The sequence below is a fragment of the Exiguobacterium chiriqhucha RW-2 genome (genome assembly GCF_000416965.1).
Lineage (GTDB): Bacteria > Bacillota > Bacilli > Exiguobacteriales > Exiguobacteriaceae > Exiguobacterium > Exiguobacterium chiriqhucha.
Window position 1 is genome coordinate 746218 of the sequence record NZ_ATCL01000020.1, and the last position, 57671, is coordinate 803888.

At 53.7% G+C, this 57671-nt stretch carries 60 protein-coding genes, 1 tRNA gene and 2 riboswitches (2 of these 63 only partly in view); of the genes, 26 read left to right on the top strand and 35 right to left on the bottom strand.

From position 1 onward, the window contains the following. Both M467_RS27935 and M467_RS27940 read right to left on the bottom strand, forming a co-directional pair. Positions 1-953: the 5' portion of a S8 family peptidase gene (locus tag M467_RS27935; RefSeq protein WP_021067513.1), read on the bottom strand. 502 nt of this gene lie to the left of the window's left edge; the window shows 953 of its 1455 coding nt (coding positions 1-953); it begins with the start codon at positions 951-953; its stop codon lies off the left edge, out of view. Between the two features lie 105 nt (positions 954-1058). Further along, positions 1059-1466: a hypothetical protein gene (locus M467_RS27940; RefSeq protein WP_021067514.1), complete on the bottom strand. Its 408-nt coding sequence runs from the start codon at positions 1464-1466 to the stop codon at positions 1059-1061. A 169-nt stretch (positions 1467-1635) separates the two neighbouring features. On the opposite strand from M467_RS27940, the gene M467_RS27945 reads away from it, so the two are divergent. The 5 genes from M467_RS27945 (at position 1636) to M467_RS27965 (ending at position 6317) form a co-directional block, all read left to right on the top strand. Beyond that, a complete protein-coding gene (locus M467_RS27945; RefSeq protein ID WP_021067515.1) occupies positions 1636-2526 on the top strand; it encodes a hypothetical protein in 891 nt (296 codons plus the stop codon). A gap of 63 nt (positions 2527-2589) precedes the next feature. Next, positions 2590-3255: a response regulator transcription factor gene (locus M467_RS27950; RefSeq protein ID WP_021067516.1), complete on the top strand. Its 666-nt coding sequence runs from the start codon at positions 2590-2592 to the stop codon at positions 3253-3255. Beyond that, positions 3252-4598, top strand: a complete 1347-nt coding sequence (locus tag M467_RS27955) for a sensor histidine kinase (protein WP_021067517.1) — start codon at positions 3252-3254, stop codon at positions 4596-4598. The genes M467_RS27950 and M467_RS27955 overlap by 4 nt, the downstream gene beginning before the upstream one ends. Positions 4599-4665: 67 nt before the next feature. Beyond that, on the top strand, positions 4666-5673 hold the full coding sequence (locus M467_RS27960; RefSeq protein ID WP_021067518.1) for an ABC transporter permease: 1008 nt from the start codon (positions 4666-4668) through the stop codon (positions 5671-5673). Next, on the top strand, positions 5670-6317 hold the full coding sequence (locus M467_RS27965; protein ID WP_021067519.1) for an ABC transporter ATP-binding protein: 648 nt from the start codon (positions 5670-5672) through the stop codon (positions 6315-6317). The genes M467_RS27960 and M467_RS27965 overlap by 4 nt, the downstream gene beginning before the upstream one ends. Before the next feature lie 52 nt (positions 6318-6369). Here M467_RS27965 and M467_RS27970 read toward each other — a convergent pair whose 3' ends face one another. Continuing rightward, positions 6370-6798 (bottom strand): hypothetical protein, encoded by a 429-nt coding sequence (locus tag M467_RS27970; protein WP_021067520.1) that lies wholly within the window; start codon positions 6796-6798, stop codon positions 6370-6372. Positions 6799-6981: 183 nt separating this feature from the next. Between M467_RS27970 and M467_RS27975 the strand changes: the two genes are divergently transcribed. Continuing rightward, on the top strand, positions 6982-7881 hold the full coding sequence (locus M467_RS27975; RefSeq protein ID WP_021067521.1) for an alpha/beta hydrolase: 900 nt from the start codon (positions 6982-6984) through the stop codon (positions 7879-7881). On the opposite strand, the gene M467_RS27980 is transcribed toward M467_RS27975, so the two are convergent. Beyond that, positions 7838-8536, bottom strand: coding sequence for a CPBP family intramembrane glutamic endopeptidase (locus M467_RS27980; protein WP_021067522.1), 699 nt, complete (start codon positions 8534-8536; stop codon positions 7838-7840). The two genes, M467_RS27975 and M467_RS27980, sit on opposite strands and share 44 nt — an antisense overlap. 78 nt (positions 8537-8614) lie before the next feature. Between M467_RS27980 and M467_RS27985 the strand changes: the two genes are divergently transcribed. Next, complete coding sequence (locus M467_RS27985; protein WP_021067523.1) at positions 8615-9307, top strand: lytic transglycosylase domain-containing protein; 693 nt, start codon at positions 8615-8617, stop codon at positions 9305-9307. A 34-nt stretch (positions 9308-9341) separates the two neighbouring features. Then, on the top strand, positions 9342-9929 hold the full coding sequence (locus tag M467_RS27990) for a DUF1643 domain-containing protein (RefSeq protein ID WP_021067524.1): 588 nt from the start codon (positions 9342-9344) through the stop codon (positions 9927-9929). Between the two features lie 15 nt (positions 9930-9944). On the opposite strand, the gene M467_RS27995 is transcribed toward M467_RS27990, so the two are convergent. The 9 genes from M467_RS27995 to M467_RS28035 form a co-directional block, all read right to left on the bottom strand. Further along, complete coding sequence (locus M467_RS27995; RefSeq protein WP_021067525.1) at positions 9945-10679, bottom strand: energy-coupling factor transporter transmembrane component T family protein; 735 nt, start codon at positions 10677-10679, stop codon at positions 9945-9947. After that, a complete protein-coding gene (locus tag M467_RS28000) occupies positions 10679-12007 on the bottom strand; it encodes an ABC transporter ATP-binding protein (protein WP_021067526.1) in 1329 nt (442 codons plus the stop codon). The genes M467_RS27995 and M467_RS28000 overlap by 1 nt, the downstream gene beginning before the upstream one ends. Next, a complete protein-coding gene (locus M467_RS28005) occupies positions 12000-12575 on the bottom strand; it encodes an ECF transporter S component (protein ID WP_021067527.1) in 576 nt (191 codons plus the stop codon). The genes M467_RS28000 and M467_RS28005 overlap by 8 nt, the downstream gene beginning before the upstream one ends. Continuing rightward, complete coding sequence (locus M467_RS28010) at positions 12568-13161, bottom strand: YkoF family thiamine/hydroxymethylpyrimidine-binding protein (RefSeq protein ID WP_021067528.1); 594 nt, start codon at positions 13159-13161, stop codon at positions 12568-12570. The genes M467_RS28005 and M467_RS28010 overlap by 8 nt, the downstream gene beginning before the upstream one ends. 81 nt (positions 13162-13242) lie before the next feature. Continuing rightward, positions 13243-13343: riboswitch (TPP riboswitch) on the bottom strand. A 61-nt stretch (positions 13344-13404) separates the two neighbouring features. Then, a complete protein-coding gene (locus M467_RS28015) occupies positions 13405-14598 on the bottom strand; it encodes a GTP-binding protein (protein WP_021067529.1) in 1194 nt (397 codons plus the stop codon). Positions 14599-14705: 107 nt separating this feature from the next. Continuing rightward, entirely contained in the window at positions 14706-14969 is a 264-nt protein-coding gene (locus M467_RS28020) for a hypothetical protein (protein WP_021067530.1), read from the bottom strand. A 12-nt stretch (positions 14970-14981) separates the two neighbouring features. Beyond that, positions 14982-15863, bottom strand: coding sequence for an SMP-30/gluconolactonase/LRE family protein (locus tag M467_RS28025; protein ID WP_021067531.1), 882 nt, complete (start codon positions 15861-15863; stop codon positions 14982-14984). Between the two features lie 176 nt (positions 15864-16039). Then, a complete protein-coding gene (gene rlmN / locus M467_RS28030; RefSeq protein WP_021067532.1) occupies positions 16040-17101 on the bottom strand; it encodes a dual-specificity RNA methyltransferase RlmN in 1062 nt (353 codons plus the stop codon). Between the two features lie 69 nt (positions 17102-17170). After that, positions 17171-18574 (bottom strand): amidase family protein, encoded by a 1404-nt coding sequence (locus tag M467_RS28035; protein WP_021067533.1) that lies wholly within the window; start codon positions 18572-18574, stop codon positions 17171-17173. A 111-nt stretch (positions 18575-18685) separates the two neighbouring features. Between M467_RS28035 and M467_RS31805 the strand changes: the two genes are divergently transcribed. Then, positions 18686-18847, top strand: a complete 162-nt coding sequence (locus M467_RS31805) for a hypothetical protein (RefSeq protein ID WP_021067534.1) — start codon at positions 18686-18688, stop codon at positions 18845-18847. Between the two features lie 44 nt (positions 18848-18891). Next, positions 18892-18993: riboswitch (SAM riboswitch) on the top strand. A gap of 64 nt (positions 18994-19057) precedes the next feature. Then, complete coding sequence (gene msrA / locus M467_RS28045; protein ID WP_021067535.1) at positions 19058-19570, top strand: peptide-methionine (S)-S-oxide reductase MsrA; 513 nt, start codon at positions 19058-19060, stop codon at positions 19568-19570. Positions 19571-19599: 29 nt separating this feature from the next. On the opposite strand, the gene M467_RS28050 is transcribed toward msrA, so the two are convergent. Next, complete coding sequence (locus M467_RS28050) at positions 19600-20463, bottom strand: GRP family sugar transporter (RefSeq protein ID WP_021067536.1); 864 nt, start codon at positions 20461-20463, stop codon at positions 19600-19602. Between the two features lie 134 nt (positions 20464-20597). Here M467_RS28050 and M467_RS28055 point away from each other — a divergent pair. From M467_RS28055 to M467_RS28065, 3 genes are all read left to right on the top strand, one after another. Further along, positions 20598-20670, top strand: a tRNA-Ala gene (locus M467_RS28055). 113 nt (positions 20671-20783) lie between these two features. Continuing rightward, positions 20784-21116 (top strand): four-helix bundle copper-binding protein, encoded by a 333-nt coding sequence (locus M467_RS28060; RefSeq protein WP_021067537.1) that lies wholly within the window; start codon positions 20784-20786, stop codon positions 21114-21116. 65 nt (positions 21117-21181) lie between these two features. Next, positions 21182-21748 (top strand): 3'-5' exonuclease, encoded by a 567-nt coding sequence (locus tag M467_RS28065; protein WP_021067538.1) that lies wholly within the window; start codon positions 21182-21184, stop codon positions 21746-21748. A 43-nt stretch (positions 21749-21791) separates the two neighbouring features. On the opposite strand, the gene M467_RS28070 is transcribed toward M467_RS28065, so the two are convergent. The 5 genes from M467_RS28070 to M467_RS28090 all read right to left on the bottom strand — a co-directional run bounded on the left by M467_RS28070 (position 21792) and on the right by M467_RS28090 (position 26434). Further along, positions 21792-22853 carry a bifunctional glycosyltransferase family 2/GtrA family protein gene (locus M467_RS28070; RefSeq protein WP_021067539.1) on the bottom strand — a complete coding sequence of 354 codons (1062 nt, stop codon included), beginning with the start codon at positions 22851-22853 and terminating at the stop codon, positions 21792-21794. Positions 22854-22955: 102 nt separating this feature from the next. Continuing rightward, positions 22956-23957 carry a sodium:calcium antiporter gene (locus M467_RS28075; protein WP_021067540.1) on the bottom strand — a complete coding sequence of 334 codons (1002 nt, stop codon included), beginning with the start codon at positions 23955-23957 and terminating at the stop codon, positions 22956-22958. Between the two features lie 207 nt (positions 23958-24164). Further along, positions 24165-25019, bottom strand: a complete 855-nt coding sequence (locus tag M467_RS28080; protein WP_021067541.1) for an HD domain-containing protein — start codon at positions 25017-25019, stop codon at positions 24165-24167. 112 nt (positions 25020-25131) lie between these two features. Next, on the bottom strand, positions 25132-25836 hold the full coding sequence (locus M467_RS28085; RefSeq protein ID WP_021067542.1) for an SDR family NAD(P)-dependent oxidoreductase: 705 nt from the start codon (positions 25834-25836) through the stop codon (positions 25132-25134). 49 nt (positions 25837-25885) lie between these two features. Continuing rightward, positions 25886-26434, bottom strand: coding sequence for a glycerol-3-phosphate responsive antiterminator (locus tag M467_RS28090; protein ID WP_031200255.1), 549 nt, complete (start codon positions 26432-26434; stop codon positions 25886-25888). 125 nt (positions 26435-26559) lie between these two features. On the opposite strand from M467_RS28090, the gene M467_RS28095 reads away from it, so the two are divergent. Both M467_RS28095 and M467_RS28100 read left to right on the top strand, forming a co-directional pair. Further along, a complete protein-coding gene (locus M467_RS28095; protein ID WP_021067544.1) occupies positions 26560-26979 on the top strand; it encodes a GNAT family N-acetyltransferase in 420 nt (139 codons plus the stop codon). A gap of 40 nt (positions 26980-27019) precedes the next feature. After that, positions 27020-28195, top strand: coding sequence for a cation:proton antiporter (locus tag M467_RS28100; protein WP_021067545.1), 1176 nt, complete (start codon positions 27020-27022; stop codon positions 28193-28195). Between the two features lie 48 nt (positions 28196-28243). Here the strand turns inward: M467_RS28100 and M467_RS28105 are convergent, their stop codons facing one another. Beyond that, the gene (locus M467_RS28105; RefSeq protein ID WP_021067546.1) at positions 28244-28873 is read right to left on the bottom strand and encodes a DedA family protein; all 630 of its coding nucleotides are present in this window, start codon (positions 28871-28873) and stop codon (positions 28244-28246) included. A gap of 101 nt (positions 28874-28974) precedes the next feature. Between M467_RS28105 and M467_RS28110 the strand changes: the two genes are divergently transcribed. From M467_RS28110 to argH, 5 genes are all read left to right on the top strand, one after another. Beyond that, positions 28975-29532, top strand: coding sequence for a DNA-3-methyladenine glycosylase I (locus tag M467_RS28110; RefSeq protein ID WP_031200257.1), 558 nt, complete (start codon positions 28975-28977; stop codon positions 29530-29532). 123 nt (positions 29533-29655) lie between these two features. Continuing rightward, entirely contained in the window at positions 29656-31143 is a 1488-nt protein-coding gene (gene putP, locus M467_RS28115; protein ID WP_021067548.1) for a sodium/proline symporter PutP, read from the top strand. A 126-nt stretch (positions 31144-31269) separates the two neighbouring features. Next, positions 31270-32424: a CapA family protein gene (locus M467_RS28120; protein ID WP_021067549.1), complete on the top strand. Its 1155-nt coding sequence runs from the start codon at positions 31270-31272 to the stop codon at positions 32422-32424. 127 nt (positions 32425-32551) lie between these two features. Then, positions 32552-33763, top strand: a complete 1212-nt coding sequence (locus M467_RS28125; RefSeq protein ID WP_021067550.1) for an argininosuccinate synthase — start codon at positions 32552-32554, stop codon at positions 33761-33763. Beyond that, positions 33756-35138, top strand: coding sequence for an argininosuccinate lyase (argH, locus tag M467_RS28130; protein ID WP_021067551.1), 1383 nt, complete (start codon positions 33756-33758; stop codon positions 35136-35138). The genes M467_RS28125 and argH overlap by 8 nt, the downstream gene beginning before the upstream one ends. 68 nt (positions 35139-35206) lie before the next feature. On the opposite strand, the gene M467_RS28135 is transcribed toward argH, so the two are convergent. Beyond that, positions 35207-36661 carry a glycoside hydrolase family 1 protein gene (locus M467_RS28135; RefSeq protein ID WP_021067552.1) on the bottom strand — a complete coding sequence of 485 codons (1455 nt, stop codon included), beginning with the start codon at positions 36659-36661 and terminating at the stop codon, positions 35207-35209. Positions 36662-36857: 196 nt separating this feature from the next. Here M467_RS28135 and M467_RS0116025 point away from each other — a divergent pair, with 196 nt between their 5' ends. From M467_RS0116025 to M467_RS28145, 3 genes are all read left to right on the top strand, one after another. After that, a complete protein-coding gene (locus M467_RS0116025) occupies positions 36858-38054 on the top strand; it encodes a helix-turn-helix domain-containing protein (RefSeq protein ID WP_021067553.1) in 1197 nt (398 codons plus the stop codon). Positions 38055-38274: 220 nt separating this feature from the next. After that, entirely contained in the window at positions 38275-38805 is a 531-nt protein-coding gene (locus tag M467_RS28140) for a biotin transporter BioY (protein ID WP_021067554.1), read from the top strand. A 63-nt stretch (positions 38806-38868) separates the two neighbouring features. Beyond that, positions 38869-39057, top strand: coding sequence for a hypothetical protein (locus M467_RS28145; protein ID WP_021067555.1), 189 nt, complete (start codon positions 38869-38871; stop codon positions 39055-39057). A 128-nt stretch (positions 39058-39185) separates the two neighbouring features. On the opposite strand, the gene M467_RS28150 is transcribed toward M467_RS28145, so the two are convergent. From M467_RS28150 to M467_RS28170, 5 genes are all read right to left on the bottom strand, one after another. Beyond that, positions 39186-40034 carry a sulfite exporter TauE/SafE family protein gene (locus tag M467_RS28150; RefSeq protein ID WP_021067556.1) on the bottom strand — a complete coding sequence of 283 codons (849 nt, stop codon included), beginning with the start codon at positions 40032-40034 and terminating at the stop codon, positions 39186-39188. 70 nt (positions 40035-40104) lie between these two features. Continuing rightward, positions 40105-40992, bottom strand: a complete 888-nt coding sequence (locus M467_RS28155) for an alpha/beta hydrolase (RefSeq protein WP_021067557.1) — start codon at positions 40990-40992, stop codon at positions 40105-40107. Between the two features lie 40 nt (positions 40993-41032). Then, positions 41033-41815, bottom strand: a complete 783-nt coding sequence (locus M467_RS28160; protein ID WP_021067558.1) for an AAC(3) family N-acetyltransferase — start codon at positions 41813-41815, stop codon at positions 41033-41035. 5 nt (positions 41816-41820) lie between these two features. Further along, positions 41821-44832: an AAA family ATPase gene (locus M467_RS28165; RefSeq protein WP_021067559.1), complete on the bottom strand. Its 3012-nt coding sequence runs from the start codon at positions 44830-44832 to the stop codon at positions 41821-41823. After that, positions 44829-45935, bottom strand: coding sequence for an exonuclease SbcCD subunit D (locus M467_RS28170; RefSeq protein WP_021067560.1), 1107 nt, complete (start codon positions 45933-45935; stop codon positions 44829-44831). The genes M467_RS28165 and M467_RS28170 overlap by 4 nt, the downstream gene beginning before the upstream one ends. Before the next feature lie 105 nt (positions 45936-46040). Here M467_RS28170 and M467_RS28175 point away from each other — a divergent pair, with 105 nt between their 5' ends. The 3 genes from M467_RS28175 to M467_RS28185 are packed head-to-tail and all read left to right on the top strand — an operon-like array spanning position 46041 to position 48923. Continuing rightward, positions 46041-47774: an ABC transporter ATP-binding protein gene (locus tag M467_RS28175; RefSeq protein ID WP_021067561.1), complete on the top strand. Its 1734-nt coding sequence runs from the start codon at positions 46041-46043 to the stop codon at positions 47772-47774. Further along, on the top strand, positions 47771-48643 hold the full coding sequence (locus tag M467_RS28180; protein WP_021067562.1) for an NAD(P)-dependent oxidoreductase: 873 nt from the start codon (positions 47771-47773) through the stop codon (positions 48641-48643). The genes M467_RS28175 and M467_RS28180 overlap by 4 nt, the downstream gene beginning before the upstream one ends. 46 nt (positions 48644-48689) lie before the next feature. Continuing rightward, entirely contained in the window at positions 48690-48923 is a 234-nt protein-coding gene (locus M467_RS28185; RefSeq protein WP_021067563.1) for a DUF2188 domain-containing protein, read from the top strand. 15 nt (positions 48924-48938) lie between these two features. Here the strand turns inward: M467_RS28185 and M467_RS28190 are convergent, their stop codons facing one another. The 9 genes from M467_RS28190 to M467_RS28230 all read right to left on the bottom strand — a co-directional run. Next, positions 48939-49589 carry a DUF975 family protein gene (locus tag M467_RS28190; protein ID WP_021067564.1) on the bottom strand — a complete coding sequence of 217 codons (651 nt, stop codon included), beginning with the start codon at positions 49587-49589 and terminating at the stop codon, positions 48939-48941. 59 nt (positions 49590-49648) lie between these two features. Then, a complete protein-coding gene (locus tag M467_RS28195) occupies positions 49649-50311 on the bottom strand; it encodes a copper homeostasis protein CutC (protein WP_021067565.1) in 663 nt (220 codons plus the stop codon). A gap of 14 nt (positions 50312-50325) precedes the next feature. After that, the gene (locus M467_RS28200; RefSeq protein WP_021067566.1) at positions 50326-51096 is read right to left on the bottom strand and encodes a DeoR/GlpR family DNA-binding transcription regulator; all 771 of its coding nucleotides are present in this window, start codon (positions 51094-51096) and stop codon (positions 50326-50328) included. 240 nt (positions 51097-51336) lie between these two features. Further along, positions 51337-51951, bottom strand: a complete 615-nt coding sequence (gene plsY, locus M467_RS28205) for a glycerol-3-phosphate 1-O-acyltransferase PlsY (protein WP_021067567.1) — start codon at positions 51949-51951, stop codon at positions 51337-51339. 11 nt (positions 51952-51962) lie between these two features. Continuing rightward, a complete protein-coding gene (locus M467_RS28210) occupies positions 51963-52877 on the bottom strand; it encodes a M15 family metallopeptidase (RefSeq protein WP_021067568.1) in 915 nt (304 codons plus the stop codon). A 75-nt stretch (positions 52878-52952) separates the two neighbouring features. Then, positions 52953-53372 (bottom strand): acyl-CoA thioesterase, encoded by a 420-nt coding sequence (locus M467_RS28215; RefSeq protein ID WP_021067569.1) that lies wholly within the window; start codon positions 53370-53372, stop codon positions 52953-52955. A gap of 30 nt (positions 53373-53402) precedes the next feature. Then, positions 53403-55664 (bottom strand): AAA family ATPase, encoded by a 2262-nt coding sequence (locus tag M467_RS28220; RefSeq protein ID WP_021067570.1) that lies wholly within the window; start codon positions 55662-55664, stop codon positions 53403-53405. 57 nt (positions 55665-55721) lie between these two features. Beyond that, positions 55722-56405, bottom strand: coding sequence for a hypothetical protein (locus M467_RS28225; RefSeq protein ID WP_021067571.1), 684 nt, complete (start codon positions 56403-56405; stop codon positions 55722-55724). A 102-nt stretch (positions 56406-56507) separates the two neighbouring features. Then, positions 56508-57671, bottom strand: the 3' portion of a protein-coding gene (locus M467_RS28230; protein ID WP_021067572.1) for a BCCT family transporter. The gene runs 405 nt beyond the window's last position; only the last 1164 of its 1569 coding nucleotides appear in the window; its start codon lies beyond the right edge, outside the window; the stop codon is at positions 56508-56510.

Here is a 57671-nt window from a genome sequence, read left to right on the forward strand (position 1 = left end):
CTCTTGAGCGTCGACGGCACCGAGAGCGTCACGGGACGCGGTGTCGCATCGAGGAGCCGCTTCGTGTTCAGCTCCGTATAAGTCTTGCCGCTCGTCCGTGGCATCTTTTGAATCAAGGCGTCCACATCGGCCGGTGTCAAAAACGGATTGACCGATTTGACGAGCGCGAGACCCGACGACACCATCGGCGCGGCCATCGACGTCCCGTCCATATAGACGAAGCCGTTATTCAAGCCGAGCGACAAGATGTTCACCCCGGGTGCGACGATTTTGACTTGAGCGGCCATATTGCTGAACCCGGCGACGCGACGGTTCGCGTCAATCGCCCCGACCGCGATGACTTCTTTCATATTGGCCGGGAACGAGACGGTCTTCTCCCCATCGTTTCCGGCCGAGGCGACGATGATGACCCCTTTGGCCCGGGCCCGGCGAATCGAATCGGCGAGGACTTGATCGTAATCTTGCCCGCCGAGCGACAGGTTGATGATGTTCGCCCCTTTCGCCACCGCCGTGTCGACCGCTTTGGCGACGGTCCAAGAATCCGTGTACTCCGAGTTTTTGCCGTAGAAGACGTTATAAAAATGATAGCGTACGTTCGGAGCAAGTCCGGCCATCCCGAACTTGTTGTGACGCCCAGACATGATGCCGGCCGTATGCGTCCCATGATAATCCACACTGTAAGGCCCTTTCATCGAATTGACGACACGAGGGACCTTGTACAGTTCTTTATGCCGCCGATCGGCCGACGAATCGATTAAAGCGATCACGATGTCTGAAGCGCCGCGCGTCGTGTTCCACGCCAAATCGGTGCCTGTTTGCTTGATATAGTATTGGTTCCCGACCCTCGGCTCGGCCACGATGTAACCGTGTTTCTCCAACACAACCGGTTTCGCCGCGTCCACCGACGCCGGCATGAGCAGCGCGAGCGCCGCCACAAGCATCATTTTTTTCATCGCCTACCGCTCCATTCCAAACTTCCTAAGATGCCCCCATTATCTCAAATTACGGAATCAATTTCCCTTTTTTTCGAAAAATAGATTGTGACATTTTTTCGACGCTCACCAATAGCTCGGTTCGTCAGGCTCATCCATCTCGTAGTCGACAATCTTTCCGATGGTCAAATACGTATAATAACGCGCCAGTTCCGTCCGATACGGATCGGGTGTGAATCCGTCGAGGTCCTCACCGAGCGGAGATCCATCAATCGTCTCGAACTGTTGACAGAAAAACGATTCCGTCTCTGTGTCCCAGACGATATTGTCGCCGATATATCCACTACCGAACCGAATATAGTCGATGATAGAAGGGACGATCACCTCGGCCGGGAGCCGTTCACTCATCCGGCCGACCAGTTCATAGCGGTCTCGGTCGACATAGTCGGCCTGATCGAGGGACGTACATTTCAATACTTCCTTGTTGATTTCAATCAACACGACATAATCCCCCGGTTCTATCGATAGCTTCATCTCATCACCTCATCTCAACATCCGCATAGCTCTATCATATTCAACTATTCGCAATCAATCCACGAAATCCTGTATGCCTGTAAAATTTTCCATCTGGTTGATTCATACAACATGTCGAAATTTGTTTTTGGTATACTAAATGATATGAATGCAAGAAAGGAAGTGCAACATGGCCAAACGTCCTCTGACCCCTCGCGAGAGTGAATTGATTGCCACCGCCCTGTTCGTCGTCGGACACGTCCCATACGTCGGACATATCGACCGGCTCGAATCAATCACGCTAAGAGATATCGCCGATGATTATTTGAGTGGAAAAAATTCCGTCACCGACGCTGTCGAGGCGCTCGATCAATACATTTTCGTCCGCCGGCATCGCTTTAAAAATGTCACACCGAACAATCTGTGGACGCTCGACGACAAGACCGAACAAGAAGCGCTCCGCTACATCGTCCGACGTCCGGAACTGAAAAAAGGCGAGACGCTCAACAAACAGAACCAACCGTTCACGGTCGGTCAGGACATCGAGTTCAAAGTCGATAAGCAACTCGACCGTGGCCAGTTCCGAATTTACATCGGCAAACTGAACGGTTACACGGTCAAAGCCCAGTCGAAAGACAAAGACAAGCTCAAGACGGTCAAAGGATGGATCACCCACCTCGACCGCAAGGACCGTCTCGTCTTCGTCAACATCTCCGAATTCGGACGTGAGCCGATTGAGCCAGAAGCCAAGGCGCGACTCGAGGCAATGAGTGCCGGACTGCTCGGCTGGTTCGCCACGGCCACGCTACCGTCCGAGGCGGAGGCACAGACGGCCAAGCAGATGATTGCCACGTTGCAGCGTCGGGACCAACCGTATTGGTTCACGTTGACCGTCGCGATGAACCATCCGAAGCCCGAGCACGTCAAGCGCTGGGGAACGGTCGTCAACCTGCTCGTCAAAGCGAGCGCGGGCGATACGACCGCGCTCGAGACGCTCGAGGCCCAAGAAGACAAGTATTTCAAAGATGCCTTCCTGCGGGCGCTCCGGGCGCTACACAAAGAACTGACCAAAGCGACATAACGGCCAGGTGACCTGACATGGGTCACCTGTTTTCGATGTCCTTCATGAGAAAGGAAGAGAGTCATGCACGTACTGATTGTTGAAGACGACCTGGCCATCCTGCATCTGATTGAAACGACGTTACAGCGGGCCGGTCACACCGTCACCACGGCCATGAACGGAAACGTCGCCGAGCGACTGTTTTTAGAGCGACCTGCAGATGCTGCCGTGATTGACATCCTGTTGCCGGGCCAAGACGGGCGAACGCTCTGTTCCCGGCTGAAACGATTGACGGATATTCCGGTCATCCTATTGACCGCCCTCGGGGAATGGGAGGAGAAACGGAGCGGTTTCGAGCACGGGGCCGACGATTACATGACGAAACCGTTCATTCCAGAAGAACTGCTCTTCCGGCTCCAAGCCGTCGCGAAACGTTACGCCAAGAATGCGGCCACGGTCGTCACTGCCGGACCGCTCAAACTCGACTTGCGTGATTATCGGCTCGAACTTCATCAGGAGACGATCCACTTGCCGAAAAAAGAGTTCGAGCTGCTCTATCAGTTGGCTGCGTTTCCAAGTCGTGTGTTCACCCGTGATGAATTGATTGAGCAAGTGTGGGGCCTCGAGTTCGAAGGCGACGACCGGACGATCGACGTCCACATCAAGCGATTGCGGGCTCGCCTCCGTGACGAAGGCAACATGATTCGGACGGTACGAGGCGTCGGGTATACGCTCGAGGTGACGCCATGAAGACGCTATACACGCGAATCGTCTTGACCGTGTTTATGATTTTATTGTTGTCGGGCGCTATCGCCCTGCTCGTCAGCAACGTCGCCTACTACGTGTGGTGGCAACCGTCCTATAGCGACAAGACCGAACAGACGGCTGAGGCCGCGAAAGCGTACTTCGAGACCCATACCGATGGTGAGACGTCCACATTTTATACACTGCTCGCTCAGACCGGCTATCAGTTGTTCGTCGTACGACCGGACGATACGATTGAACGCTATGGCGGAGCGTTCCGGGATGAGCGGCTCGACACCGACGTCATCGCCTCCGTCCGGTCCGGTGAAACCTACGACGGGATGCACACCTATCCGTTCCACTTGTTTTTGCTCGGACTGTTCGACAACGAGGTCGTCAATACGTATGGGTTTAGCATCGATGGTGAGGATGCCGTCTTCATCCGTCCCGATCTGAGTGCCCAAATCCGCGAGCTGCATTTATTCGTCGGGTTGTTCTTCGCCTTGTTGACCGGGCTCGCCTTCATTTTGATTGCCTTGTCGACGAGTCAACTCGTCCGCCCGTTGCGGACGTTGACCGCTGCGACCGATTCGGTCGCATCCGGGGGTCGGCCGAGCGACCTCCCACTCGAGCGCAACGATGAGATTGGCACGCTCTCCCGTCGCTTCAACGATATGGTCGACTCGCTTGAAAAATCGGAAGGCGAGCGCAGACGGTTTGTCTCGAGCGTCTCCCATGAGTTCCAGACCCCGCTCACTTCCATCAAAGGCTACGCCTCGGAACTCGTCGCGACGACCGACGGTGACGCGAAAGCGCATGCCGCCATCATTCGTGACGAGGCGTCGCGCCTGTCCGAGCTGACGAGACAATTACTGCTCCTCGCCCGGCTCGACGAGGCCAACGTGTCGTTAACGACACCGGTCGATGTGCGAGCGTCCATCGAGGATGTCATCCGGCGGCACACGTTCCAACTCGACGAGAAAGGAATCGCTGTCGCCACAGAACTCGATTCGACGCTCATCGTGACCGGTGACCCGCTATTGCTGGCACAAGTGTGGTCCAACTTGCTGATGAACGCGATTCACGCTTCTGCAGACGGTGGCCTCATCACCATCAAGGCGTATCAAGGCGAACGCCCGACCGTCTTGATTCAAGACGTTGGTGTCGGCATGGATGAAGCGACGAAGGCACGGCTATTCGAGCGTTTCTATAAAGGCGACGCCTCACGATCCGGACGAGGCACCGGGCTCGGCCTCGCCATCGCCCGAGATATCGTCCACCTTCACGGCGGCACGTTGACGGTCGAATCTCAGCTCGGGGCGGGTACCGTCTTTTACGTCACGTTGTAGTCATGTTCATATTCCGTTCATCTTGGTCGGTTATGCTTCCTTCATCGCTATGAAGGAGGCTTTTTTTATGAACTTAGGATTAAAAGAAATGTGGCGGCAAAAACGAAAATTTTCGCTCATCTTCGTGATCACGCTACTTATCGTCTTGTTGTCGACATTGATCACCGGACTCGCGGACGGCCTGGCTTATGATAACGGGGCCACCTTGCGTGAACTCGATATCGAGACGTTTCAACTGGCCGATGATGCCGACGGGCAATTGACCCGCTCATTCATCGAACTGCCGACACCCGATGCGCTCACCCCGCTCGGCGTCAAATCGATGACGCTCGTCCATGGAACGAAAAAACAAGATGCCACGTTATTCACATTGCCGAAAGATTCCACAATCGGGCCCGAGCTTGACCTCGCTGTCGGGGACGTGCTCGTCGACCCAAGTTTTCTCGGTGACGTCGAAATCGGAGACACGGTTCGCGATTTTGCGTCCGGGTATGCATTCACCATCGTCGGGACGACGGACGGTCGCTATAGCCACGCCCCGGTCATCTGGGCAACACAGGACACGTGGGAAGCGTTCCAGACGGCTAGCGGTCAGCCCGCCTACGTCTCGGCCTGGCTCGGGAAGGCTGACACCTCACTCGCTGCGATGACGAAACAAGACGTCGTTGAGTCCGTCCCTGGGTATACGGCAGAACAAGGCACATTCACGATGATGCGCGGCTTCTTGCTGTTCATCGGCGCATTCATCTTGACCGCTTTCTTTTATATGTTGACACTCCAAAAGCTCCCGGAGCTCGGGATTTTGAAAGCAATCGGGATTCGTCCCCGTGTGATCGGCACGGCTCTCGTCATCCAGGTCATGGCCACGGTGCTAACGGCGAGCCTGCTAGCCACGGTGCTGACAGGGTTCACCGGCACGTTCGTCCCAGACGCCATCCCGTTCCGGTTCGACTTGGGCAACGTGCTCGCATATGGTGCGGTCATGGCCGTCCTCTCACTCATCGGGACGTTGTTGCCGCTTTGGAAATTGCGCCGGCTTGACGCCGCCGACGCGCTAGGAGGAATTGGACAATGAAATTGACGAATATTTGCCATACGTATGACGGACAGCCCATTTTGCGAGGCATCGATTTACAGGTCGATCCCGGGGAATGTATCGGCATCATCGGACCGAGCGGGAGCGGGAAGAGCACGCTGCTCCAAATTCTTGGTTTATTGAAACGACCTGACGTCGGGCTCATCGAGCTCGAGGGACGGGAGTTGCTCGCTGCGAGTGAAGAAGAACGACGCTTGCTTCGCTTGAATGAAATCGGCTTCGTGTTTCAGCAGGCCCACCTCGTTCCATATTTGACGGTTCGAGAACAACTCGAGCTCGTCCAGGCCGAAAGCGAATCTAAACAAGACCCGCTCCACCTGCTCGACGTCCTCGGTCTGAGTCATCGCCTCAATCAACTGCCGAAACACTTGTCGGGCGGCGAACGGCAGCGCGTCGCCGTTGCCCGAGCCCTCATCAATCGGCCTCAGCTCTTGTTGGCCGATGAACCGACGGCGAGCCTCGATTTCGAGAACGGGCGCCGGGTCATGGAGTTGCTCGTCGCTGAAGCGCGTAATCACGGACGTCGAGTCCTCGTCATCACTCACGATGAACGCATGCTAGACGTCTGCGACCGGGTCCTATTGCTTCAGGACGGTCAGCTTCAACCCTCGCCCCGACATTAAAAAAGGAAGACCGCGTCGGTCGCGGCCTTCCCTTTTTGTGGTTCAAGGTTTGTCACATGGCGTGCACGCGAGCCGGCAGCTCGACCCACTCGCCCGATAGATGGACCAAATGATGCGTCAGCCAAGCGTTGAAACCGATGACGAGCGTCAATCGACCCGCTTCATCGATGCCCGCCGAGACGACACGAATCAATCTCTCCTCGATATGTTGCGAGACGAGAGTGATGCGGGCGAGTGCGAGCACGGACCGGACGATCTCATCGGCCGATACGTCGATGGAAACGGCGATGTCGGGGACCGATAGTTCGATTGTCTGCTCAGGCCGAGATAAATAGCGGTCAATCAACACGTCCAACACGATCGCATGCTGACGTTCCCCGCTCGTCGGAGCGCGATAAAACGTCACCCCGTCAGTCGTCGTATAATCCGTCTGTCCCATCAAACATGCCTCTAAAAATTGATACATCGCCTGTCGCTCCATCGGTTCATATCCTCCCACTTGGTGACTATTCGCTACCATCATATGTGGCAACTCTATTCGGCACAATTCGCCTTATCACACATAAGCCCTGGCGTTCTGTCATTGAAAACATACCATGACTCATATGGCGCGTGAATTGGGAACGTGTTTTCGGGTACAATAATGGGGAAAGGAGCGGTTCATATGCAGAAGAGATGGAAGGTTGGACTCGCAACATTATTCACTGGCTATTATGCCATCAGCTACTATGCGTTCAAACGCATGACACGAGGGAAACGCAAGACTCCCGAGATGCTATTGGCCCCCTACACGAAGGAAGATCAATCCTTTTATCACGACGTGCCGTTCGAGCACGTCTCGCTCCGCTCGCAGGACGGCTACCGCCTCTATGGTCGTGTCTACCGAAACGAAGGCTCATCGAAGTGGATCGTCTTCGTGCACGGCTACACGGCATCCCACAGCTTCATGGCCCCGCATTTGGCGATGTTCCATCGCCTCGGCTACAATCTGCTCGCCGTCGATTTACGGTCCCACGGCGAATCCGAGGGCGTGTACGCCTCGTACGGCTATCATGAGAAACATGACATCGTAGATTGGGTCGACTGGTTGCGGGTTAATGAGTCCGTCTCCGAAGTCGGGCTGCATGGCGTGTCGATGGGCGCCGCCTCGATTTTACAGGCCGGTCCATTGACAGATGTCGATTTTTTGATTGCCGAGTGCCCGTTCGATGACATGAGACAACTCATGCGCCATCAGTTGAACGTCTTACACCGACTGCCTGGTGATTTGTTGTTGCCGGGAATCAATTACTTCCTTTGGACGCGAGCCGGATTCCGGATGCACCAAGTCCGACCGAAACGAGCGCTCGCGGCAATCGATGTGCCGGTCTTGTTCATCCATGGGACAGAGGATGATTTCGTCCCTACCTGGATGTCCGTCGAGATGAATGCGCTCAACCGCAAAAATGAGATTGCCCTCATCCACGGCGCGGAACATACGAACTGTATTTTGAAAGACCAGCCCGCGTATGAGGCGGCCGTCAGTCAGTTTCTGAATCGACGACGTGAATCGGTCCAGCAATAAGATCGAGCAAGGCATGAACGACCATCACCGGCCAGAGGATACCCATCGCCACATATAAATAACCGAGCCCCCACCCGACGAGACCGGTCACGAGGATGCCTCGGACACCTTGATAAGCGTGGGCCAACCCGAATAACGTTCCGCCAATCAGGGCGAGCATCGGGGGCGAGACGTCCACCCACAATGTGACCGTGTAGAGCAGCACGCCACGGAAGATGAACTCTTCGGTCACTCCAGCCGTCCAAGACACGGCGCCCCACGCTCTCGCCTCCTGAATCGTCTGAGGCAACAGCAACCGTTCAATCTCGAGCTCATAATATGGCCGTAACCGGCGCCGCAAACCCGGAGACGTTTTCACGAGCAGATAGAACGCGATCAATGCGGAGATGAGGACGCTCGTCAAAAAGAAGAACTGCCAGGCGCGCAAATTCCCCTCGGTCGGGGCGAAGCCGAGCCCGACCGCTTCAGGCGGGACCTGGAACAAAAAGACGAGGGCGAGCAACAGCAAACAGAGCCCCCACGCCGATTTGATGGTCTGATCGTACACGCGGCTTCGTCCGAGCGTTTCAATCATCGGTTTCATCAACCGGGCGTTGAACAATTGGACAATCAATAAATACACGAGAATGATGGTAAAGACGGCCTGTTCGAGCATGGATATCCACTCCTGTCCTTCCTGTTAGCTATATGCTACACTATTCGGGTATTGTCTAGAAAGCTAGGAGGCGGAATCTTGAAACGATTGATTTTGCGACTGACCGGTCTCTTGCTTGTGATCGTGCTGTGCCTCGGCGCAATCGGCTGGTTTGGTCAACATGATAAAGTGAACAACGCCCTTTACCGGGCCTATTACGGGGATCATGGCATCCCCGCCGTCCATCGTGACGTTTATGAGGATGCGGCGGCGACCTATGACGTCGATTGGCGACTCCTCGCCGCGGTACATCGCGTCGAGACGATTTTCTCTCATAGCTCATCGATGCGTTCATCGGTCGGGGCGATCGGTCCGTTCCAATTCATGCCGCGGACGTGGCTCGGTTGGCAGTACGACACCGACGACCAAAAAGGAGACGTACCCGAGGATGAGGTCGATTTGACAGACCTCGCCCTCATCGAACAGTATGGCGGTCTCGGACGGGACGGCAACAATGACGGCCAAGCCGACCCGCACAGTCTCGTCGATTCGGCCCATGCGGCCGCTTATTATTTGAGCGAGCACGGTGGGACGACGGCAGATTCGACGGACTCGATTCGGAACGCCATCTTCGAGTACAACCGAAGTGAGCAGTATGTCAACGATGTGATGTCGTTTTATGAGTCATATCAAACCGATGTATCCTATTTACCGGATGACAAGGCGTCGGCGACGCAACAAGTCGCCCGCTATACGATCCGCTATTTGGAATGGTTCGCTGGCTGGGTCTGACCTGGCACTATTTGAGCAAAAGTGAGGAAACATTATGAACACCCATATCGAGGAAGTGACGATTCGCGTCAAGTCGGTCTTCAATGAGGACAAGACGAAACGATATATGCGAACGTACGAATTCACCGATGTCGTCGACGGCGTCATCTGTGCCGTCATCATCTACTCGCCCCGGATGAGCGATGCCTTCTTGTCCGGCACGACCACGCAGCGGGCGTATATGCTCATGCGTAACCATCTCGATCAACCAATTCGTGAGATGCGCGTTATCAGTCTCGTCCCGACGCTTGCCATCAATGACAATCTGCCTTACGTCGAGTCTCAGCTTGACGAGGTCAACTTTCATTACGTGGAGGAAACGCTCGACGAGGTTGAGGCGACCGGCGGGATGATCATCGTCGGCTGGGGCTCTCCAGGACGCTTGATGCACCATGCGACTCCGTATAAGACACTGTTCGCCGACCATGAGGCCCATATGTTCTGTATCGGCACAACGTCCAAAGGCGAGCCGCAACAGATTCGTATGGCCAATGAGAACACTGTGCTCGAGGCGTTCAATAACGAATCGGTCAAACCGAAGTTTAGAATCGTGAAAGAAACGAAACAAGACGACTCCGAGTGAGTCGTCTTGTTTCGTTTATATGCCAATCCATACGCTCACTCCGAACAATACAATCAAGATCGACGCCAACAGAAAGTCGTATCGAGTGATGGCGACGACTTCATACGTCGCTCGTGGTTCGCCCGTAAACCCGCGTGCCTCCATCGAGAACGCGATGCGTTCCGCTTGCCGGATCGATCCTGCAAGAAGCGGGATGATTAAACTCGGAACGTGACGGATATAATCAAGTCGTGACTCTAACGGTACGCCCCGTAATGCGTGCGTTTCATACAGTTGCATCAGTTCACGCTTCAAAATCGGAAAGAAACGAAAGCCGACGAAGACACTGTAAGCGATTTTAGGTGACAACTTCCCTTGTTGCATCAAGCTGTAGACGAACCGTTTGGGATCCGTCGTCAATGTGAACAGGAGCGACAACGCGGTGAATGCTAATACCCGTAAGGAGAGCGTCGATGCTAGCATCACATTTTCGACGGTCAAGTCTTTGCCGAACAGAGTGAACATGACCTCCCCGCCCGCCTCTTTTCCAAAGACGAGCGTCGTCCACAATGTCCCGAGCGCGGTGAATAAAAACGGAATCATGAACAGCCCCCAGCGTTTCCAGTTCACGTTAGAAAAGAGAATTTGAAGTATAAGCGTTCCGATGAATACAGCAAGCGGCGTCCATGGATTGTACATAAAGGCGAGACCGAACATGAGCAACGTGACGGTCAGAAATTTAATCGTCGGGTTCATCTCATGAAACGTCATCACGATTCCTCCAGCAATAAACCGTGAGCTTGTAGTAGCTCTGTCTCATTCCAGAGCGATGCATCATATGGCCCACTCAAGTAACCTTCACGCATCAAGTAATATGTGTTCGCGATTCTGGCGAAACTAAGGTCGTGCGTCACAAACAGAACAGTCTGGCCGGCGCGGGTTCGTTCAACTATTAATTCATAGAGCGCACGAAGCGATATCTCATCCTGTCCAGCAGTTGGTTCATCGAAAGCGATGAGAAGTTTATTCGAGAGCATCATCACCCCGATGGCGAGCCTTCGTTTTTGACCGTGACTAAGCGAGAGTGGATGGTCGTTACGAAACGGTCCAAGCCCGAGCCGGTTCATGATGTCCTCAATCGGACGATCATGGCCATATGCGAGTTCACGTGTCACATCACTCGTGATAAATAGATGAGCCGGAGATTGTGGGACGAGTCCGACTTCTTGATGTTCGCGGGCAAGGCTCTTGAGCCAAGTCGATTTGCCACTGCCGTTTCGACCAAGTACGGCAATGAGATCACCCTCGGCGACGGTCAGCTCGCTCGCTGCTAGTTTGAATGTTATTCGTTTCAAATGCGGTACGTGAAATAAAATAGTATTTCCTTGTGTCACCTTAACCGGAGAGAACGTATAATCCGGGCGGGCAACGAACGGTCCGTCATAGTTGATGCGTCCGTTCACGAGCTCCACTTCTCTATCGAAGAACCCGCCCCATAGGAAGGGTCGATGTTCGATGACGACAACGTTTACCGTCTGTGCGACGTTGTCGAGCCACTGAACGAAACGGGTTGAGGTTTCGGGATCAAGGTGCGCGAGCGGCTCATCGAGTAGTAGCCATTCCGGCTTCCCGATCAAAGCACAGGCGACAGCGATTTGTTGCTTTTCACCACCTGACAGGTCATGAATGACTCGGTCACGATAATCGGTCAACTGCAATTCCGCTAAAATCGTGGCCACACGCGCCATCATCTCGTCCCTCGCCACGGCAAAATTTTCAAGTGTGAAAATCAATTCCTCCTCGACCGTCTGCATGACGAATTGACTGTCAGGATCTTGAAACACCGTTCCAACACGACGATTCACCTCACCAGCTGCATACGTGTCGTAAGAGCGGTCAAACAAATGTAATCTGCCTGTCACGATGCCATCGCAGTTATCCGGGTACAGACGATTCATCAAAGAGAACAATGTCGACTTTCCCGATCCGCTCGCCCCTGTGATGAGCGTCCTCCCAGCCGTTAATTGAAGCGTGATGTCTGTCAATACTTCGCGCTGTTTGTCCGGATAGCGGAACGCCAGCTGTTCTGCCTCAACCATGTACTCGTCCCTTACGCGCGAGGGAATACCCTTCGAGCGCACCCGTACGAAGCAACAAGTCGCTCAAAATCTTACCTCCGAGACCGGCAATGAGCATCCCGCTTGTCGCACGTAACGCGAACATCGTCGCCACGTATGTCGGACTGAGGGCAACGAGTCCACCCATGACATACGTATACGCGAAACTCGTCGCAGCTGCACCAAATCCGGCCAGCATGAGCACCCAAAGGTCATATCGCTTGTAGCCCGTGACCGCAAACGCCGCTTCAGCACCAAGTCCTTGAATGATCCCGACTAAAATAATACGAGGTCCAATCGCGTTACCAATCATCATCTCAATCGTCGCCGCAAGCACTTCTGACAAAAATGCTGCGCCAGGTCGGCGGATGATATAAGCCGCAATAATCGAGACGATGAACCAAATCCCAAAAATCCATTCGTACGCGATTGGTCCAATCAAGCCTGCCCATAGATTCCCGACATGGACGAACGCCAAATAGACGACAGCGAATACGACCGATAAAATGGCCAACAAGACGATTTCTTTTAACTTCCACGACTTAAGCATCGTTACGTCCCTCGTGTGACGGGCTGTTCACGCTGAACGTCACCGTCATGACGACGTGGCTCGTCTTCGCACGGACCCGGTCGAACGTCGCCTCGTAAAATGAAAACACCGGTTCGATGTCGCCGTGAATGCCCGAGGCGTAATGCATCGAGTCATTGAAGACGCCACGCTCTTTCGCAAACGCAATTTCTTCGTAGATGATGTCCATATACTTCGCGTCCCCGAGCGGATAGAGGGCGAACTGGGAAGAGACGTACTGGGTCGATACCGGACCGTTCACAGGATCAGTCGTCACGTCGAGCAGATTGTCTCCTGCCGTGTCGCCTGGGCACCCGACCGAGAACGTCCCGCTCATCGACACATGTTCCCCGGTCTTCGTTGCATGTGACAAGACGGCTTTGGCCACGTCGAACACATGCTCACTGCGTCCCCGGATGACCGTCGAGACGTCATCGGTATGCCGCCAAACGTTTTGCAAGTTCGTCTCTTTCAATGCCCCTTTGATGACACTCACAAAATCAGATGTCATTGGGCTCAGCGTAAAGCGGAATCCGACAATCGGACTCGTACCACATTGGTTGTTCATGTTCTATTCCCCCTTATTGTATGTACACAAAAAAGCCGCATCCATGAGAATGCGGCCACTCGTCCAATGTAAAAATCCATTAGAAAAAGTGCCACACTTCCTCACGCCGGTATTACCCGGATCGAGTCATAAGGGATTGGAGCCATGCTCACATCTCAGCCGAAGCACCCCTAGTGTAGTCCAATGTATGCGGTTATCTATGCAACGAGAAGTATAGACGACCGCTCCGAATTTGTAAACGGTTTATGTGAAAGTCACGATACCGTTCCCCGGAAGCGTGTCCTGCAACGTCGTCCAATCGAGCGCCATCTCCTCATCCGTCAACAGACACGCGTCGAGTCCGGCCTCGATGACCGAACGCTCCATCCGCTGCCCGATCAAGACGAGCTCCGTCTGACGGTCCCCGTACGGCTCGACGTAGTCGGAGGCGAGCTCAGGTTCTGCCGTGAACATGAGACTCCGCTCTTCCTCCGGCAGCGTCGCGAGCCAACGTCCCGCGTGTTCGAGCGTCGATGCGTACCCCGCTTGCGAGAACAGGCAGGCGATGTCGTTTCGGGAGGCGATCCATAAGAAACCTTTGGCGCGGACGACTTGATCCGGGAACGCCTCAATCCAGGCGTGGAGCCGCTCCGGATGAAACGGACGGCGGCGGCGATAGACGAACGAACTGATGCCGTATTCCTCCGTCTCTGGTGTGTGTGTCTCGGCCTCTAGTTCTTGAATCCAGCCGGCGGCGTGCATCGCCTGCTCGAAATCGAACAGATTGACGTCCAACAGCTCGGTCAATTCCACGTTCGCGTAAACTGACGTCAACAGTTTGGCGGTTGGATTGAGCGCCTTCAACAGCCCGGCCATCTCACCGAGTTCCGTCTCGGTCACGCGGTCCGCCTTGTTCAAGACGATGATGTCCGCGAACTCGATTTGGTCGACGAGCAGGTCGACGACTTCGCGGACGTCCGTCTCATCGATGGCCTGCTTGCGTTCATGGAGCGACTCGCCCGAGTTGAAATCTTTCAAGAACCGATACGCATCGACGACCGTCACCATCGCATCGATATAGACACGGCTCGTCAAGTCGATGCCAAGGGCGTCATCGGCGTATGTAAACGTTTGGGCGACCGGAATCGGTTCTGAGATGCCAGATGACTCGATGATAATCCCGTCGAGCTCACGGTCGTTCGTGATCTCCTGCACCGCTTCGAGCAGGTCCTCACGTAGCGTGCAACAGATGCAGCCGTTCGATAGCTCGACCAATTTTTCGTCCGTCCGCGAGAAGCCGTTCTGCTCGATCAATCGTTCGTCGATGTTCAACTCGCTCATGTCGTTGACGATGACCGCATATTTCTTGCCGGACCGATTGTTCAACAGATGATTCATCAACGTCGTCTTGCCGCTCCCTAAATAACCAGACAGCACCGTGATTGGAATTCGTTTCATGTATCCCCACTCCTAAATCGTAATCATTACTTTTTAGATAATGACGGGTCACCATTGTCTTGTCAAGAAAAAAAAAAACACGCCCGTTCCCGGACGTGTTCCTTTCCCTATTCTTCCAACGCCTTGCGTTCCGCCTCGGAGCGGGGATACGTGTTCGCCTGCCACTCTGCCCGATAAATCGAATCGAGCTGCGTCAGACCGACCTCATCCTCATCCTTATCGGCATCGACACTCGGGGCCTCATCCCAGCGCGGATTCAAATACGTGTGGTCGTCTTCCCGGTTCGCATCCAATAGTTTTTGAATCCCGACCCGGGCCACTGCCGCGAGTGCCAAACCGATGCCTGCACGAACGAGCAATCGCTTCACCATCTCTTTACCTCCTTATCGTCCAAACCGATAGAGCGGCATCCCTTTCACGTCTGTATCGATTTTAAAAACCGACCCTGCGTCCGGATGGGCTTTGAGCGCCTCGTCATCCATCCCTTCACGAGCCGTCGTGATGGCGAGTTGGTTCAATTCGTCGCCGACAAAACAACACGATGTGACGTTCGGGGCCGGCACGAGCACCTCGAGCACTTTTTCACCCGTCTCCGGGTTCCAGCGCGAGACGCGGCCGCCGGCAAAGTGTGCAATCCATAAGAACCCTTCCTCATCGGACGTCATGCCGTCCGGGAATCCTTCCTCGACGGTGAAATCGATGATGGCCTCCCCTTCGCCGAGCGTCCCCGTCTTCAAGTCAAAGGCGTATTTACGGACCGTCTCGGTCGGTGTATCGATATGATAGAACGTCGAATGGTCGGGTGACCATGTCAGTCCGTTCGATAATGTCAACTCGCTCAACATGACCTCGGTCGTGCCGTCGCGATTCAACCGGTATAGCGTCGCTTGTTCCGCCTCGTCTTCAAGATGGAGCGTGCCGGCGAAGATGCGGCCGTACGGGTCGGCTTTCCCGTCATTGAAGCGGAGCTTTCCTTCTGGGTCGTCGAGTTCGACGATTTTATCGAGCTCTTTTGACGTCTCGTCCCACTCATAAATCCCGTCTTTCAAGCCGACGACGACGCCGTCCGTCACTTTCGGGACCGCGAACCCGATCTGTTGTCCCATATCGAACGACGACAGCTCATCTTCTTTCTCATCGTACCACCAAAGTGTATGTCCCTCGATATCGACCCAATAGAAGCGTTTCAGTTCCGCATCCCAACAAGGGCCTTCCCCAAGCGTATTTCGAACTCGAATCCATAACGCAGCGTTTACTGTCTCCATTGAATTGCCTCCACTCTCTACATTGATTTCAAGTGACTATTCCCTGAGGGGGCACTCTCTATTCAACATTTCCCAAAATAGCAACCGCTCGGAAGAAAAATATTGAACCGGGCCGGCATCCTTCTAGGGCAGAAGACAAAAAAACTCCTTGAATCATGAGATTCAAGGAGTCCCTGTCATTTTGCGCCTTCGACATTCATATGCTTGCTGCGCAACTGGCCACAGGCCGCATCGATATCAGTCCCGTGCTCGAGACGGACACCGGTATTGATGCCCCGCTTCTTCAAGACGTCATAAAACGCCATGATGTCCTCAGACGTGCTCCGCTCATACTGAATATGCTCGTTGACCGGATTGTACGGAATCAAGTTGACGTATGACTTGTCTTTAATATCGTCAATCAAGTCGGCGAGTTCCTCGGCGTGCTCCGGCAAATCGTTCACTTTCGATAAGAGAATATATTCGAACGTGATGCGTTTGTTCGTCTTCTCGACGTAATAACGGATGGCCGGCATGAGCTTGTCGAGCGGGAACGCCCGGTTGATTTTCATGATTTGCGTCCGCAACGCATCGTTCGGGGCGTGGAGTGACAGCGCCAAATTGATGCGAAGATCGAGGTCCGCGAATTTGTAAATCTTGTCGGCGAGACCGCTCGTCGACACGTTGATTTTACGCGGTGCGATGGCGAGTCCGCGCTCGTCTTTGACGACACGGAGGAAATCGACCAAGTTATCGAAGTTATCGAACGGTTCCCCGATTCCCATGACGACGATATGACTGACGCGGGCACCTTCCCCGACCTCGTCCAAGTAATGTTGCACGGTCATGATCTGTTCGACGACTTCGCCGGCCGTCAAATCACGCGTCTTCTTCAAGAGGCCGCTCGCACAGAAGCTACAGCCGATGTTGCAGCCGACTTGCGTCGTCACACAGACCGAACGTCCGTATTTGTGACGCATGAGCACCGTCTCGATATAGTGTCCGTCATGCAATTTAAGTAAAAATTTGACCGTCCCGTCGCCCGCTTCTTGTTTGACGAACAGGTCTTGCGTCGAGATGACGTATTCGGCGGCGAGCGCCTCACGTACCTCGGCCCGTACCGAGATGTCCTCGATGTGCTTGACTCGGTCGATATAGAGCGAGTCCCAGATTTGTCTAGCGTGGAAGGCGCTGTATCCCCAAGAGACGCACGCTTCCGTCAGCTGATCGAATGTCAGCCCGTATATAGATGGTTTCATTGCTATCTGTCCTTTCTTCAATCCGCATACGTACCATTGTAGCGGACGTGGACGACCGGTGCAACGTTCTTATAACGGTGGAACGGGACGTGTCACGTGACGCTCGAACGCATAGGCGAGACGAATCAAGTCGCGTTCGGCATAGCTCGTCCCGGTGAACGATAGACCGAACGGGGCCCCGCTCGCCTTCAAGCGATACGGGATCGTGACGGTCGGATGGCCGGCTTTCGCCGCCATGTCATAATTGTGGTCATGCGGCAAGACGAGCGCATGAAGTTCCTGCTCGGCCAACAATCGGTCGATGCCGTCTGTCTTGGCGTGATAGACGTCGTCGAGGCGGCGCGTCAAATAGGCGTCCTCAATCAAGCGGCCCGATTGTTCGTTCGCTTTCTCGAACGTCTTCTGTCCATGCGGAATCGTCTCCGGATGACTGTTGTTCCAGTTAATCAAATCCGACAACGTCTCATACGGGAGCGTCGTCGAGGCGAGATACGCCTCGATTCCGAGCTTGAACTCATGGTACAGGATATCCCCTTGGTCGAGCCCTGCTTTCGTCGGCAGTTCGACGGTGACGATCTCGATGCCGCTCTGTTTCAGCAATGCGATCGCTTCGTCGTAGAGCACCTGCTCTTCTTCCGACAGATCGGTCTTGACGACGCCGACACGCATCCCGACTGCTTGCCGCTCATCAAGACAAGTCCGGTAAGGCGGACCGGCCGGAAGATGCGTCGTCGCTGGGTCAGCTGGATCTTCCCCAACCATCGCCTCAAGGGCGAGCACCGCATCCCGGAGTGTCCGTGCCATCGGGCCGGCCGTGTCTTGCGACCGGGAGATCGGGATGATGCCGCTGCGGCTAATCAACCCGACGGTCGGTTTGATGCCAACGATTCCGTTATGGACGCTCGGGTGAATAATCGAGCCGCTCGTCTCGCTGCCGACGGCAAGCAACGTCAAGTTGGCCGCGACCGCTGACGCCGAACCTGAACTCGACCCTCCGACATCGAGCTTGTCCCCATATGGATTGAGCGTCTGGCCACCGACCCCACTCCAGCCGTTCGGCATGCCCTCGGTCAAAAAGTTGGCCCATTCGGACAAGTTCGCTTTCCCGAGGATGATGGCCCCGCTCGCGCGCAAGCTTTGGACGAGATGGGCGTCCCGGCCGGCGAAGTGATGCGCGAGGGCGACGGCCCCGGCCGTCGTCTTCATCAATCCCGCCGTCTCAACATTGTCTTTGATCAGCACCGGGATGCCGAGCAACGGTAATCGCTCACCTCGTTGATAGGCGCGATCCGCCGCCTCGGCCTCGAACAAGGCGTCCGGGTTCACTTGAATGACCGCTCTCAGCTTATCGTTCAACTGGGCGATTCGAGTCAAATAATAGGCCGTCACGTCACGCGCCGTGAACGTTCCTTCTTTATATCCGCGATGGGCGGTCTCGATATCGAGTTCGAAACATGTGTTTGGTTCAGTCATATAGATTCCTCCTTTGGTCACTCGATGGTATTCGCTATCGCCACATGATTTCCTGTTTTCGTTCGCCAACGAATATGTAACTTGGTACACTGAAAGAAAAGGGAGGTTACTATGAACCGTTCGTACGTTCTCGTCTTATTGTCCGTCTTTGCCTTGTTCTTCTTACAGCTATATGCCGGGGACGCTCCGTATACGCTACCGCTCTCCATCGTCCTCGTCATCTTGATTCTCGGCGCTACCTTGTTTCAACTTCGACGCAAACCAAACCGTTGACGCCGCTTCAAATCTGATGGTATGATGCTCTCACCAACTACATATCGATATCTCGAGTGAACGAGAGACCTGGCTCTATGACTTCACAGCAACCTGCTTCGGCAAGGTGCTACTTCCAGCAAGGCAGTTTGCCTTGGCCGATATGACAGAGCGCTCATGTCGATGACATGAGCGCTTTTTTTTTGGAAATTGATCGAGGGGGAATTACTAATGGAAAAAGCAACATTCGCAGGCGGCTGTTTTTGGTGCATGGTGACGCCGTTCGAGGAACAACCTGGCATCGAGTCAATCGTATCCGGTTATACGGGAGGTCACGTCGATGACCCGACGTATGAACAAGTGAAAACAGGGACGACGGGACACTATGAGGTCGTCGAGATCACGTTCGACCCGACGCTATTCGCTTATGAACGACTGCTCGAACTATATTGGATTCAAACCGACCCGACCGATGACGGCGGCCAGTTCCAAGACCGCGGCAGCCAATATGCGCCGGCCATCTTCTATCATACGGAAGACCAACGCGTGAAAGCAGAACAGAGTCGCGACGCGCTCGCGGCGAGCGGACGCTTCAAACAGCCGATTGTCACGAAGATTCTACCGGCCGACACGTTCTATCCGGCCGAGGAATATCATCAAGACTTCCATAAAAAAAATCCGGCCCACTATAAAGAGGACCGGAAGAAATCTGGGCGCGACGCATTCATCGAGCAAGCCTGGTAAACAAAAGACGGGTCGTCTGACCCGTCTTTTTAGCTCTTGGCAATCCCGAGCATGAATCCGGCCACGACGATGAGCCCGATTCCCATAAAGACGAAGACCCGTTCTTTCGTCGTCTTCTCTTCTTTCAATAGATAAATCCCGCCGAGCGTCGCCACGACGACGTTCAATTGGGACAAGGCGAACGACGTCGCGATGCCGACCTCACCGCTTGACACGAACAGCCCGAAGTTCCCGATCCCCCAAGCGAGACCGGCCAAAATGTTTTTGAACGTCTTCGGGTCGAACTTCTTCACATCTTTCTCACGCAGGCTGAACAATAGCGCCGCGATGAACATCCCGACCGATTGCGGCAAGATGGCCGTGATGCCGTCGACCTCGAAATAGTTCGTCAGGACGGCATACGTCACATAACCGATACTCGACACGAGCAGGACGAGCAAACCTTTCTTCAAGGCGCCGCTGCTATCGCCATCTTTTTGTTGTTGGTATGACGTCAGTGCCGCCCCGATGATAATCAACACGAGCGCAGAAAAGCCGAGCCACAACTCGGTCGTCGTCTTCCAATCGCCGAGCACGATGACCCCGAACAACGACGTCCCGACGAGTTGCATCCCGGTGCTGATCGGCATCGCTTTCGATACACTTAAAATTTGGAACGACTGGAACTGTAAATATTGCCCGAGTGCCCAGAACACACCAGATATGAAGCCGGTCACGATTGCGAGCGTCGTGAACTCCGGATTGAAGACGAGTGCGATGATGACCGCCATCACCATCGCCCCAATCGTCGTCCCGATTAACTGTTGAATCGGCTTGCCGCCGACTTTCGAGACGATGAGTGGGATACTCCCCCACATCAAGGCAGGTAAGAGTGCGAGTAAAATCATTTCCATAGATAACACCTGCTTTCGTAGAATAACATTACCCATGATTTTCCCACGTTTACGCCCGATTAAACTTTGTTCAAAAAAATTTAAAAATACCCATTGCCAAATGTTTTACTAGGATGATATAATAATTTTCGAACGGGGCATTAGCTCAGCTGGGAGAGCGCCACGCTGGCAGCGTGGAGGTCAGCGGTTCGAGCCCGCTATGCTCCATTATGGAAGTCACCACTCATTTGAGGGGTGACTTTTTTGCGTCTCCGCCCGGTTTAAGTCACCTGGTAGCGGGTAATGATTGTAAGACATCATTATTCTAAGGGGGACTTACTATGGATCGTGCCTCTGTCGAAGAGACCATTTTAGCCGTCATCGACTGTATGCGGGCAAGCAATCACTGTTTCTCAAAATGTTTACAAGAAGAGGATTTATTGATGGTCGCCGAGTGTATCCGGCTGACGAAAGAATGTTCGGAAGTGTGTGCGCTCGCCTTGAACGCTCTCGAGACCGATTCGGCTTTCACCAAACCGATTGCTGCACTCTGCGCCCAGGTGTGCGACACGTGCGCCGTCGAATGTGGCCGCCATTTGCATGACCATTGCCAACGTTGTTCCGAAGCGTGTCTCCGCTGTGCCGAGGCGTGTCGCAACCTCGTGGCCGCATAATCGCTTTTTAGTCTAACGATATGTTAGACTTTTTTTATACTTGTTTTATGAGAAAGGGACCGATTATGTCATATTCAATTCTTGCCATCGACGTCGAGACGGCCAACCGCGATAGTCGCAGCATCTGCTCTGTCGGCTGGAGCCTACTCGTCGACGGTGAAATCATCGAGACGAACCAACTACTCGTCAATCCAGAAGAAGACTTTGACGCAGGCAATATCCGCGTCCACGGCATCCGGCCGAGCGACGTCTGGGACGCCCCAGCCTTACCCGAGGTGCTTGAACAGCTCTATCCGACGCTGCGGGATGTCGACCTCGTCATGGCGCACAACGCCTCATTCGATATGGGCGCTTTCAAGAAAGCGATCGCCAAATATGATTTATATACGTTTCCGACGATCGAGTACGGCTGTACCGTCAAGCTGTCGCGAAAACTGTATCCTGGACTGCCGAATCACAAGCTGAACACGATGGCGGAATATTTGAACGTCCCGTTCATCCATCACGATGCGGCTGAAGATGCCCGCGTCTGCGCGTTGCTTATGCGCGATATGATGCAGAAGACCGGGATTCATGACCCGCGTGAACTGCACCGCTATACATCGGTCAAGCTCGGGAAGCTCGCCTATTGACCCATAAGCATGCCAGACAGGCCAAGACAATCGTCTTGGCCTGTTACCGTTTAAAGATCCATCTTTTTTGGACGTAATAACTGACGACGAACAAAAGGCTGTCGACGAGCACTTTAATCCACACTTCCCCGTCCCGAAACAACAGGAACAATACATAGACGAGACCGGCCGACAACGCCATCTGCAAGCCGACGAGACCGAAGTATTTCGGCATCGCCCGTCTCGCTTTCGAGTCGAACACGACTTTTCGATTCACCACGTAATTGAATAAGGACGAGATGATGCGGGCCAATACCGTCGCAATCAAGACATGGGTCGTCTCGAACCACGGATTCAATAAAAAGATGAATAAGGCATAGGCGCCGATATCTAATAAAAATGAGGCGACCGAGGATAACGAATAGGCTAAGAACATGCGATAAATCAGAATCGAGTCGATGACCGGGCGAAAATGAGATGAGGCGTTCTCGGCCACATACACGGTTTGAATCGGGATCTGTTGAATCGGGACTTGCCAACGTTTCGTGAACGTCAACATGTTCATCTCGAACTCATAGCGGTTCCCGGGCACATCAAGCAACTGTTCCGCATAGCGCAGTGGGACCGCCCGCAGACCGGTCTGAGTGTCTTTCAACCGAAGTCCGCTGCCGACGAGCATGACACCACGTGTCATCTGGTTCCCGAACCGGCTCCGAAACGGGATGTGTGCACCAGAAAAATCTCGGCAGCCCATGACGAGATGATGCGGCCGCTGAATCCCTGCCTCATACAAGTTTCGGACATCTTCCGGCAGGTGTTGCCCATCCGCATCGACGGTGAGGACCCCGTGCGTGCCCGGAAACTGTTCGACGACGTGACGAATGCCCGTCTTCAACGCCGCACCCTTGCCTTGATTTTGTTCATGGACAAGGACGGTCGTCACCCACTTCCCGACTTCTTCAAACACAGACCGGGACGTCTCGACACTTCCATCGTTCACGACGATGACATGGACAAACCCAATCTCTTTCAGCTCGCGGACAAGTGTGACGAGCGCTTGATCCGGATTATAGGCTGGAATCAAGACGACATACTCATCTAAACGTTCCACAGAATGCATTTGCATCGCCACCCCTCCTTCCCTCCTTCTATACCCAAGACGATGAAAAGTGATTCCTCGAACCGTGACAAACAAAAAACACGGCGCCTCGAAGGACACCGTGTAAAATCAACCGATAAAAATGAAGTAAGACGAAGCGAAGTAGACGAGCACGACGAGCACTGACGGCAAAATGTAACGCACTTTTGACGTCACGTCTTTGCGTAGGAGCGTGTACATGACGAGCACCGACAAGATGGTAATCCCAATCGCTGTAACCAAGTGAGACGCCGATACGTCGGCCAAAATCGAACCGTCCCGGTAAAACATATCCGACATGGCGATAATGAGCATGTTGAAGATGTTGCTTCCCAAAATCGAACCGAACGCCAAGTTGACGTTACGGAGTTTCAAGGCGACAAATACCGATACCGCCTCCGGAAGCGAAGTCGTCGCGGCAATCAAGAAACTGCCGACAAAGCTTGAACCGAGACCCGTGACGACGGCGATTTGATCACCTAACACAGATAGCGCCGTCCCTGCCGCCATGATGACGAGTGCGGCGATGATGAAACCGACGACCGCACGTTTGACCGTAATCGAACTCGTCGCACTGGCACCGACTTCTTGAACCGCCTCATGTGCAGCTTCCCGCTCAACGGCAGGTTGTTGCGGGCGTTTTCCGATATAGTAAATCCCGACTCCATACAATACCGCAATCAACAAGGCGTCAATTCCGATGCCGAGAATCGTGAAATCGATGCGCACGATCAGGGCAATCATCGTGACGAGTGTCAACATGAGACCTAGACCAGCTGTATAGAGATGATCTCGACTCGCTTCATTGAACATGCGCTTCTGACGATAGAAGAGGTCGAACATCGCCAAGATGAAGATGTTGAACAAGTTCGACCCGAGCATGTTACCGATGGCGATATCCGGGTTGTCAATCAAGACAGCCGAGACACTCGTCGTCACTTCCGGCAACGATGTCGCACCCGCCAGCAGCACTGTCCCGACGAGCAAGCCGCTCATCGTCGATTTCTCACTGATGACGTCGGCGTAAGTCGAGAGCTTCATGGCGGCATACACGGTGATGGCAGCGGCCAAGATGAAATAAATAAATACCATTTGAATAAATCTCCCCTTTTCGTGAATTCAAAAAGACCTTTTTATGGACGCCGAAAAAGCATCCATAAAAAGGTCTTGCGGACTTGGTAAGAAGCTCGATGGACCGAGTGCATTGCACCGTAATGACGACCCATCGACCACAGCTGTGGTCGCTACTCCCCCTCTTATGTTCACGACGAATATATCACGTTACATCTCATTTGACAATCATTTGACCTTTAAATGTGAAATGACGTCATCGACTGGCATCGCCGTCCGATAAGACAGTTCTTCAATCGCTTGAAGCATCGGGAGCGGCAACGGTTCCCAGAGTCCTCCTTCTTTCAATTGAGCGGACAGGCCGTCAAGCTCCGGTTGATTGACGTCCGTGACGTGACGATAGCCTTCACGCATCGCCTCATGGATCTCATAGGCGGTCTGACAGAGCGTCGACGTCTCTTGGAGCCAGTCCTCTTCATGGAATCCTCGCTGAATGACGTCAAACAGTTTTCCGAGTTTGTCGAACCGCTCGTCGGCGACGCCATAAAACAATAGGTTCAGCTCTGTCTCGAACGATTCGATGAGCGTCGTCGTCTGACTGAACGGTTTGAACGCTTGGAGCAATTCGTGATAATACCACGACTGGTCGCGGAGCGGACGTCTGAAACGGTCCCATACTTGTTTACCGGCAGACTCGACGTCGAGTCGTATCGAACGAAGATTATGTAGCTTGTCCGCCGCCAAGAGCGCCACTTCGTCGTACTGCATCGTCTGCACATGCTGAACCGTCATCCGTTTCCGTTCCTCCCACGAAAGATGCTTCCCGGGTTCAGACACCGCTTCAACGAGTCGTCTCACTTCACTTCCGAACCGTTCCTCGATTTCTTCAGGGGACGTCAACGTGTCTTCGAGCAAATCATGGAGCAGCCCGGCCGCCATGACCGGAATCGGTTGCCGATCTTCGACGAGCAACATCGACACGGCGACGGGATGGGTCAAGTATGGAATATTCGTTCCTTTTCGAAACTGTCCGTCGTGTCGGACGGCCGCGAATCGGAGTGCCTCTTCAATCAACTGGTGCACGGCGATTCCTCCTTCGATGGGTTCATAAAGCGTCCCCATTCTTTACCCGTGACTAGTCCCATCTACTCATATCATGTATTAAAACATAGGGTAATGGTCCTGTTTCTTTCGATTACGGCTCATAAATCATCTTTTTCGTCATTCCGCCGTCGACGACGAGGTTATGCCCGTTGACGAAATCGTTCTGTTCATCAATCAAATAAGCGACCGCACGGACGATATCGTCCGGTTTCCCGACACGGCCCGACGGATGTTGCGCATGGTCAACGTCACGGAGCGACTCGTCCGAGGTGTGAATCCAGCCCGGACTGACCGCATTCACCGTGATCGGACGCTCCGCGAGCGAGACCGCCATCGATTGGGTCAATGATACGATGCCACCTTTTGACGCGCCGTACGCTTCCCAATCGGGTTCGTTTTGAAGTGAACGCGTCGAGGCCAGGTTGATGATGCGCCCATATCCCGCTCCCTCGTTCAACGCTAGAAACGCCTTGGCACAAGCAAACGTCCCGACAAGGTTGACGTCAATGACTTGTTTGAACGTCTCGACGTCAAGTTCAGCCATCGGTTTGACGAGTGAGGAGACCCCACCGTTATTGATGAGCACATGAGCGACACCAAATTGACGCTGAATGTCGTCGAACACGCGAGCAATCGCCTCATGGTCACCCAAATCCATTTCGTGGAATGTCACTCCGTCCAGTTGTGGATCGTCGCCTTTGTCGAGTCCAATGACGTGATACGTCTCGCGGAAATGACGTGCCAATTCATATCCAATCCCTTGGCTGACACCAGTGATAATCATAACTTGATTCATATACATCCCTCCTGCACACTCACATACCCGGATTCAATCAAATTGAGTCCTATCCGTTCGTCCAAAGGCGTTGATTGGACGTCGTCACGACCGTCGCACCGGCCTCAAGGGCGGCCTCGACTTCCTCGGTCGACGAAATCAGTCCGCCGGCAAAGACCGGGATTCCGGTTTCCGCCTTCACGGCTCGGATATATTTCGGGACGAGACCCGGCAACACTTCAATATAGTCCGGTTGCGTCCGCTTGATGAGACGATAGCTTCGCTCGAGCGAGCTCGAATCGATTAAAAACAAACGTTGGACCGTTTTGACCTGTTTTTGCTTCGCTTTTAAAATGACGCTTCCTTTCGTCGAGATGATGCCGTACGGACGATACGTCTGACAAATATACTCGGTCGCATACTCATCTGCCTTCAGTCCTTGAATCAAGTCGAGATGGACGAAGACGTGCTTGTCGTGGGTCGCCAATAACTGAAACACGGCATCGAGCCGGGCGACGTGCACTTCGAGCAGTACGCCCACACGAAACGGTCCCGTCACAAACTTTTCGAGGTCCCGCATGTCACGCAGGGCGGGTAAAATCGTTTGACCTTCTATCATCTGAACACGTCCTTTTTTCATATCCTGCTTTCATTATTTGAATAACGCGGACCGGAAATCAAGGTTTACCGATTCAATATATCGGGAAAATAATTTTAACTTATGCACAGAGAGGAAGTAGCGATATGGTCAATGAAGTGGAAGTACGAATCGAGACACCGACACCGGAGGAACATCAACGTCTTCGGGTCATCGCGGGGATGCCGAAACGTTCCGACTCGGGGACGGTGAAAGGGCTGGCTAACACGTTATACGGCGTCTGTCTATATAAAGACGATCACATGGTCGGCATGGGCCGTGTCGTTGGCGATGGCGGAATGGTGTTCCACCTTGTCGATATCGTCGTCGACCCGGAGTGTCAGGGGCTCGGGCTCGGGAAATTGATTGTGGAGCAATTGATGGATTGGATCTTACAGGAAGCCGATGAGACGGCCATCATCAGTCTGATTGCGGACATACCGGCTGACGGACTGTACCGTCAATTCGGCTTCGACTATTCGCGCCCGGAATCCGTCGGGATGGAATACCAATGGAATCGAGAATGATTCGTTGCCCGGTACGCCTTTTTGATCGAGGGGGTGTCGTATGGAACTGAACATGATTGTGCTGCTCGGTTTAGCGTTAGCCGTCATTTCCGTTCTCAGTCTCATCATTGAACGATTATTCTTTCCAAGTATTCTTGCCTTTATCGCCATCGGCGTCGCCGTCGGTTTCTTCTGGGACGGAAACGAGGTCTTTAAAATCGCCGGCGAAATCGGGATTATCTTGTTATTCTTTTTACTCGGTTTAAAGTTTCCGCTCGGCGAGTTGATGAAGCGCCTCAAAAAGGTGTGGAAGGCAGGCGTTTTGGATATCTTGCTCGCCTTTGGTGTCACAATCGGGATTGCCATGCTGTTCGGACTTGATTTTTCACAATCTTTTTTAATCGGTGCCGTCTTGTTTGCGACGAGCTCGTCGATTTCGGCACGTATGCTCGAGCGGCATGCCGATAAGCATGAAGATGTGAAAGAGTTCGTCTTAGCGTTACTCATCTTCGAGGACATCTTCGCCCCGCTCATCCTGACCGTCGCGCCGTTCATCATTCAAGATGAGCCGATTGAGGTGTCCGATATCGGGAAAGTCTTCGCCGGTTTTCTCATCTTCGGCGTGTTACTCTATATTGGATCACGTTTCGTCAAAAAACAGCCGAAAATCGCCAAACATCTGTTGCGGCAAGATGACGCGAGCATCGGCTTAATTGGCTTGATTCTCTTTTTCGCCGGAATCGGCATGGTGTTCGGACTGTCCGAGATTCTCGGGGCGTTCATCGCCGGCATCATGCTCGCAGGCATTCACGACGTCCGTCCGTTGAAACGGTTGACGGTCCCCGTGCGCGACTTGTTTTTGCCGATCTTCTTCATCTCGTTCGGGATTTCGATCAACCTGGAACAAGGCGTCATCGTCAACACGCTCTTCTTCGTATTGATCGTCTGGGGCGTATTATCGAAATGGATTGTCGGCCGCTTCGGCGGCCGCATGTACGGCCTGACACGGGTTCAGGCCAACGAGGCCGGCTTCTCACTCGCTCCACGCGGGGAGTTCTCGATTCTCTTCACCGCCTTATCAAACGGGGCGATCAACTTGTTCGTCGGACTATATATTTTCGTCTCGGCCATCATCGGGATCGTCTTGTTCCGCTTCTCTGAAATTTTAGCCGCTAAGACGGAAGAAAAACTGGAAAAAGTTTTGCCTGATGAGAACAAGGATGATTCAAACAAATGAAATAAGACCCACAGGACCGATCTTCACACGAAGATCGGTCCTTGTCATTTAAAATGAAGAGGCTTGTTTGGCTTGTTTCTTCTTCCGCTTTTTGCGCCAGATGAAAAAGGCGATGACTCCGATTACCAAAATACCGTAAATAACATACGAATATACATCTAAATAGCTCAAAATCGACTCCCAATTCTCACCGACGCGGATGCCGATATAGATGAGTATCGTATTCCAAATCACCGTCCCCGCCGTACTGAGCAACAAAAATTTCAAGAACGGCATATTCGACATACCGGCCGGGATGGAAATCAAACTCCGCACGACGGGCATCAAGCGGCCGAAGAACACCATCCAGCCCCCGTATTTATCGAACCAGGCGTCGGCACGGTGCACGTCGGCGATATCGAGCCGAATCCATTTACCGTATCGTTTCGTCCACTTCTCAATCTGCTCGACATCCAAATACAGTCCGATGCCGTACAATAATACCGCTCCTAGGATGGCGCCTGCCGTCGCTGCGAAGATGACGAGCGGGACGATCAAATCGGTCTTTACAGCGAAAAAACCGCCGAATAAGAGCACGACCTCCGAAGGAATCGGCGGGAACACGTTCTCAATGAAAATCATGAACGCGATGCCAAAGTAACCGAACTGTTCAATGACCTGGATCATCCAGTCTCTCATTTGCTTCACCCTCCAATAGTTCCTACTATACCCGTCACGCCCGGTCAAAAACCGCTACAACATGTTAAAATGAAGTACTTGAAAGAAAGCGAGGACATGACATGACTGAAGTTACACGGTGCCCATGGTGCGGCACTGACCCGTTGTACGTTCGTTATCACGATGAAGAATGGGGCAAGCCCGTCCATGATGATGTAAAGCATTTCGAATGTTTGACACTCGAGAGCGCCCAGGCTGGACTCAGCTGGATCACTATCTTACGGAAACGCGAAAATTATCGGGACGCCTATGCCGATTTTGACGTCATGACCGTCGCGACGTTCGACGAGACGGATGTCGAACGATTACTGAAAAATCCCGGTCTAGTTCGCAACCGTCGTAAAATCGAGGCGTCCATCAATAACGCCAAGCGCTTCATCGAGATTCAACAAGAGTTCGGGTCGTTCGATACCTACATTTGGTCATTCGTCGACAACACGGTGATTCACAACGAGTGGGCATCGACCGACGACATCCCCGCCACGACCGAACTGTCCCATCAAGTAAGCAAAGACTTGAAGCGCCGCGGTTTCAAATTTTTGGGACCGACGACCGTCTATGCCCACCTGCAGGCGACGGGACTCATCAATGACCATCTCACCTCTTGCTTCGCCAAATAATTTGATTATTTGGTCAATCCATAAACAAAATCGTGCACTTCATTCATTTTTGTGACAAAATTTTGTCATGGTGCAATCCATAAAGTTTGAAAGCGTTTTCATTATGAATGAGGGGGATGTTGTATGAACGGTGTATTGATTTCGATTACAGTGTATATGGCGCTCATGGTGTTACTCGGTGTCATCGCCTATCGGCGGACTGAGAGCATTGGCGACTATATGCTCGGAGGACGTGGCCTTGGTCCGGCCGTGGCGGCTTTGTCGGCCGGTGCCTCCGATATGAGTGGTTGGCTATTGATGGGGTTGCCGGGGGCGATGTTCGCGACCGGACTCTCAAGCGGATGGATTGTCATCGGGTTGACGATCGGCGCTTACTTGAACTGGTTGCTCGTCGCACCTCGTTTACGGACTTATTCATATTTGTCAGAGGATGCCATTACGATACCAGATTTCTTCGAGAAACGATTTAAGGACTCACGTGGGACGCTGCGGACGTTCTCTGCAGCTGTGACACTCGTCTTCTTCACGCTCTATGCCACGAGCGGGTTCGTGGCCGGTGGTCGCTTGTTCGAAGCGGTCTTTGATATCAATTTTGGGACCGGTGTCTTCATTTTGGCTTCTATCATCATCATCTATACGTTCATCGGCGGCTTCTTGGCCGTCAGTTGGACCGACTTCGTCCAAGGACTCATCATGTTGTTCGCTCTCATCCTCGTACCGGCTATCGCCATCACGGCGACCGACGGGGTGAGCGCCGCGTTCCAGACAATCGGTGATATCGATGAGGCGCTACTTGATCCATTGACAGGACAGTCGCTTATCGGCATCGTCTCGCTCTTCGCTTGGGGTCTCGGTTATTTCGGGCAACCACACATCATCGTCCGTTTTATGGCCATCGAGAAGTTGCAAGACATTAAGAAGGCCCGACGCATCGGCATCTCGTGGATGTTGTTCACCGTCGTCGGGGCCATGGCGACCGGATTGTTCGGACTCGCCTACTATACTCAGCGCGGTCTTGAAATCGACAACCCAGAAAATGTATTCATCAATCTATCTGATTTGTTGTTCGTCGATCTCATCACCGGTGTGTTGCTCGCAGCCTTGCTTGCAGCCATCATGTCGACGATCTCGTCACAGCTCCTCGTCTCATCGAGTGCGGCGACGACTGATTTCTATCAGAAGTTCTTCCGCAAAGACGCCGGCGACCGCGAACTCGTCATGGTCGGACGGATTACCGTCATCCTCGTCTCGCTCATTTCGATTTGGCTCGCGTTCGGGGCGGATGACACGATTTTAAACTTGGTCGGATATGCCTGGGCCGGATTCGGCTCATCGTTCGGTCCACTCATCCTGTTCAGCCTGTTCTGGAAACGGACGACGCGTCAAGGCGCGCTGGCCGGGATGTTGACCGGTGCGTTCATCGTCATCGTCTGGAAAAACGTTGCTGCCGATTGGTTCGGGACCTTCGGCGAGCTATATGAGATGATTCCTGCCTTCTTCTTGTCGAGCCTCGCCATTTATGTCGTCAGTTTGCTGACACCGCCACCGAGCACGACGATCACGAACGAGTTCGAGGAAATGGAACACATCTTGAAGACAGAACGGATTTAACACTCGGAGTGCCATGCTACTATAGCCTGGCACTTTTTTCTTGTGCCCTGACAAGGACATTCTTCTTCCATGGCGAATGACTTGAGTAGACCAGTTTGGATCACACGAAAGGAAGTGACTCGTCCGTTGAAACGAGTAATCCCGTATAAACAAGCCATGTTGACCTTGCCCCTCCTCTTTCTGTTCGGCTGTGCGACCGCTGACGTCGAGACGTCTACGGAGCAAACGGAGACTCCGGCACCAGAGACAGAGGCGGAGGCGGAAGCCCCGGCCCCTGTTCCTGAAGAGCCAGAACCCGTCGTGACGACGACGTCGCTCTATGCGATTGGCGATATCTTATTGCACGACAGCGTGTATAATGCCGCCAAGCGCGGAGACGGCTATGATTTCACCGCCGCCTTCGAACCGATCGCTCCGATTTTGACCGAGGCCGACATCGCCATCGCCAACCAAGAGAGCATGATTGGGGGCAGTGAAATCGGTTTATCGAGTTATCCCGCCTTCAACAGTCCGTATGAGGTCGGCGATGCGCTCCAAGACGCTGGCGTCGACTTGGTAACGACGGCGAACAACCATACGCTCGACCGGGGTGTCACGGCCATCGAGAATTCAATCGCGCACTGGAACGAGATCGGCATGCCGTACACCGGTTCATTCTTATCGGAGGCGGACAAGTCCGAGCTTCGGACGCTGACCGAGAATGACATCTCATTTGCCTTTCTCGCCTATACGTACGGGACGAATGGAGTCGTTCCGAAACAACCGTATCACGTCAATTACATTGATCTCGAGGCGATGACCCCTGAAATCGAAGCGGCCGAGCAAGCGGCCGATATCACGGTCGTCTCGCTTCATTTCGGGAACGAATACGAGACGGTCCCGAACGAGGCGCAACAGACGCTCGTCCAACAACTGTCCGACCTCGGGGTCGATCTCATCATCGGCCACCATCCCCACGTCCTCCAACCGGTCGCCTGGGTGGATGGCGCCGAAGGCAATCGGACGTTCGTCGCCTACTCGCTCGGCAACTTCCTGTCCGGACAACAAGGGGACGACCGGAATACAGGTGGCATCGTCGGCATCGATGTCGTCAAGACGGTCGAGGCGGATGAGACGACGTTCGAACTCGCCAACCCGATGTTCTATCCGACGTTCACCCGCCGCACAAGTGCCGACGGTCCGTTCGAGGTCGTCCCGTTACAGTCGGCCAAGCCGGAGCTGTTCGAGGCCACGAGCCAACATATGTCGCAGTGGATGCCAGAGCTCGAAATCGTCCAATGAAGGATCACTTTCACAAGTGATTCTTTTTTTTTTCGCCAAAAAGGTTGCTTTACGGCGAAGCATACGTTAGAGTAATTCGTATATTTATAAATACAGATGAATAATTATGTATAAGGGGTGTAAGGAAATGAAACAAAAACTCGTATTAGCTTATTCAGGTGGACTTGATACATCGGTCGCAATCAAATGGTTGGATGAACAAGGGTATGACGTCATCGCCTGCTGTTTGAACGTCGGCGAAGGAAAAGACTTGGAACGCATTCAACAGAAAGCACTCAAAGTTGGGGCCATCAAATCGGTCGTCATCGATGCGGTCGATGAATTCGTCAACGATTTCGCCCGTTACTCGATGCAGGCACATACGATGTATGAAGGCGTCTATCCGCTCGTCTCTGCCCTATCGCGCCCGCTCATCTCGAAGAAGCTAGTCGAGGTCGCACAAGCCGAAGGTGCCATCGCCGTCGCTCACGGATGCACGGGGAAAGGGAACGACCAAGTCCGGTTCGAAGTGTCGATCCATGCGCTCGACCCGTCGCTTGAAATCATCGCCCCGGTGCGGGAGTGGAAATGGTCGCGGGAAGAAGAGATCGCCTATGCGGCCGAGCACGGTATTCCAATCCCGATCGTCCAAGAAGAACCGTTCTCGATCGACCAAAACATTTGGGGCCGGGCCGTCGAATGCGGTATCCTCGAGGACCCTTGGGCCGCCCCACCAGCGAGTGCCTACGAATTGACGGCGCAACTCGAAGACACACCGAACGAACCGACGTATGTCGAAATCGAATTCAACGCCGGTGTACCGGTCGCCATCAATGGACAAGCGGCGACGTTCACAGCGATTCTTGAGCAGTTGAATATCGTCGCCGGGGCCCACGGCATCGGGAAAATCGACCATATCGAGAACCGGGTCGTCGGCATCAAATCGCGGGAAGTGTACGAGGCACCGGGTGCGATGACGCTCATCACCGCACACCAGGCGCTCGAGGCACTCACACTCGTCCGGGAAGTCGCCCATTTTAAACCGATCGTCGAACAGAAGTTGACAGAGACGATTTATAATGGCTTATGGTACTCACCATTGACGAAAGCACTCCTCGCCTTCATCGATGAGACGCAACAGACGGTGACAGGTACGGTCCGGATGAAACTGTTCAAAGGGCAAGCCATCGTCGACGGACGGAAATCGCCAATCTCGCTCTATGACGAGCACCTCGCGACATATACGTCAGCCGACACGTTCGACCAACAAGCGGCCGTAGGCTTCATCAAGTTATGGGGGCTGCCGACGAAAGTGCAAGCGGAAGTGCTCGCAGAGAAAGGAACGATGGTGCATGAGTAAATTATGGGGCGGCCGGTTCGAACAGACGGCCAGTGAATGGGTCGACGAGTTCGGGGCCTCGATTCATTTCGACGCCCAGCTCGTGTTAGAAGATATCGAAGGGAGCATCGCCCACGTGACGATGCTCGGGGAGCAACATATTTTGACAGCAGATGAAGTCGCGCAAATCGTCGCTGGTCTGAAGACGCTAGCCAAGAAGGCACAAGCGAGCGAATTGACGTTCAACGTCTTCCATGAAGATATTCATATGAACCTCGAGGCGTTGTTGCATGAAGAGATCGGGCCCGTCGCTGGAAAGATACACACGGCCCGTAGCCGGAACGACCAGGTCGCGACCGATATGCACCTCTATTTGAAGCGCCGCGTCCTCGAGACAATCGAAGGGATTGAAGCCGTGCAGACGGCACTCTATGACCACGCCGCTCAAAACGTTGAGTCGATCATGCCGGGCTATACGCACTTGCAACGGGCCCAGCCGGTGTCGCTCGCCCATCACTTGCTCGCTTACTTCTGGATGCTCGAGCGCGACAAGGAGCGTTTCAGTGACAGCTTGAAACGGATCGACATGAGCCCGCTCGGTGCCGGGGCTCTCGCCGGGACGACGTTCCCGATCGACCGCCATCGTTCGGCCGAGTTGCTTGGCTTCGCCAACGTATATCCGAACAGCCTGGACGCCGTCAGCGACCGTGATTTCATCTTGGAATTTTTATCGAACGCGTCGCTCCTCATGATGCACTTGTCACGGTTCTGCGAGGAGTTGATTCTTTGGAGCAGTGAAGAGTATCGGTTCATCACGATCTCTGACGTATTCTCAACGGGATCGAGCATGATGCCTCAGAAGAAGAACCCGGACATGGCCGAACTCGTCCGCGGGAAGTCGGGACGGGTCGTCGGCAATCTGATGGGGCTGCTAACCATCATGAAAGGCTTGCCGCTCGCCTATAACAAAGATCTGCAAGAAGACAAGGAAGGCATGTTTGACACCGTCAAGACGCTTCAAGGGAGCCTCAGCATCATGGCCGGCATGATTCAAGACATGACGTTCCACACGGACACGATGAAACAAGCGACCGAGCGCGATTTTTCGAACGCAACCGAGCTCGCCGACTATTTGACGGCAAAAGGCATGCCGTTCCGGGAGGCGCATGAAGTGACGGGGACACTCGTCCGCTACTGTATCGATCATCGTCTGTATTTGGCGGAGCTGCCGATTGAGACGTATCATGCCCACTCTGGATTGATTGAACAGGACGTGTACGAGGCACTCTCACCGGTGACGGCCGTCAAACGTCGCAACAGCTACGGCGGAACAGGGTTCGACTCCGTCCGTACGCAATTGAGCGAAGCAAAAGCCAAGTTACCGACCAACGTGTAACGAATAAATCAAAACAAGCGTCCGTTCCGCGAGGAATGGACGCTTGTTCATGTTGATGACTCCGTTGATTACAATTGTTCACCATTCGATGCAATCACTTGCTTATACCAATCAAATGACTTTTTCTTCTTTCGCTCGAGCGTGCCGTTGCCATAGTCGTCTTGATCGACATAGATAAAGCCGTAACGTTTTGACATCTCCGACGTACTTGCGCTGATGAGATCGATGCATCCCCAGCTCGTATACCCGATCAAGTCGACACCTTCTTCAATCGCTTGTCCCATTTGCTCGATATGGGCCCGCAAATATTCGATCCGGTAGTCATCGTTGATTGTACCGTCTGCTTCGACGACATCGTATGCGCCCAATCCATTCTCGACGATGAACAACGGCATCTGATAACGGTCATACATCTTCTTCAAGGTGATGCGTAACCCTTTCGGATCAATCTGCCATCCCCAATCGGACGCCTCCAAATAAGGATTCTTGATGCCACTGAAGAAGTTTCCTTTTTGTTTCGCCTTCTCAGGGGCACCGCTGGCGACCATCGACATATAATAGCTGAAGGAGATGAAGTCGACGGTGTGCTGTGACAAAATCTCTTCATCTCCTGGCAGCACTTCAATCGAGATATCATGTTTGTCGAAATAGCTTAACATGAAGCTCGGATAATATCCGCGCGCTTGCACGTCGGTAAAGAACAAGTTCTTTTGATCTTCTTCGAGCGCAGCTAACACATCGTCTGGATTACTCGTTTCCGGGTACACTTCCATTCGGGCGAGCATACAGCCGATTTGCGAATTTGGAATGATTTCATGACATGCGCGTACGGCACGAGCACTCGCCACGAATTGATGATGAAGCGCTTGGTACACAGTCGCCTCCACATTCTCGACGCGATCGACTAAAATCCCACTCCCGATGTATGGTGACATCGTCGAGACGTTAATCTCATTGAACGTCAGCCAATACTTTACTTTATCCTTGTAACGAGTGAAGACGGTCTCTGCGTAATGGACAAACAAGTCAACGAGCCGACGGTCCGCCCAGCCGTTATATTTTTTGACGAGTGTGAGTGGCAATTCATAATGCGACAATGTCACAAGCGGCTCGATCCCGTACTTGAGCAGTTCATCAAAGACACGATCATAAAACGCTAGCCCTTCTGCGTTTGGTTCGAGCTCATCCCCGTTCGGGAAAATCCGAGGCCATGAAATCGACATCCGGAACGTCTTAAAACCCATCTCGGCGAAGAGAGCGATGTCTTCTTCATAGCGATGATAAAAATCGATTCCGCGACGTTTTGGGAAATTCGCCCCATCGTCAGCCGCTAACAGTCGCTCGAGTTCGGCTTCACTCTTCACGTCCATCTCGATTTCAGCTGTACGCGCTTCTTTAGGGACGAATGTCACCATATCGAAAATGGATAGACCTTTCCCTCCTTCTTTGTAAGCTCCTTCTAATTGATTGGCCGCCGTTGCGCCACCCCATAAAAAGCCTTCTGGAAATCGATGTGTACTCATATGTAATACTCCTCTCTTCATTGAACACTTTTTTTGATACGGTCTAGCAGTCGAGGTTCGGCTCTGTAATCGTTTGCATTTCTGCTTGTTTGTAGTGTACTCATTCCCATTCAGCTTTTTTTGTATTTATTTATCATTTTTAGTAAATTTGTAATACAATTTGCAGATACACCTAATCGATAGGAGAGATGATTTGATGGATGTGAATCAGAGAGACACGAATCAGGATTACACGTATTGGTGCCGGTTGTTGCATCAGACTACCCATCTGTCCGTGTTATTTTACAAAGACCGATTATCGTTACAGATGGCGTATCCAGAAACATCATTCATTCCCCCTTCTTTACGTCAACTTCTGGAGCGGTTAACTCTCTTAAATGAGCCTTCTAACATACCGGTTTGGCGTCGTCTCAATTCGAACGTACAGGTCGTGACGTTGGTCATCACCGACAACGAGCAGCCGATTGGCCTTTTCATTCTCGGTCCGTGTCTGGATTCGGCAGAAGTGGAACCGAACAGTTTTACGAATGGCTTTCCTGTTTTTTCGCGACAAGACCTACTGCATGTAGCCGTGCTCGCGACCTCGATTTTGACCACGAGACGACTCTCTACGTCCGATGTCGTCCTAGATGAGGATTCGTCCAAGCGTCGCACGACAACCGAGGATACGAAAACCTATGAACGAGAGCTGTTCAAAAACAGGCAAGACATTTCATTCCACGCGACGTATCAATCTGAGCGGATGACGTTACGGTGTGTCAAGGAAGGCCAGAAGGAAGAATTACTTCAGCGACTGGCATCACCCGATCGCGATGGACGAATCGGAGTGCTCTCAAAACAGAGCACTTTACGAAATGAAAAAAACCTTCATATTTCTACTATCACTTTAGCGACACGTTATGCGATCGAAGGAGGGCTTCATCCGGAAACGGCATATACGATGAGCGATCACTATATCCAAGGGGCCGAAGAACTTCGAACGATTGAAGCTGTACAACGTTACACCAAAGAGGCGTTATGCGAATTCACGGATCAAGTAAACAAATCAAAACAGCTTCGACATAGCGCCCCGATCATCAAATGCCAGTCGTACGTCTTTAAACATCTGTATGACGCCATCTCCTTACAAGACGTCGCTCGATTCGTGAATCTTCATCCCAACTATTTGTCGTCCCTGTTTAAGAAAGAAGTCGGGCTTTCGTTCACAGAGTATGTGTTGCGAGAAAAGATAGCGGAAGCCAAAAAACTGTTAAAGTACACCGATTCCTCTCTTTCTGAAATTTATACATGGCTTAATTTCCACGACCAGAGCCATTTCACAAAAGTCTTTAAAACCTACACGGGCACGACTCCCAAACAATTCAAGCAACACGAGCACATGCCAACGATGTGAATTTGAATCTCCAACATATGGAGTTAGTTTCACGCTCAACGTTAAAAGTGTCCGTAGGCGTAAAAACATCCTCAATACGCCGTGGTTTGGAGTGTCTGCCTAAAGCTGAATTTGTAGGCTCAAGCTGTATACGACCAGGTACTTAGTTTAGTACTTGCCAACTTCTTACGATGATGTTAACCTAACTTTAGTCAACGTTAACAGAAAAGGGGTTTACATAGTGAAAATTCATGATATGACACAAATTGCTATCGGTGCCGCGCTGCTCGCGAGCATCGGTTCGATTGCCATCCCAATCGGTCCGGTCCCAATTACGCTGCAAATGCTCGGTATCATGACGGTCGCTTCCGTCCTCGGTGCCAAAAAAGGCGGGCTCGCCGTCATCGTCTATCTCTTGCTGGGCTTAATCGGCCTTCCAGTACTCAGCGGTTCGGGCGGACTTGCCCCGTTCGTCGGTCCGACGGTCGGATACTTGCTCGCCTTCCCAATCGCGGCCTTTTTGATTGGCTGGTCATCGGAACGGCATCATTCGTTCCCTGCCCTCATCGGCTACAACGTCTTATTTGGACTCGGTCTTGTCTATTTGCTCGGCAGTCTTGGCTTGCAAGCCGTGTTTGGCATGACGTTCATCGATGCGCTCAAAGTGAACATTCCGTTCATCATCGGCGACTTAATCAAAGCAGTGTTGGCGGCAGCTATCGCTTATAAAGTGTCCACTAACCCTCAAATGCGCAAAACCCTCGCCTCTTGAAGGTTCAAACGTTTCAGCGGAAAGTATAGGTGGAACGTATATAGTATGGAAGGGGGTGTCCTTATGAGCGATTCGACGTTTAAAAAACGTTTGGCTAAAGCGACCCATCGCTTTCCGAAAGGACAACGACGCGGAAAAGACGAGACGCGGCACGAGAAGCGCGATATCGAGGCGTTCGAACGACGTCTGCGGGAAGCGAAAAGTAAAGTCGGAGAGATTCAAGAAAACATTGACCATATTGCCAGACGTTAAAACCTCGTCCTCGGACGGGGTTTTTTTACTGTGCTGAACTGGTTAAGAATGCTCGGTACGTCGCATCGATCGAATAGCCTTAGTATATCCCCACAAATAAACCCCCGTCCGTAGACGAGGGTTTGGGATCACTTCAAACGCGGTCGGATGAACAGCGCGACGATGAACGAGAGTGCGAGCACGACGAGCAGTCCGAGCGAGAGATCGTTATAACCGAGCAAATTGAGGGCGACACTGATGGCGACGGCGACATAGAAACCACCGAGCGCCTTTTTGACGAGTTGCGAACTGAACCGCTGCAACTGTTTCGCCCCGATCGGTGAACCAATCATCGCACCGGCGATGAGCGCCAAGCCGTGCCAATAGTTCGCATCGGCTCCGGCAACGGCATAGTTGATCACGCCCGAGACGACGATGAGGAACGCCGCGGCGATACTCGTCCCGACGGCCCGTTTCATCTCGGTGTTGAGTAACTTGACTTGAAGTGGCGTCAATACGAACCCACCGCTGACACCCATAAGTGACGAGATGAATCCGCCGAACAACCCGATGAACCCGAGGCGTGGGACCGACTCCGAACCGACGCTACCTTCTTCGTGCTGTTTCGACCGGAAGAACGAGACGGCGAAATACGTCAACAGCGCGATATAGGCGAGCGAGATGACCGGCTTCGCGCCGTCGAGTGTCTCTAGATAAAATACGAGCGGCGTCGCCACCCACGTCCCGACGACCCCGAACGCGCCAATCAAGAGGGCGTGTTTCGGATTGACGTTCTTTAATTTGATATGGGAGATCGTACCGGCCGTCGTCGACCCGAGCGTGAGCATGAGACTGAGGGCGATGGCTGCGCTCGCCTCGTATCCGAAGACGAGCAAGAGCGGCGTGAGTAAAATCCCGCCCCCGATGCCGAAGAATCCGCTCAAAATTCCGATGAGCGTTCCGAGCAAAAGAAACGATAGTAATGCTGTGACGTCCATGAACAAACCTTCTTTCTTTCCTTTTCATAACTAATCATAACAAAAAAGGAGCGCATGTTGCGCCCCTCACTTACAACACACGCTCTAAAAATTCGAATACCGTCCGGCGATATTCGGTTTGGAACGAGCGATGCGACTGCACGTGCCCATCATTCTCGGTCACCCACAGTTCGACATCCTCGCCGGCTTTGGCCAATTGCTCGCTCTCGCTAACGGGAATGGCATCGTCACCTTGACTATGAATCAATAACACCGGTGCCTCGATTTGGGCCATATCGTCAATCGGTTTGACCACATCCGCGTCGAGCCCCGTGAACCAAGGCGTCACCGTCATGATGACCGGTGTGAACGGGAAGTTCGGTAAATCGCTCCATACCGGCAGATTCGTCTCGAGATAGCCGCGGAGGTCACTGAACGGGCTATCGGCGATGACGGCGGCGACATCGGTCTCGTCAGCCGTCGCGAGTGCCGTCGCGGCACCCATCGAAACCCCATATAAGACGATGGGCCCGTCCGAGCGCTCTTTCGCGTACGCGATGGCGGCAGCAAGGTCAGATTGCTCCTTCGCCCCGACCGTCACGCGATCCCCTTCTGAAATTCCGGAGCCGCGAAAGTCGAACGTCAAAAACTGATATCCTTGCTCATGGAATTCCGGAATCAATTCTTTGAGCGGCAAATCGGATTGTTCACGGTTCTTCCCGTAGCCATGCGCGAAGACAATCGTCGCACGCGGCGTCGGATGCGGGATCCACCAGCCGTATAAATCCTGTTGATCCTCTGATTCGATCGTGATGTTCTCATACTTGACGCCTAGCGTCTTCGGGGTGAACGTCAACGTCTCCCGTTCAGGTGACGTCAATTGATCCCCGATGTGGGCCGAGATGCCCACGACGGCAAGAAACGCGACGAGAACCAACACCCCGACGGCGATTCCCATATATTTGACCCAGCGATTCATCGCAGTGCCCCTCTCCTAAGTATAGTTCGCATCAGCCGTCTCACCGGAGCCAGCTCCGTAAGGCGACGAGCGCATGTTGTACCGGCTCCCACGTCTCAGACGGGATGACGTAACATGTCGCTTCGTGAATCGTGAACGTCTTGACGTCCGCACGTTTGACGATATTCTCGCCAATGGCACCGAACGGGTCACTGTTGACGTCGGTATGCTCGAACGTCTTCCACACCCGTTGACCGTTCTCCATTAACGCACATTCGAACGGCTTCACCGGACCCTCAATCCCGTATTCGGCATAATGCCATAACGTTGTCGCATCGAGCGGCGAACCGAGATGTAATATTTTCGCATCGCGCTCAATCATCCGTTCAATCGGCGATCCTGGCCCGAAGCCGACGTCGAGCGTATGTCCGGCCACGATGTGTTCGGCGTCCCGTCCCCACGCGGCGACCGACCACATCGGGTGATCGCTCCGGAACACATCCGGGTACGAGCGGAACAGTTCTGGGACACGCCCCATCCCTCGGGTCACTGTTTTCGTCGGGTCATACGCTGGCATCTCATCACGGATGGTCTGCCACCATTCGACCGGGACAGGTGGGGCTTCCCATTCAGCGGGATTTGAATTATCCCCGCTCTGGGTCGCCATCATGATGAGCCCGTCTGGTCCGACCGTTTCTTGGAGCGCCTCGATGACCGTCTGGGGCCCGCCGCACACCCAGCCAAGTTTTGATAGCGACGTGTGGACGAACAGTGCGTCCCCTCGTCGAATGCCCGCCTCTTGCAGGTGGGCCACTAACGTTGTTTTCGTTTCCATATGTTTCATCGGTCTCACTCCACGATGAGCTGGATCGTTGACCCGCTCCTTGATTTCTTGACTTCAATCCGGGCATCGACCCGGTCTTTCAATTCTTGGACGTGGCTGATGACCCCGACGAGCCGGCCGCTCGATTGCAGCGACATGAGCAATTCAATCGCTTGATCGAGCGATTCGGCGTCGAGCGTCCCGAAGCCTTCATCGATCAGCATCGTCTCGAGACTGACCCCACCACTCAACTGCTGGACGACCTCGGCCAATCCGAGGGCGAGCGAGAGCGATGCCTTGAACCCTTCGCCGCCCGATAAGTTTTGGACCCGGCGTGACTGGCCGGTATAGGCGTCAAAGACTAATAATTCGAGACCGGACTTAGCATTTCCTTTCGCCGTCTCAATTTTTCGCTCTAATTGGAACTGTCCGCTCGTCATTTGATCGAGATGGACGTTGGCCGCATGGAGAATTTGATCGAAGAACGCCGTCTGCACGTACGTCTCGAACGTCAATTTTTGCGGATTCAGGCCCCGTCCGGTGTCGGCAATCAATTTGACCGTCTCCAGATTCCGTTGATCCTCATCCGTCTTCTCCCGTAACGAGTTCCATTCGGCGACGATGTGACGATGGCGTTTCAATTGCCCGTCCGCCGTCACGAGTTGTTCGGACAGCGTTTCGAACGCACGGCCCTCTTCGTGCAACTTCTCCTGGAGCCGTTCAAGGTCTGGTCGCGGACGGTCCCCGATTTTCTCGTTCAGCGCCTTAACGGCGTGTTCGAGCCGGACACCTTCCTCAAGCTCAGTCGCTTGGCGCTCGCGTAGTTCGGGCAGTTGCTCGACGCGCAAGCGATACTCCTTGAACACAGCTTCAGTCAACTCAATTCTCTCGAAAGCGGCCTCCAGTTCAGCCGTCGCTTCGGAAAGACGAGCATGTTCGAACTCGAGTTGTTCGCCAAGGAGACGGAGTCGCTCCGCTTCCCCCCACTTCAATCGATTCAATTCTTCAAGCCGACGTTCATACGTCTCCACGTTTCGTTCGATGTGAGCGAGTCGCGTCGCGAGCTGATTCCGCTCGGTCTGCAACATCTCTAACGTCGTCCCATCCGGTTGACGCATCGACTGAAGCTTCTCTTGGACGGTTTGGAGCTGTTCGAACAACTTCTGTCGTTCTTCAGCCTGCACACGCTTCGCCGTCTCGAGTTGCTTCAATTCGGTTGTGGTCGACCGCAGGAGACGCTCCATCCGTTGTCGTTCTTCGGCTTCTTGACGCAACTGACGGATGCGGGCGTCTTGGTGTTGCATCGCAGTGTCAGCCGCACCATCGAGCTTCAACTCAAGTCGAGCGAGATCGCGTTCACGGATCAGTTCATCGAGTTGTCGTTTGAGCGCCCGATAATCCGCCCGAGCTTCATGGAGGTCGGCCTCAATCCGTTTCAGTGTCTCAACGGCTGAGCGATGACCAGTTTGGTCGATGGACGTCCCCGTTCGCTCGACGTGTCCGTGGGTCAATGAACCGCAGACCGGACAAGGTTCCCCCGCTTCGAGTCGCTCGCGCAGCGTGTCGGCCATAAGCGCATGCTCGGCCTCGACGAATTGGTCGACCTGTTTCGTCTGGGCGGTGAATTGTCGTTGGACTTCCTTCCCGTTGCGTTCACAGGCACCGAGTCGTTCCGTGACATCTGCCACTTTCGACTCGAGTCGAACCTGATGTTGAAGCTGACTATACAGTCGTTCGGCCTCGACGAGTTGGTCTGGGGCCGGTGCGTGTTCCAGTTTAGCCGCAAGTTCGCCTTCGGTCGCTTGGAGCTCCTGGAGACGCGCTTCTTCTGAGAACAGACTGAGGGGCTCCAACCGGCGTTTCAAGTCATCCCGACGTCTAGTGGCCCGGTGCCATTCATCGACATAGGGCAACATCTCGTCAATCGCATTGACGCGACTTGTGGCTTGGTCTGCCTCCTGGCGCATGGTCGTGATGGCCTCTGCTTCTGCCTTCAACTCCTCCAACTGTCTCGTGTAGCCTTCGTCTCGTTGACGGGATACATCGCGTTCACGGGTCAACCGTTCGATATCGTGACGCACCGTTTCGGTACGTTGATAGAGCGGGCTGACGCTCGCCACTTGTTCAAGTCGCAAGATGAGCGCCTGGCGTTCTTCGCGTGCTTGTGCCGCTTGGCGGAATGCTTGGAGCGCGGTTGCGCGCACGTCCCGCTCTTCCATCAACTCGGCGAGCGCGGTCGCCTGATTCACTTCTCGTCGCAGCGCCTCGAGCCGATCCTCACCAGTCCGGCGCTGAGTCTGTAACGTGTCCCGCGCCGCCAAGAGTCGCTCCTCCCGGGCGTCGAGCCACGTCACGATTTCAGGCAAGTTGCGAGTCGACATGTCCTCGACGGCCTCGTCTTCGAGTTCCAACAGTTTTAAACGCGTCGTCTCGACCGCCCATTCGACGCGTTTGCGGTACTTGCCGTAACGTTCGATCCAATCCTCCTGAAAGGCGCGGTACGCCTCCGTCTTGAAGATTGATTGCAGAATCTGTTGCTTCTTCGTCGAATCGGAATCAAGGAGCTGACGGAACTGGTTCTGCGGCAACAGCAAGATTTGACTGAACTGCTCATAGCTTAGCTGCAACAACGATTCAATCGTCTGTTCGACGTCGTTCACTTTCGTCGCCAACGGTTTCCATGTTTCTTTCCATTCATAGAGCACCGCCTCGTGCGGAATCGGCGTCTTGTTTTTCGGATGCGGTTGTTGCGGCTGACGAACGATCCGATACCGTTCATCACGAATCGTGAACGTGAAGTCGATTTCAGTCTTCCGTTCCGGGTCCGCATATTGGCTTCGGAAATCGCTGGCGTTCCGGAGTGCCCCGCTGGCCCGGCCATAGAGTGCGAACGTCATCGCGTCAAAAATGGTCGTCTTTCCGGCACCGGTCCGGCCGCTGATGACGAACATCGAACGTCCTTCAAGCTGCGTAAAATCGATTTGTTCCGTCTCGGCGTAAGGACCAAAGGCGGTGATGGTTAATTGTTCCGGTCTCAAATCGATTCCTCCCCTTCTAAGAAGCGTTGCACCGTCGCATCGACATCGCGGCCGTGGACGGCTTTAAAGAAGTCCATATATACATCCTCGACCGATTGCCGCTCGAGCTTCTCACGTTCGAAGCGGGACGTCTGGTCTTGGCGACGCAACAACTCGAGTTCGAGGTGTAAGATGTTCGGATAGACGGTCCGTAATTTCGCCATCGGGTCGAATAACGCACGTTCATCGGTCAAGACGATTTTCAAATAGTCGTCGACGGCCTCATCTTGATAAAACGACGGGTCGAGTAGCTCGTTCAGCGTCCCGGTCAAAATGCGCAAATCTCGTCGCGCTTTTAGCGGGCGCCGACGGCGTGTCCATGTCCCGTCCCATTCGATGACGTCGACCGATTTCACATGGGACGCCTCGGAGAACGAATATTTCATGAGCGAGCCGCTGTACGCAACCCGGTCGTCGCGGATGGCGTCACGGTTATGCAAGTGTCCGAGTGCCGTATAGCCGAACGGCGCGTATAGTCCTTTGGCGACTTGCCCTGCCGTCCCGACGGACAGCTGCCGTTCGGAATCGGTCTCGAGTCCACCGGCGACGAAACTGTGGCCGACGGCGACCGCACGTGCCTCAATCGCCCCGTATGAGTCGATGACTGCGGCGAGTGCGTCATGATGGGTCCGAATCGACTCGTCGCCGAACGCATAACGGATGCGCGCCGGCTCAAGGAACGGCATCAAATAAAATGGGATGTCGTTCACGACAATCGGCCCTGTGCCCGGGTCAACCTTCCCGACGATATGGAGACCGACTTTCGTCAATAGTTTGGAGCTGTATTGGAGCCGCTCGGCCGAATCATGATTGCCGGCGATGGCGAGCACGGGGATGCCCCGCTCGAGGACGAGCGCGCGCCACATCTCATCGAGCAGATCGACGGCCTCGACAGGAGGCACGGCCCGATCATATAAATCACCGGCGACGACGATGGCATCAGGCTTCTCCTCGTCGACGATGTGTAAAAAAGACTCAAATAAAATGATTTGTTGTTCTTCTGTCATATGGCGGCCGTGGACGATTTTACCTAAATGCCAATCGGCCGTATGTATCCATTTCATGCGACTTCACCTCTGATTCCATTCTAGCATTATTCCGGTGTACGATTCGACGTCTTGACACTTGTTTTCGAAACAGCGAAAGTTAATAGGAAAGGGGGACGGATCATGGAGTCCACATCTACATGGCAAGCCTTTCTGCGCTTGTTCCGTGTCGCTCAACCACCGAAAGGTCTGTTTATCGGTGCCGTATTGATTTCATTGCTTCAAGCGATGGCTTCACTCGCCATCCCGCTCATCTTGCAACGCGTCGTCGACAATTGGAGCGAGGCCGCGCTCGACGCCCGCCTCGTCGCCATCTTCGTGACGGCGTTTCTCATCCAAGTCGTCTCGAGTGCGATTTCGATTTATTGGCTACATATCGTCGGACAACGGGTCGTCGCCAATTTGCGGACGACGTTATGGGAGCATCTCGTCGCCCTCCCAATCCCGTTCTATGACGGCGTCAAATCAGGGGATCTCGTCTCACGGTTAAATAACGACACGACGACGTTGCAGCAGCTCTTGTCCGAACAGAGCGTCCGTCTCTTGACGTCGTTCGTTTCGGTCATCGGCGCCGTTGGTATCTTGTTCACGCTCGATTGGCAGATGACGCTCGTCATCTTGTTCTCCGTGCCGACGACACTTCTTATCGTCATCCCGCTCGGGCGTAAACTTCGGAAAATCGCCAAGGCGACGCAACATGAGCTCGGTGACTTGTCCGGGTTTTTCGCCGAACTGCTCGGAGAGATCCGGCTCGTCAAATCACAGGCGACCGAATCCGTCGAGGTCGCAGAAGGAAAACGACGCATTGAGCGTCTCTTCGGCCTCGGTGTGCGCGAGGGACGGATTCAAGCGATTTTGATTCCGCTCCTGAACGTCACGTTGACGGCGATGCTGATCGCCATTCTCGGCTTCGGGGCTTATCGCGTCTCGACCGGTGCCTTGTCGACCGGTTCGTTGCTCGCGTTCATGCTGTACTTGTTCCAAATCATCACGCCGCTCATCACGATGACGGAGTTTATCACCCGGCTCCAGAAAGCACGCGGGGCCACCGAACGAATCTCCGAGCTGCTCGCCATCGAGCCGGAACCGTACACGGATGAGCCGTCGACGATTCGACAGTCGTCGCTCTCGTTCGAGGGCCTGACGTTCCGCTATGGCGACCAACCTGTCATTGACGACGTGTCGCTCACCGTCCCATTCGGTGCCACGACGGCCATCGTCGGACGTAGCGGTGCCGGCAAGACGACACTGTTCGCCCTCGTCGAGCAGTTCTACCTTCCGTCGAGCGGACACATCCATTACGGGGACCGGGACATCTCAACCTACGGCCGCAACGAATGGCGACAAGTCATCGGCTACGTCGCCCAAGATTCGCCCGTCTTATCCGGGACGGTGCGGCAAAATATCTTATACGGCTTGACCCGGACCGCGACCGAGGATGAGATTCGTCACGCCTGTGATATGGCCAACGCCTGGTCGTTCATCGAGGCGATGCCGGACGGGCTCGATACGGAAATCGGCGAGCGCGGCGTCCGGCTATCTGGTGGACAGCGCCAACGGCTCGCCATCGCTCGGGCGCTGTTACGTGACCCGCAAATCTTATTGCTCGACGAGGCGACATCAAGCCTTGACTCGGAATCCGAGCGTGTCGTCCAAGAAGCGCTCGACCGGCTCATGACAGGACGGACGACACTCGTCATCGCCCATCGGCTCTCGACCGTCCAACATGCCGATCAAATCGTCGTGCTCGAGGACGGCGGCATCAGCGGGCTTGGGACACATCAAGAGTTGCTTCGGGATAACGTGCTCTATGAACGACTCGTGAAACAACAACTTTTAGGAGGCAATCAACTATGAAGACAGTCGGATTTATCGGACTCGGTGTGATGGGTCAATCGATGGTCAGAAACTTAATGAAGGCGGGATTCGAAGTCCAAGCGTATACGCGGACGAAAGAGAAAGCGACTGATTTATTGGCGGAAGGTGTCCGTTGGTGTGATTCGGTCGAAGCCGTCTGTCAAAACGCCGATGCCGTCATCACCATCGTCGGCTATCCGTCTGACGTCGAGAGTCTTTATTTCGGGGACGGTATGATTTTGCAATCGGCTGAGCCAGGAACGCTCGTCATTGATATGACGACGTCTTCGCCACTCCTGGCCGAACGGATCGCTGATGCCGCAATCGACTGCAGCTTGCTCCCGCTCGACGCACCGGTCACGGGCGGTGACGTCGGTGCCAAGAACGGGACGTTGTCGATTCTCGTCGGCGGCGGCGAATACGCCTTCACGAAGGCGCGCCCGCTATTCGAGGCGATGGGCCAATCGATTGAACGGATGGGGTATGCCGGAAGCGGCCAATATGGGAAACTCGCCAATCAGATCGCAATCGCCGGCATCATGATGGGCAACGCCGAAATGCTCGCCTTCACGAAACGGGCCGGGCTCAATCCCGATCAATTGCGCCAGACGATTCGGGGCGGTGCCGCGGGCAGCTGGACGCTCGAGAACCTTGTTCCCCGGATGATTGTCGAGGACTATGCTCCTGGTTTCTTCATCAAGCATTTCCTGAAGGACATGAAACTTGCCCTCGAGAGCGCCGAACAGTTGAACATTAAACTGCCGAGCCTCGAGTTGGCGTATAAACTGTACTCCATCCTCGAAGAGAACGGCTACGGCGAGAACGGGACGCAGGCGCTCATCGAATACTACATGCATCAGGACGTTTGAATCGTCCCGCTCGTGGAATTAGTAGTACAGAAGGGAGCGATTACAGATGCCATGGAATATGAAAGACTATCCGGAATCACTGAAGAACTTCGACCCACTCGTCAAAAAGAAAGCCATCGATATCGCCAACGCCTTGCTCGCCCAAGGTTACTCCGATCAAAAGGCGATTCCAATCGCCACGGAACAAGCGAAGAAATGGCATGAACATGCCTCAAAAGAAGAGAAATCTGAGTTTCGTGACGCTCCTGACCCACAAAAGTCGGATCGGCACGGAACATAAAAACAACCGGTCGGCTCATGAGCCGACCGGTTGTTCGTTTGCGTCTGTCGCTGCCTTGATTTCAACATATAACCCGGCGAGCGCCGTGTTGATATAAGGCTGTACGAAAATATAGGCCAATCCGCCCGTGAACAAGACGAGCACATACCAGCCGATGAAACTCGCATACAAGCGCAGCATCGTCCGTTTATGGCCGCGCATGAGACGCCGACTTTCTCGCATCGCCTGAAACGCAGACAGTTCCGGTTGGTCTCGTAGCACGAACGGGACAATCCGATACGTCAAATAGAACCAGACGCCCGGGACGATTAAGAACAACATGAGCACGTTCAACCCGAGATAAAAGACGGCATAATACGTGACCGCCCGGACGTAATCTTTGAGCGAACCGAATGCATCGAACAAGAGCCCGAATGAAGGTTTCTCGGCTTTGGCGATATCGAGGAACACCCAGTTGCGGCCAAGTTCGAGCGGGGCGAGCAAGACGGTCGCACCGTACAGCAGACCGATTGACACGAACAGGATGCTCGGGTCGGTCGATTCCAAATCGAGCTGCGTCGTGATGACCGCCTGAACGAGCATCGTCGCCACGACCGCAAGCAGCGAGATGCCCCAGTTGCCGGACAACATCCGAAGGGCAAATTGTTTATAGACTGATGATTGCATGACTTCACCTACAGTATCGTTTTCTTCATTATAGCAAAAAAACAGTCAGCCGACTGTTTTTAGCGTGCCATCTGTTGTTTGATTGCCTTGAACTTGTGCTCATCCAAGCGGCCCTCGGTCCGTACCCCGCTTCCGACATGGACGAAATCAACGCCTAGCCGGTCGATCAGTTGCGCCACATTGTCGGCCGTGATGCCGGCACCCGGGAGGATGTTCATCTCCGCCACCTCATGCATCGCACTTAATCGGTCTATGCCTTCAAGTGCCGTCGCTTGTCCTCCGGACGTCAAGACGTGGTCAACTTCTGGGAAGTCGTTTAGCACCGTGATTGCGTCCATCAAGTCGACCGCGTCGTCGATGGCCCGATGGAACGTGAGCACCATCTCGCCTTTATGTTTAATCACTTCTCCGAGTAGCGCCTCATCGATACGCCCTTCGCTCGTCAAGGCTCCGAAGACGATGCCATCGGCCCCGAGTTCACGGCAAAGACCGATATCCGCCAAAATCGTCTCTGCATCTTCCTCGTTATAGACGAACGAGTCCGCATGGGGCCGAATCATGACGTGGACAGGAATGGTAGCCTGTTCGAGCACGTTACGAATCGTCCCGAAACTCGGTGTCGTCCCGCCGGCCGGCAAATCGGCAATCAATTCGAGCCGATCCGCCCCGAACCGCTCCGCCGTTTTGGCTTCGGTCAATGTCGTCACAATCACTTCAATCATGAAATCCCTCCTCCTTATGGTGCGAAGCGCCACTCGACCTCATGCTCCGCCAAGGCGCGCTTCCAATCCGTCGGTTCCGGAAAATCAGAGATGATGGTCGTCACCTTTGAAAAGTCGGAGACCCGATAGCGTTTTTGTTGATTGAACTGGGTATGGTCGGCGAGCAAATAACATTGACGCGATTGATCGAGGACCGCCTGCGTCACGGTCGAGAGACCATGGGCATCACACGTCAATCCGAGTGAGGCATCGACGCCCTCGACGGACAAGATGGCCATATCGAACACATACGCCTTCAGTTGCTGCAGGACGTGCTCGCCGACGGTGACGAGATGTTTCGGATCAATCGTCCCACCGAGCAATTGGATATCGCCAGTAAACACGCCCTTGGCGCGTTGCTCAAAGAGCGCCTTGGCGACCATGAGCGACGGAGTGACGACGGTCAAATTGCGTCCGCGAAGTCTGGCCGCGACTTGCTCTGGGGCGACGCCGTGTCCGATATACAGCAACATGTCATCCTCGACGAGCTGAAACGCCGTATAGGCGATGCGACGAATCCCGTCCATGTTCGAGATCATCATCGGTTGGAACGAGACGCTCTGATGGAGCACCGCCCCGCCATACACCCGCTTGATGCGATGCTCTTTCTCAAGCTCTTCTAAGTAGCGGCGAATCGACTCCCCCGAGACGTTCAACCGTTCGATCAACTCGCTCGTCTTCACTTTGCCTTCCCGCTCAATCCATTCAACAATCTTTTGTTTACGTTCTTCTCCAATTAAAGACACTTCCCTGCCTCCTCCGCAAATATCGCTTCCTTTTTCAGTGTAGCGAACGGATGTAAATTTAACGTAAACAGAAAGTAAAGAACGGGCAAATCCAACACTTTTTTCGAAATTTTCGGCAAAAATCAACGGAAATCCACAAAAAGACAGCCTCATCATGAGGGTTGAGGTTTCAACTTCTCGTTTTTTACATGAAAAAATGACCATCCTTCTCTGTATATCGAGCAGGATGGTCATCGATCGTTACTTTCGCTTTTGGAACAGCGGCACTTTCGGTTCCGTGCCGGCACGGATTCGTTGCCAGTTCGAGCGGTGCTTGATAATGATGAACAAGGCGAGCGGGACGATGACGATGAGCGGCAACCAGTCTTTGGCGATGATGCCATAGGCGACGACGGTCACGAGTCCGACGACAGAGGCGGCCATCGACGAGAGCGACACCATCTTTGAAATAAGCAACGTCACGATGAACGTGCCGACGACGACGACGAAAAACCATGGGAACGCAGCAAGCAGGATCCCCGCGCTCGTCGCTACCGATTTTCCGCCCTTGAATTTGGCGAAGATGGGATAAGAGTGGCCGATGATGGCCGGAATCCCAGCGAGGAGCAGACTCATTTCGCTCCCGAATAGAAGCGGCAATAATGCCGCGACCAAGCCTTTCCCCATATCCCCTAGTAGGACGATCGTACCCGCTTTCTTCCCAAGCACGCGAAACGTGTTCGTCGTGCCCAAGTTCCCGCTCCCGTGCTCGCGAACATCGACTTTATAGCCGAGCTTACCGACGAGGAGGGCGAACGGGATTGAACCGAGTAGATAGCTGATGATGATAATGATGATTTCTGTCAAATAAGGCATCGCGATTCCCCTTAATTCATGGATTGCTCGAGGTAGCGTTCAAACGGGACGTTCGTCTTATGAACGTTCGTCGCATGCTCCACCCCGATGTAGCGTAAGTGCCACGGTTCAAACATATAACCCGTCTCCGCCTCATAGGCGCGTTGATAGCGGACGATGAACCCATACGTATGGGCATTGTCGGCCAACCACTTGCCTTCTTTCGTCTGCTCAAGGCTCTGTGTCAATTGATACCCGACCGAGGCGCTCGAGACGTCGATGGCGAGTCCCGTCTGATGTTCTGAATGACCCGGCGGTGCCGAATACTTCATCGCTTGTTCTTTTCCGTCTTTGGCGACATAGGCGTTGAACAATTGCACTTGATAGTCGTATGAACGGAACGCGCTCGTCCCTTTCAAATCGATTCCGGCCGCTTTCGCACCGGCCATCAATTTTTCGATTGCCTGTGCCGCTTCTTTACGGAGCATTCTTCGCTCCCCGGACGCCGTGTCGACAAAATCGATATTCGCCGTCACGAGGTCGGTCGGTTTGTAACCGGCCGGCAAGGCGATTTGTTTATTGACGAGGATGAGCGTATCGAGTTTCACGTTCGCCGTCCCGTTTTGTTCGAGTGGCTGGCTCGGCGTCTGGGCCGATTCTTCTACAGGCGGTGCTTCCACAACAGGTGTTTCTTCGGCCTCAGGTTCGTCTGCTGCCGGTTCTTCCGCAGGCTCGTCTTCTGCCGGGGGCTCGGCTTCAGGCGCCGGAGCTTCTTCAACCACTTCGTCTTCTGTATCCTTCGGCGTATCGGCCGGAGTTTCTGTTTGTTGTTCGGTGTCGGCCGGTTTGTTCTCGGCTTCTTCCGTTTTACTTTGGTCGCTTGTGGTACAGCCCACCAATGTGAGCGTCAAGGCGCAGCATACCATCAACAGAGATGGTTTTCGCATGCGATCTTCCCCTTTCTTTGTACAAAAAATACCGTCAAGATATGATACCATACTGACGGTACAAAAGAACCACTGTTATGTGACGGGACTCATGACACGCATATACATGTCATGCCATTCTGGAAACTCGCGGTCGAGACGGACCGGCTTGAAGTCGCCCTGTTTGACGACGACGTGGGTCGTCTTCGCCGAACCGACGAGATGTCCGTCTTGATCGGTCAACTCATAGCCATAGACGGTCCGGATTTTGGAATAGCTGTCGACCCATACCCGGACGTGGACCGTATCGCCGAACGTGACGCTCTTCTTATAGTCGACCGAGACGTTCGTCACCGGAGAGACGAAGCCCGCCTGTTCCATGTCTTTATATTCGACCCCGAGCTCGCGCAATAATTCAGTACGAGCGATTTCGAGATACACTAAATAGTTCGCATGATAGACGATGCCCATCATGTCGGTCTCTTGGTAGCGGACCGGAATCTGAATCGTATGCATTAAATCGTCCTCGCTTTCAAGGTCATTATATTATAACTTGGTCTTAATATCTACTACTAAAATCTGATTCAAGTCGTCAGTTTCAGCCTGTCCTTCAATCAAACGGTATGACTGTCTTGCGATGGCTTCATCAATCAACGACAGCGCCGTCCGCGCGTTCGGCCGGTCGATACCAGTCAGTCGCTCTTTAAGCGCTTGCTCCACCGTCTCGTCATACGTATAGCCAAATTTCCCAGCATATGTCTTGGCAATCTCGACGAGTTGGTCGGTCGAGTAATCCTCGAACTGGATGGTGCGCTTAATCCGACTACTCAGTCCAGGATTCGACTCGATCAATCGCCGCATCGGCGCTTCGTATCCCGCCATGACGACGACGAGGTTGTCCCCGTGCTTCGGCATCTCGTCGACGAGCGTATCGATTGCTTCACGACCGTAATCGTTCGGTCCGCCGTTCAAACTATAAGCCTCGTCAATCAACAACACACCGCCGAGTGCATCGCGGATGGCAGCCTTCGTCTTCTGTGCCGTCTGACCGACATAACCGCTGACGAGATCGGCTCGGCTGACGACTTTTAAGTGTCCGCGTTTCAAGTAACCGGTCTTCTTCAACAGTTGGGCATAAAGGTGAGCGAACGTCGTCTTCCCTGTTCCGCTGTTGCCGACGAGTGCGGCATGAAGTTGGACCGGAGCCGTCTTCAATCCAAGTTCGCGGCGCCGTTTTTGAATCGTGACGAGCGCCTCGATTTCACGCAGTTGCCGTTTCGCCTCTTCCATCCCGACCAAGTCGTCGAGCGTCGGGGCTGACGTGTCCTCGGTCGCATCCATCTCGAAATCGAGCTCCGTCAACAAGGCCATCTCGTCGAGCGGAGCATCGGCACCGAAGCGGGACCCTTTTTTGAACATGGCGTCGAGCAAAATGTTATGCACCGTGCGCGCGTTCCCGAACGTGGCGTCGACCCGTTCCCGGTCGATGCGCGCAATCAAGGCGCGCTTCGCCTCGACCGTCAGGACGTAATTGTTCTCCGCGGCCACTTTCTCCCCGATCGCGACGAGCTCGTCATCACTATAGTTCGGCAACTCGTAATGGTTCGATTCCGGGAAGCGCGAACGTAATCCCGGATTGGCCAAGAGGAAGTGACGCATCTCTTCCGGATAACCAGCGAGGATGACGACGAATTTACCGGCGTACTCGCCACTCGTCATCGCGGCGACGAGCGTATCGATGGCGGCTTGGCCGTAGTCACTTCCGCTCGCATCCTGCCGTTTGAGCGCATACGCCTCATCAATGAACAGGACTCCCCCTTCGGCTTCTTTCACCTTGTTCATGACTTGTTCTTCCGTCTGTCCGACGAACGCGCCGACGAGACTCGATCGATCCGCCTCGACGACGTCGGGACGGGCGAGTAGACCGAGCTCAAAATAAATCTCGGCCATGAGACGCGCGAGCGTCGTCTTGCCGGTGCCGGGATTTCCGGTGAACACGAGATGAAGCGAAGGTTGATGTTTGGACGAAAATCCTGCCTTCTCCCGTTCTTTTTGGAACAAAAGGAAACGATACCACGCTTTGACACGTTGCTTCACGTCCGAGAGCCCGATCATTGCCTCAAGGGATTCGATGGCGCTCGACCGGACCTGTTCTGTTTGTTCCGGCAAGTGCTCGACAATCGTGTCGAGGCGCTGTTTGACGAGAACGACCCGTTCACCGAAACGGTGGAACGCCTCACGGCTGAAGTAATTGCCTTGCATCGATGCCAAGAGCGAGGCCGTATCATCCTCGAGTGCGGCCACTTCTTGCATCGCCTCGATGACGACGAGGAATAAGCGCTCGAGCTGTCCTTTGAATTCCGAGTCGCGAAGGTCGGATTTGGCACGGTCAATCTCGTCGTGGAGCTGTTCGAGTTGCTCGAGCAGTTCAGACGTCTTTGCCTCGTACTCGGTCAAGATTTGGACTTTCATCGACGCATAATCCGTCTCCCGTAATTTCGGCCATTCGACGTGCAAATGCTGTTTGTGACGTCGCAACACTTCGTATAATTGACTGACGCGCAGCGCTGGCGGTAAAGCGTTGAGCGACTCCAACTCCTTGACCCAACGATGTAACAACGGGTCGATGGTCTGGCGCGCTTCGAACCTTCTCGTCGCGAGGAGCGTCAAGGTGCGAATCAACTCTTGACGGTGTCCGGTCGCGCGGGACCAATGGGCGTAAGACAATAACGCCGCTTCCTCGATGCGTCCGCCCGCTTCCCACGCCGTCAAGTCGGATTGCACTTGATCCAAGGTGATTTGTTTCATAATATTCTCCTTTTTAGACGACAAAGGAGCCGACGTTTCAGTCTGCTCCTCGCCGGATTATCGTGATTCAAAAGAAGTCATCCGAATCGAATGGAACAACTTCCCGTTGTTGCGTGATTCGGCAGCGAGCAAGATTCGCTCGTTCGCATCGACGTAATACGTCACGGCCTCTTCATTCTCATCTTCACTGAAAATCGATGGATACTTTTCGACCCACTCTGCCGGGACGGCCTCAGGTGACTCTGTCTTGACGAACGCTTGCGCGGTCCGTCCAATGATATCGACGTCACCTTCGCTTGAACCGAGCGTCCCATCGTCGAGCCATTTGCGAATTTGTTCATTCGTCGCACGCGACAAGAATGGGTGCGGAGCCACGGCGCCGGAGCTCGTCTCTTGACTGTTCGTCTCCTCGCCTTCCGGGTTGAACTCACGATAAACGGTTCCGTCCCACTCGGCTCGGGCACCGACGTTAGGGCCTTCCACGACCTCGGATACGAAGTGTCCGTCTTCATCGTATGTCACTTCATATTCACGAACTTCCAACGTCTCGCCGTTCTCCGGCAATTTTTTCTCTTCATAGCCGATCACAACGGATGTGTAGAACGGTTCGGCCCGGTTGACACGGCCCTCGTCGTCATTCAAGTTCATAATCGAGTAAAAGTTATAGGCGAGCAGGGCGCCGACAATGAGGATTCCGGCAAAAATCACCCAACTCAATCGCTTTTTAACATGTTGTTTCATAGAATGCCCTCCCAATCTTCTTCACTTACTATCCTACACTAGCGAGAGGGTCCTGCAAAACATTTACAACCAAAAAAGGGCCTCGACCGAGACCCTTTCCGTTTATCCGAGCTTATCTTCTTCTTCCTGCTTATACGCTTCAATATACTTGTCCCGTTCGTCCGGTTCATCGGACAAGTCTTTGAACAAGGCGACAATCATCAGTATTAATACGAAGATGAACGGGAACGCGACCAGGATTGCGACCGCTTGGAGCGCCCCGAGTCCACCGACATATAAGAGTACGGCGGCTATTGAGGACTGAATGAAGCCCCAGACGAGCTTGATCCGCATCGGCGGCACGAGTTTTCCGTTCGTCGACAACATGCCGAGCACGTATGTCGCCGAGTCCGCTGACGTAATGAAGAAGACGGAGACCAAGAAGATGGCGACGATACTAAGGATCGTCCCAAACCCACCAAACGTCTCGAACAAGGCGAACAATCCGACTTCAGTCCCAATCTCATTGACCGTGGCAATCAAGTTTGCCCCGCCGTTCAAGTCGGCCCAGATGGCCGAACCACCGAAGACGGAGAACCAGAGCAGACCGAATGAAGTCGGTACGAGCAAAATCCCGATGATGAACTCACGAATCGTACGTCCTTTCGAGACACGGGCGATGAACGTCCCGACGAATGGTGACCATGAAATCCACCAAGCCCAATAGAAAATCGTCCATCCGTTAATCCATTCGCGTTCAGCCGGCTCAAACGCAGCCGTCCGGAAACTCATTGACGGTAACTGTTGCAAATACGTTCCGATCGTTTGCGTGAACAGATCGAGAATGAACGCACTCGGTCCGGCAATGAGCGTCGCGAACAAGAGGACGATGGCGAGAAAGATGTTCGTATTACTCAAGATACGAATCCCTTTCTCGAGTCCCGTCGAGGCACTGATCATATAGAGCACCGTTACGACGGCGATGATAATCATTTGGGTCGAGAACGCGTTTGGTACGTTCGGAATCAAGAAGTGAATCCCACCGGCAATTTGCTGGGCCCCGAAGCCGAGCGATGTCGCCACACCGAACGCGGTCGCGATGATGGCCAACACATCAACCGTTCGTTTGACCGGTCGTTCGTAGCGGTCATTGACGAGCGAGCCAATCGTCTCCCCAATCGTCGCCGGGCGACCTTTCCGGAACGTCGAGTAAGCGATTGCGAGCGCAATCATCGCGTAAATCGCCCATGGATGCAAGCCCCAATGGAAGAACGAATAGCGCATCGC

Coding starts and splice junctions, on each gene's coding strand:
- M467_RS27940 (WP_021067514.1), bottom strand. CDS start 1,466: ATGAAGCTATCGATAGAACCGGGGGATTATGTCGTGTTGATTGAAATC.
- M467_RS27945 (WP_021067515.1), top strand. CDS start 1,636: ATGGCCAAACGTCCTCTGACCCCTCGCGAGAGTGAATTGATTGCCACC.
- M467_RS27950 (WP_021067516.1), top strand. CDS start 2,590: ATGCACGTACTGATTGTTGAAGACGACCTGGCCATCCTGCATCTGATT.
- M467_RS27955 (WP_021067517.1), top strand. CDS start 3,252: ATGAAGACGCTATACACGCGAATCGTCTTGACCGTGTTTATGATTTTA.
- M467_RS27960 (WP_021067518.1), top strand. CDS start 4,666: ATGAACTTAGGATTAAAAGAAATGTGGCGGCAAAAACGAAAATTTTCG.
- M467_RS27965 (WP_021067519.1), top strand. CDS start 5,670: ATGAAATTGACGAATATTTGCCATACGTATGACGGACAGCCCATTTTG.
- M467_RS27970 (WP_021067520.1), bottom strand. CDS start 6,798: ATGGAGCGACAGGCGATGTATCAATTTTTAGAGGCATGTTTGATGGGA.
- M467_RS27975 (WP_021067521.1), top strand. CDS start 6,982: ATGCAGAAGAGATGGAAGGTTGGACTCGCAACATTATTCACTGGCTAT.
- M467_RS27980 (WP_021067522.1), bottom strand. CDS start 8,536: ATGCTCGAACAGGCCGTCTTTACCATCATTCTCGTGTATTTATTGATT.
- M467_RS27990 (WP_021067524.1), top strand. CDS start 9,342: ATGAACACCCATATCGAGGAAGTGACGATTCGCGTCAAGTCGGTCTTC.
- M467_RS27995 (WP_021067525.1), bottom strand. CDS start 10,679: ATGACGTTTCATGAGATGAACCCGACGATTAAATTTCTGACCGTCACG.
- M467_RS28000 (WP_021067526.1), bottom strand. CDS start 12,007: ATGGTTGAGGCAGAACAGCTGGCGTTCCGCTATCCGGACAAACAGCGC.
- M467_RS28005 (WP_021067527.1), bottom strand. CDS start 12,575: ATGCTTAAGTCGTGGAAGTTAAAAGAAATCGTCTTGTTGGCCATTTTA.
- M467_RS28010 (WP_021067528.1), bottom strand. CDS start 13,161: ATGAACAACCAATGTGGTACGAGTCCGATTGTCGGATTCCGCTTTACG.
- M467_RS28015 (WP_021067529.1), bottom strand. CDS start 14,598: ATGAAACGAATTCCAATCACGGTGCTGTCTGGTTATTTAGGGAGCGGC.
- M467_RS28020 (WP_021067530.1), bottom strand. CDS start 14,969: ATGGTGAAGCGATTGCTCGTTCGTGCAGGCATCGGTTTGGCACTCGCG.
- M467_RS28025 (WP_021067531.1), bottom strand. CDS start 15,863: ATGGAGACAGTAAACGCTGCGTTATGGATTCGAGTTCGAAATACGCTT.
- rlmN (WP_021067532.1), bottom strand. CDS start 17,101: ATGAAACCATCTATATACGGGCTGACATTCGATCAGCTGACGGAAGCG.
- M467_RS28035 (WP_021067533.1), bottom strand. CDS start 18,574: ATGACTGAACCAAACACATGTTTCGAACTCGATATCGAGACCGCCCAT.
- M467_RS31805 (WP_021067534.1), top strand. CDS start 18,686: ATGAACCGTTCGTACGTTCTCGTCTTATTGTCCGTCTTTGCCTTGTTC.
- msrA (WP_021067535.1), top strand. CDS start 19,058: ATGGAAAAAGCAACATTCGCAGGCGGCTGTTTTTGGTGCATGGTGACG.
- M467_RS28050 (WP_021067536.1), bottom strand. CDS start 20,463: ATGGAAATGATTTTACTCGCACTCTTACCTGCCTTGATGTGGGGGAGT.
- M467_RS28060 (WP_021067537.1), top strand. CDS start 20,784: ATGGATCGTGCCTCTGTCGAAGAGACCATTTTAGCCGTCATCGACTGT.
- M467_RS28065 (WP_021067538.1), top strand. CDS start 21,182: ATGTCATATTCAATTCTTGCCATCGACGTCGAGACGGCCAACCGCGAT.
- M467_RS28070 (WP_021067539.1), bottom strand. CDS start 22,853: ATGCAAATGCATTCTGTGGAACGTTTAGATGAGTATGTCGTCTTGATT.
- M467_RS28075 (WP_021067540.1), bottom strand. CDS start 23,957: ATGGTATTTATTTATTTCATCTTGGCCGCTGCCATCACCGTGTATGCC.
- M467_RS28085 (WP_021067542.1), bottom strand. CDS start 25,836: ATGAATCAAGTTATGATTATCACTGGTGTCAGCCAAGGGATTGGATAT.
- M467_RS28090 (WP_031200255.1), bottom strand. CDS start 26,434: ATGATAGAAGGTCAAACGATTTTACCCGCCCTGCGTGACATGCGGGAC.
- M467_RS28095 (WP_021067544.1), top strand. CDS start 26,560: ATGGTCAATGAAGTGGAAGTACGAATCGAGACACCGACACCGGAGGAA.
- M467_RS28100 (WP_021067545.1), top strand. CDS start 27,020: ATGGAACTGAACATGATTGTGCTGCTCGGTTTAGCGTTAGCCGTCATT.
- M467_RS28105 (WP_021067546.1), bottom strand. CDS start 28,873: ATGAGAGACTGGATGATCCAGGTCATTGAACAGTTCGGTTACTTTGGC.
- M467_RS28110 (WP_031200257.1), top strand. CDS start 28,975: ATGACTGAAGTTACACGGTGCCCATGGTGCGGCACTGACCCGTTGTAC.
- putP (WP_021067548.1), top strand. CDS start 29,656: ATGAACGGTGTATTGATTTCGATTACAGTGTATATGGCGCTCATGGTG.
- M467_RS28125 (WP_021067550.1), top strand. CDS start 32,552: ATGAAACAAAAACTCGTATTAGCTTATTCAGGTGGACTTGATACATCG.
- argH (WP_021067551.1), top strand. CDS start 33,756: ATGAGTAAATTATGGGGCGGCCGGTTCGAACAGACGGCCAGTGAATGG.
- M467_RS28135 (WP_021067552.1), bottom strand. CDS start 36,661: ATGAGTACACATCGATTTCCAGAAGGCTTTTTATGGGGTGGCGCAACG.
- M467_RS0116025 (WP_021067553.1), top strand. CDS start 36,858: ATGGATGTGAATCAGAGAGACACGAATCAGGATTACACGTATTGGTGC.
- M467_RS28145 (WP_021067555.1), top strand. CDS start 38,869: ATGAGCGATTCGACGTTTAAAAAACGTTTGGCTAAAGCGACCCATCGC.
- M467_RS28150 (WP_021067556.1), bottom strand. CDS start 40,034: ATGGACGTCACAGCATTACTATCGTTTCTTTTGCTCGGAACGCTCATC.
- M467_RS28155 (WP_021067557.1), bottom strand. CDS start 40,992: ATGAATCGCTGGGTCAAATATATGGGAATCGCCGTCGGGGTGTTGGTT.
- M467_RS28160 (WP_021067558.1), bottom strand. CDS start 41,815: ATGAAACATATGGAAACGAAAACAACGTTAGTGGCCCACCTGCAAGAG.
- M467_RS28170 (WP_021067560.1), bottom strand. CDS start 45,935: ATGAAATGGATACATACGGCCGATTGGCATTTAGGTAAAATCGTCCAC.
- M467_RS28175 (WP_021067561.1), top strand. CDS start 46,041: ATGGAGTCCACATCTACATGGCAAGCCTTTCTGCGCTTGTTCCGTGTC.
- M467_RS28180 (WP_021067562.1), top strand. CDS start 47,771: ATGAAGACAGTCGGATTTATCGGACTCGGTGTGATGGGTCAATCGATG.
- M467_RS28185 (WP_021067563.1), top strand. CDS start 48,690: ATGCCATGGAATATGAAAGACTATCCGGAATCACTGAAGAACTTCGAC.
- M467_RS28190 (WP_021067564.1), bottom strand. CDS start 49,589: ATGCAATCATCAGTCTATAAACAATTTGCCCTTCGGATGTTGTCCGGC.
- M467_RS28195 (WP_021067565.1), bottom strand. CDS start 50,311: ATGATTGAAGTGATTGTGACGACATTGACCGAAGCCAAAACGGCGGAG.
- plsY (WP_021067567.1), bottom strand. CDS start 51,951: ATGCCTTATTTGACAGAAATCATCATTATCATCATCAGCTATCTACTC.
- M467_RS28210 (WP_021067568.1), bottom strand. CDS start 52,877: ATGCGAAAACCATCTCTGTTGATGGTATGCTGCGCCTTGACGCTCACA.
- M467_RS28215 (WP_021067569.1), bottom strand. CDS start 53,372: ATGCATACGATTCAGATTCCGGTCCGCTACCAAGAGACCGACATGATG.
- M467_RS28220 (WP_021067570.1), bottom strand. CDS start 55,664: ATGAAACAAATCACCTTGGATCAAGTGCAATCCGACTTGACGGCGTGG.
- M467_RS28225 (WP_021067571.1), bottom strand. CDS start 56,405: ATGAAACAACATGTTAAAAAGCGATTGAGTTGGGTGATTTTTGCCGGA.